The organism is Kocuria sabuli (assembly GCF_040981185.1).
GTDB classification, from domain to species: domain Bacteria; phylum Actinomycetota; class Actinomycetes; order Actinomycetales; family Micrococcaceae; genus Kocuria; species Kocuria sabuli.
Map to the genome: position 1 here is coordinate 1 of NZ_JAVHZE010000010.1, position 57,671 is coordinate 57,671.

Here is a 57,671-nt window from a genome sequence, read left to right on the forward strand (position 1 = left end):
CCGCTCCCCCCGCGGGCGCCTCAAGGGCGTTTTGTGCCGCTTTTCTAAAATGCGGTCACCACGCACCGTCCTTCCCCCGGGGGGCGCCCCCCCCCCCCCCCCCCCCCCCCCGGGCGGAACCCCTAGCCCCACTGCGACTGGACCATGAGCCGCCGCCTCGCTCGAGAAGATCCCCGACCGCGTGGATCACCCGCAGCTAGCCGATGGCCTCAGACCGGCTCTGAGAACCACAGCTGGGGTGCATCGCCCTCCCGGTGACCCACGATGCGCTGTTGGACCTCCACCAACCGATGCGGTGGGTCGGTGAAGACCAGCACCGCCCTGGGCGTGGCGCCTCTGCGCGCTGCGGGCCCGCCGACCAGACACCCGGTGCCCCTGGCACCGACACCCCCCTCCCACCCGGTGACAAAGCCCCTTGGCCGAGCTCTCCCGTACCCCGGTCATCCGGGCGCAAGGAACCGGCCGGCCGAAGATCCCGGCCGTACCGGATCGCCACGGACTCCGCTTCCAGGCCCACGACCGCCGGAAAGGACGACAGCCACCAGAACGCAGAGGCCATCACAGCCGTGGCCACCACAGCGACCATTCCCCCGTATCCAACGATCACCGGCACCAGCCCAACGGCGCTCACGGCAGCTGCCAGCAGATCCAGCATCACCGGTGAGGAGGCAGGAAACAGCTCCGGAACTCCATCACTGGTGCCCGATCAGCCCCACCCACGTCGTGGTCCACCGGGGGGGGACCACTCGACAAGCCAGGTGATGAGACCAGGTCTCAGTGACCCGGCCCGCGAGCGCGGGGCGAAGCAGGGCGAGCCCGGGGCGAAGCAGGCAGACGCTGCTGGTCTCCAGCACAGCTGTCGCTGCCGGGGTGGTGAGGGCGATGGTGCCGGGGTCGGTTGTGCGACATCGGGGGTCCGGTGCTGGGCGGAGCGGTCGGTGGCCTCGGCGGCGCGGGGAGGTCACTGCGCTGTCGCTGTCCGGGGAGGGTTGGGGTCATCGGCTGGGCCCGGGGCCTGCCGCCCGGGGTGGTGCTGGATTCCGGTGGAGATCTCGGGGCCGGCGACGGTTGCGTCGTGGTGTCCTCTGGTGGCCCTGTGCGATGGACAGCGATCCCGCGTGTGCACCTCACTTTTTTCCTCGCCCGGTTCTCCTCGGCGCCCGCGCTGCCCGGCCGGGCGCATCGGGAGGTCGCAGCTGCCCTCAGCCAGGCCCGCCCCTGGTGGTGCGGTGTACCGGCGGGGGCGTCGTCGTGGGTTCTCTCCACGATGAGTTCGCCCGGGCCCGTCAAGCCCGGGGCAGGCCCACGCTGGGGCTGTGGGAGGGGCACGGGGGCCCCGTTCGTGCTGACCGTCTTGCGGTCCTCCTTCGGGCAGCACCGCAGGAACATCCCCGCCCAGCTGCTGCCCACCCCGGTAGAGACCTACCTGGCGGAGCTGGGCCCGGGGTGGAGGTTGTCCCCGCGGGGCAGACCGGGCGCAGCTTGTGCCGGCGGTGGATGAAGGATCCGTGGCTCTCCCCCGATGACGGGGACACCGACGAGGAGGAGCACTCGTGGAGCTCCCCTGCTGGGGAGGCGCTGACCGGGGGGAGGGCCTGAGCCACCACCGGGCGCTGATCAGCGAGCCCCTGTCCACCATTCTGGACACGGTCCGGCCACGAGGCCATGGGAGCCCACCCCGGACCGGGAGGACCGCATCCGTGGCCTGGACCATCAACTCGCCCGGCCTGCCGGCGAGCGCGAGCGCTGGACCGGCCGGGCGTGAGGTGTTACGGGCTGGTGAGGAGCGGATGGGGGGGACGGGTATGCCGATGTGGTGGATCGGATCGAGCAGCTGCCCGGTGGCGTCCAGCCGGTGGAGGAGCCCTCTGTGGCGGTGCACCGGCGGATTCTTCAGGACCTCCGCCAGGAAGGAACGCCGGATCGGTGAGGACGACTTCGACCCGCCCGCCCGGCACCGAACTGCTGCACCACGAGCTGCTGCGCCACGAGCTGCTGCGCCACGAGCTGCTGCGCCACGAGCTGCTGCGCCACGAGCTGCTGCGGGAGCGCGACCAGCCCACCGGGGCTGGCCATGACCTTCGTCAACGACCTGGGCGCCGCTGCACCGCCCTGTGCCTGTGCTTGCTCCCCCGGCGGGGCCACGCGCACCGGGGATCACCCTGAAGACGACCACCGGCGACGGTGCCGTGGAGCCGCCGCACCTGGCGGGCCGGACCCCACCAGGTGCGACACCCAGGCGCTGCAGACCCAGCCGCCCGGGGTGGGAGTCTGGGACACCGACGCTTCACCCGCCCGCTTCCTTCGCCCCGAGGCTGCACCCCCGGGGCCTGGGCATCGGCGCCGACGGGGACGGGGAGCAGGCTCTGAGCCTGCTGATGCGCCCCCAGGCCGATCAGCAGACGGAGACCGGGGAGAGCCTCTCCAACAGGAGGGTCCTGCCCCGGCCCGGCCACCGACGCCCGCGCCGAGCACCGGCTCCAGCACTTCGAAGACCGCCACGCCTCCTGCCCCGGCCTGGACACGGAGACACAGCAGGTCCGGGCCCGGGAGGCCCTCCCCGGGCCTGCAGCACAACGACCAGCAGACCCACGAGCAGGCGGAGGCGATCGACACCTGAACGAGGGCGCACCAAGGCGGGGACACCCCCGTTTTGTGCTGTGGCAGTACCGCACCGAACGGGCACTGCTGGACACCGCAGTGTCCAGCAGCAGGTGCGCCAGACCCAGCAGCAGGAGCAGACCCAGCAGCAGGAGCAGACCCAGCAGCAGGAGCAGACCCAGCAGCAGGAGCAGACCCAGCAGCAGGAGCAGACCCGGCAGCAGGTGCGCGAGGCCCGTGGTGGGCTCCCCCCGGGCCCAGGAGGACCTGGGCGCCGTCGAGCACCCGCTGCGCGAGCACCGCAGAGACCGCCTGGAACATCTCCACACCACCTGGCAGACCCGGCAGGACCACGGGGAGGGAACCCGGGCAGCGCGGGCGCTGCAGGTGCTCATCCGCCCCGGCCCACCAGAACACCGCCACCACCACCGGCACCTTCCAGAATCGCCTCGATCCCGCCCTTCAGCGGCTGGAGGACCAGTCCCAGGCCCCGCCCAGCACGGGTTGTACCCACTGGAGGAAAAGATCCGGCAGCTCCAGGACGAACAGACGCCCCCGGGCCACCCGGCCAAGGCCGGCCCCCTCCCTCATCCCCCCAGGTGCGGCAGCAGATCACCGAAGCCACCGGCATCCCCGCCCAGCAACGGCCCTTCCACGGGAAACCGATCGACCTGCCCCCGGAACAACAGCAGGAGCGCCAGAACAACAGCAGCAGCGCCGGACAGTGGAGCTCACCTCCGCCTTACCGGCCACCATGCTTGCTGATCGACGAACACCGCCCGAAGGACTCCAGCCGAAGCATCGACCCCGGTGGAGCTGCCCGTGCGCGTGGCCTTCCACACCGGGCCCCTCACCGGCAGCTACACGCGGACCGGCACCGGATCTCGGACCAGCTCATCGGCCAGGACCCCCATCAGCGGCTGGGTCCAGGCCCGCGCCCGGTCCCCCGGACACCGACGCGCTGCGCGTGGGCCACCCCGAGGAGCGCGAAGACACCGATCGACAGATCACCGTGCACCACCAGACCCACCACCACCAGACCCACCACGATCAGCGCGGTTCCCGCAGCTGGAACCGCGACCAGAGATCCGTCATCGGCTTCTCGCGCACCCTCCGGCACCAAGAGCGCACCGAGCAACAGCACCCCCTGGGCCACCAAGCCCACCGCTGGGCCCACCACCAGACCCAGCTCACCGAGCAACCGACCCGGCCGCGAGCGCGCGCACAGGCCGAGCAGCACCCCCAGGACACGCAGTGACCCTCCCCCGAGAGGGACGAGAGGGACGAGGCGGACGAGGTGGAACACCGGATCCAGCCGGTGAAGGACCCACGACCCCCGGAACTGGCCGACAACGACCTACTGGCCACTGCCGCCCTGGGATCCCGGCAGGAGGAACTGGGCGAGGCTCGGCAGAGCGCGCAGAAGACCCCCGTACCGGGGCCGAGAACACCCTCGACCGGCTCCACCAGCACCACGGGAAGCTCGCGGAGCACCACGCCGAGCTCAGCGAGCTCAGCGAGCAGACCACACGGATCCCGGTCCGCCCGGACCACCCCACTGTCCCCGGACCAGACCGCCACCCCGCAGATCCGATGAGGCTGCCCGCCCGGGATCCCTGGACCCCGACCGATTCGACACCCCCCGCACCGGACTACGACAACGCCTGACCCAGCACTGAGACCGCGAGCGCACCCGCCCCCCGTGGGCGCAGGGCTGATACACCTCTTCGAGTCCTCCCGCACCCACTGGTCCACCCCAACCCGCAACCACCAGCCCGCGACACCACCACACCTCCCACACAAGGGGCACCACACACCACTCACCACCGTGGGGTGCCCGCACCCGGCAAGCGCCGACACAAACCACCACCGGCCCACACCACCGGACACGACCTCACCACCCCCACCGCCCTTCGTGATCCACGAGGAGCACCCCGCACCAAGACACCCCAGAGCTGAGCCCGGGGCGGGTCAGCAACAACACCGATCGGGCTGGCACCAGGGCCCTCTGCGCAGACCTGAAGCACCCATGGGCCAGAGGCACGGGCTCGCACCGGAAGCCCGGCACGACCCCACCCACTGGTAGGTGCTGGACTCAACGACCGGCCAAAGCCTCCGGAGGCGACCTGACGACCGGCGCCGGGGAATCCGGTACGGGAACCGGAAGTCCGGTACGGGAACCGGAAGTCCGGTACGGGAACCGGAAGTCCGGTACGGGAACCGGAAGTCCGGTACGGGAACCGGCCGGCGGGCGGTCTCGGCGCGGGAGAGCGAGACCACCAGCACCGAGGCCAGCACCAAGGCCGCAGCGAGACCACCCACCGCCCACCGGGCGCGTTCGACGTAGTGGATGCCCTCGCCCAGCAGCCCCCACTCCGGCGCCGGGGGCTGCCGGCTGCGGGCCCAGGCACCCGAGACCGGCGATGGCCACAGCCGTGCCGAGCAGAGGCAGCACGGCACGACGGGCCACCTCGGGCCACAAGGTGGGCAGGACCGTCCCGACCAGCACCCGAACCCGGCCCACGCCCAACAGAGGCAGCACCCGCACATCGGGCCCGGCGGAGATCTCGGCGACCAGCGCGGCGATGTGAGCGGGCAACCGCGCCCAGCTCACCAGCATGACGGCCCCAGCCGCCAAGGGACCGGCCACGACCCCCACCCGGATGCCGGCGATGATCGGTGGGGCCGCGGTGGGAACCTCCACCGGCCCGGTGGACCACACCCCGCTGAGTCCCAGGACCACACCGATCACCAGCCACGCCGCGACCACCAGGACCAGCCCCAAGGTATCCACCGCACCATGGCCCACCCCGGGCCAGCACACACCCCCCGGAAAGCATCCGCCCCCAACGGTCACGCCACCGAGGGCGCTTCCAACCACACCCGAACGCAGGTATAGGAGTCCCGGAACCACCCGGCCCCGATCAAGATCAACAACACGACCCCCGAGCGCACCGGAACCTCCCACCACAACCATCCCCGGCTGATTAAGGGACCAGGCACGGGCAAGTCCCCCGTGCGAGCGGACGGGCCCACCAGATGCCCACGGACCACCGCCGCCAACCCACCACAGACCCCGACCAGGACCAGGAACACCAGCACACCACCCTGCAGGACAGGAATGTCCCGGAAGCCACCCCCCACAGGGCCCAGCCCAGCCCAGGAATCACGAAGACCTCCTCCACAGGCACCGCTCCACCGGCGAGCCCGACAACAACCAACGCGAAGCGTCCCACCCCGATCCAGCGCCCTAGGGCAGCGCCCCGGGGCAGGACCGCGGCCGTGATCCGGACCCGGCAGCGCCCGGCCACGACCCAAGTATCCACCCAGCCCCCGGTGAACGCCCCGGCCAGAGCGATCGCCAGCAGACCCCCGACCAGCCCCCCCGGGCCAGGACCGGCAGCCCCACATGCTCAGGACCACTCCAACCAGCAGGGGGCAACCACCCCCACACCACCACCACCACCAGCACACCCCCAGCGCCGCGGCCACCACACCGGGCCCACCAGTGGGACACCCAACCAGCCCGGCACGAACAGTGGGAACACCGGCCAGCACAGCCACGAACAACACCACGGCCAGACCCGCGCCCATCAGCGTCACCGCCAGCACCGCAACCACTCCGCCACAGGCCCGATGGACTACGCCGCAGGCGGTTCCCGATCACCCCATGGATCCGCGGCCCGCCGCAGAAGCGTCCGTTGCCGCCACAGCCCCGAGACCACGAAACTCAACGCCAGGGAGCACAGAAAAGCCATCACGGAGCTCTCCATCACCCGCGACAGCACCGGCAAGATACCAGCCAGGCACAAGCCGGCCCGCAACTGCTCCTTCACCGAGCTCTCGGGCTTCGGACCCCTCCGCGCATCCGTCCCCGAAGCCTACGAACAACGCCCCACCCCACAGTGACCAAACCACCTCTTCCGCGGCCCGCACGCACCCGGCACCGAGACCTCCGGCCGGGCCTTCCCGCACCCCACTAGACTGCCAATATGCCCATCTCGGCCCCCTCCGCCCCGTCGTCCGCTCGGATCAGGGCCCGCTCGACCACCTGGCCCGCCGCCCTGACCGTCGATGTGCTCCTCGTCCTCCTGTTCGCGAGCCTCGGCCGCAATGCCCATGCCCTGGACCCGGCCGGCGTGCTGGAGACGGCCTGGCCGTTCCTCGCCGGACTTCTTCTGGGCTGGGCCGCCTGGCAGGTGCACCGAGCTCCTTTCGCCCCGTGGCCGCGGGGAATCGCCCTGTGGCTGACCACCGTGGCCGTCGGAATGGGCCTGCGGGTGCTCGTCGGAGAGGGCACGGCGCCCAGCTTCGTGCTCGTGACGCTCGTGGTGCTCGCCGTCTTCCTCCTGGGTCCCCGCTGCCTGGCGCTCCTGGTGCGCGCGGCCCGATCCCGTCGTCGTACCGGCTGACCGTCCCGTTCCCCCCCCCCCGGCCCCGGCCGGCTCCGTCCCGAGAAAGGCCTCCCATGCTCACTGCCATCGTCCTCATCAAGACCTCCGCCGACAGGATCCCCGAGGTCGCCGAAGAGATCTCCGGCATCGCCGGCATCAGCGAGGTGTACTCCGTGACCGGCGACTGGGACCTGATCGCCATGGTGCGCGTCCATCGGCACGAGGATCTCGCGGACGTCATCGCCGACCGGCTCTCCAAGGTCGACGGCGTCGTGGGCACGAACACCAACATCGCCTTCCGCACCTACAGCAAGCACGACCTCGAGGCCGCGTTCTCACTCGGCATCGACTGAGGGACCCGGTCGGTCGCGGCGCGGTGCACCCCGGGACAGCAGGAGGCCGGTGAGCGGGCTGCTCACCGGCCTCCGTCGTCGTCGGTCCTGTCCGACGGGCTGCGCTCAGCGGGTCGTGTGGGCGATCCAGCGGTCCAGGACGTCGCGCGCCGCGCCGCTGTCGATGGCCTCCTCGGCCCGGCGGACCGCGGCGGCCATGCGGTCGTCGAAGGAACCGTCCGCCGTCGGCTCGTAGGCCATCAGGCCCGCGGCCGAGTTGAGCAGGACGGCATTGCGCACGTGCCCCTTCTCCCCCGCCAGCACCTGTTCGACGACCCGGGCATTGTACTGCGCGTCCTGGCCGCGTAGGTCCTCGATGCGGGCTCGCGGCATGCCGTGGTCCAGAGGCTCGACGTCGTGCCGCTCGACCGTGCCGCCGCGCACCTCCCAGACCTCGGAGGGCGCCGTGACGGTCAGCTCGTCCAGACCGTCGCCGCCGCGGAAGACGAGGGCGCGATGCCCGCGGGCCGCGAAGACCCCGGCGATCAGCGGGGCCAGAGAGCGGTCGGCCACGCCGATCGCCGACGCCTCGACCCGCGCCGGATTCGTCATGGGTCCGAGGACGTTGAAGGTCGTGGCCACGCGAAGCTGCGCGCGCGCGGCGGCCACGAACCGCATCGACGGGTGGAAGGTCTGGGCGAACAGGAAGGTGATGCCGACGTGCTGCGCCGCGGACTCCACCAGCTCGACCGGCTGGTCCAGGCGGACGCCGAGCGCCTCGAGGACATCCGCGGACCCGGACTTCGACGACGACGCGCGGTTGCCGTGCTTGACGACCTTGGCGCCCGCGCCGGCGCAGACCAGCGCGGACATCGTGGAGATGTTCACGCTGGACAACCGGTCACCACCGGTGCCGACGATGTCCAGAGCAGGCCCGGGGACGTCCGCCGGCCGCGCACGGCCGACCATGGCGTCCGCCAGGCCGGTGAGCTCCTCGACCGTCTCACCCTTGGCCCGCAGGGCGACGAGGAAACCCGCGATGACCACGTCCGGCACCTCCCCGGACATGAGGGTGTCCATGGCCCAGTACGCCTGCTCCCGGGTCAGGTCGGCCCCCGAGATCAGCGCGGTGATCAGCTCGGGCCACTCGAAGTGCGGTGCGGTCGTCGGAGTCGTCGTGTTCACGCTCCCGATCGTATCGCCCGGCCTCGCGGACGTCGGAACGCTCGCGTGACGCCCGGCCGAAGTCGCTCGCAGTCGGTGTGATACATGCCACAACCCGGAGCCGGGGTCGCGGTCCGGACCCTCTTCTCCGCGCCCCGGAGCGGTGCGGCGCCGGCGAGCCTGGTCACGGGCAAGGACGAGCATCGGGACACGCGAACCGCCCGATCGGATCCTGGTTGGTCCACCGGCAGTTTTGGCGACATAATGTCTCTGTGACGACTGCAACCCATACCCCAGCCAAGCCGCTAGGCGGGTCGATCAACCGGCCCAACCTCACCTCGGTGGGCACCATCGTGTGGCTCTCCTCCGAGCTGATGTTCTTCGCCGGCCTCTTCGCCATGTACTTCACCCTGCGCTCCACCTCTCCGGAGCTGTGGGCGGAGGAGTCTGCCAAGCTGAACATCCCGCTGGCCCTCATCAACACGATCATCCTGGTGTCGAGCTCGGTGACGTGCCAGTTCGGCGTCTTCGCGGCCGAGCGGCTCCAGCCCCGCCGCGCGGGCGGCGTCTTCGACGTGCGCCGGTGGGGCATGGTCGAGTGGTTCGCCCTCACGTTCATCATGGGCGCCATCTTCGTGGCCGTGCAGTCCTTCGAGTACGCCGAGCTGGTCGCGCACGGCATCAGCATCCCGGCCAACTCGTACGGCTCCGCCTTCTACATCACCACGGGCTTCCACGCCCTGCACGTGACCGGCGGCCTCATCGCCTTCTTGTTCATCATGGGTCGCGCCTTCGTGGCCAAGCGTTTCGGGCACTACGAGGCCACGTCGGCCATCGTGGTGTCCTACTACTGGCACTTCGTGGACGTCGTCTGGATCGTCCTCTTCCTCGTGGTCTACTTCCTGAAGTAGCCCGCGCCGTCCCGGGGACGCCCCAGCAAACCAACGCAGCACCGAGTTAAAGGAACGTTTGACGTGAAGGCACTTTCGCAACAGCGGCGCCACCCTCTAGCAGTCCTCGTACTGATGGTCCTGGCCCTGCTCCTCAGCGGTGGTCTCTATGCAGTCGCCACCACCACCAACGAGGCCAAGGCCCAGACCGAGTCCTACTCGGCCCAGGACCTCGAAGCGGGCGAAAAGCTGTTCATCGCGAACTGTTCGACCTGTCACGGTCTCGACGGGGCGGGAACCCCGTCCGGGCCGTCGCTGGTCGGCGTCGGCGCGGCCGCGGTCGACTTCCAGGTGGGCACCGGGCGCATGCCCATGCAGGCCAACGGCCCGCAGGCACCGCAGAAGGCCCCCCAGTTCAACCCCGAGGAAGTCGCCCAGATGGCCGGCTACGTGGCCACCTTCGGCCCCGGCCCGGCCCTGCCGGAGGCGGAGTACCTGGACGTCACCCAGGGCGACGCCGCCAACGGCGCGAAGGTCTTCCTCGCCAACTGCGCGATGTGCCACAACGCCGCCGGCGCCGGCGGCGCCCTGACCCGCGGCAAGTACGCCCCGTCCCTAATGGGCGTCGAGGAGGGGCACATCTACGAGGCCATGCAGACCGGCCCGCAGAACATGCCCGTGTTCAACGACGCGAACATCACCCCCGAGGAGAAGCGCGACGTCATCACGTACCTGAAGACCCTCGAGCAGAGCCCCAACCCGGGCGGCTTCGGCCTGGGTGCGCTCGGCCCCGTCTCGGAGGGCCTGTTCGTCTGGACCATCGGCCTCGCCGTCATCATCGGGTTCACCATCTGGCTCACCTCGCGCTCCGCCTGACACTGCGCCGCGCCGACAGCAGATGTCGGACCCACTCGCTACGATCAACTGCACCAAGAGAAGAATGAGGGACCACATGGGAAGCCACAGTGACGGCACTCCCCACGAGTCGGGAACAGTTGCCACCACGGGCACCACGGCGATGGAGCGTTTTCCCGACCCCGGGCTGCCCCCGCACCGCCCCCGTCTGACGGATGTCGACGCCCAGGCGGCCAAGCGTGCCGAACGGCAGGTCGTCCTGCTGTTCCTGATCTCGATCCTCGGGTCGATCCTGTTCTTCGTCGGCTACTTCGGCATCCGCGTCGACGGCCCGATCTACGACGTCACGAACACGGCGCCGACCCGGGCGCTGCAGGTGCAGAACCTCCTCCTGGGGCTGGGTATCGCGCTCGGCATGTTCGGCATCGGCCTCGGCGTCGTGCATTGGGCCCGTACCCTCATGCCGGACCACGAGCTGGTCGAGAGCCGGCACGCGGTGCGCACCGAGGAGCAGCGCGCCGAGGCCCAGAGCATCCTCACCACGATCTACGACGAGTCCGGCATCAAGCGCCGCCCGCTGCTGCGCAACACCCTCATCGGCGCGGCCGTCCTCGCTCCCCTGCCATTCGTCGGGCTGCTCAAGGACCTGGGTCCGACGGACCTCGACGTCCTCAAGGAGACCCTGTGGGACGAGGGGATCCGCCTGGTGCGTGACCCCTCCGGCACTCCCATCAAGGCGTCGGACGTCACGCTGGGCTCCACCTTCCACGTCGTGCCGGAGAACCTGAGCGCGATCGGGCACAACGAGGGCTACCTGGACGAGAAGGCCAAGGCCGTGGTCCTGCTCATGCGCCTCGACCCGGAGACCGTCAACGTCTCTCCGGAGAAGGCCGACTGGAACGTCGACGGCATCTTCGCCTACTCGAAGGTCTGCACCCACGTCGGCTGCCCGGTGGCGCTCTACGAGCAGCAGACGCACCACCTGCTGTGCCCGTGCCACCAGTCCACGTTCGACCTCGCCAACGAGTGCGAGGTCATCTTCGGGCCGGCTGCCCGGCCCCTCCCCCAGCTGCCGATCACCGTGGACGACGAGGGCTACCTCGTGGCCCGCAGCGACTTCCTGGAGCCGGTCGGCCCGACCTACTCCCAGCGGGGGACCCATGTCGAAGAGATGCAGGGTGAGGCGAACTGATGTCCACGTCCACTGATTTTGACTACAAGCCGCAGACCGGTACCGGCCGGATCGCGAACTTCGTCGACACCCGGGTCGGGATGTCGCCGATGGTCAAGGAGTTCGGCCGGAAGATCTTCCCGGACCACTGGTCCTTCATGTTCGGCGAGGTGGCGCTGTACACCTTCGTCATCCTGCTGCTCTCGGGCACGTTCCTGGCGCTCTGGTTCGAGCCGTCCATGGCCGCGCTCGAGTACGAGGGGTCGTACGTGCCCATGCAGGGCGTCGAGATGTCCGCGGCCTACGCGTCCTCCCTCGACATCTCCTTCGACATCCGCGGTGGGCTGTTCCTGCGCCAGATCCACCACTGGTCCGCGCTGGTGTTCGCCGCCGCCGTGGCCGTGCACATGCTTCGAGTGTTCTTCACCGGCGCGTTCCGGCGCCCCCGCGAGCTGAACTGGCTCGTCGGTGTCGGGCTCTTCCTGCTGGCCATCGTCGCGGGCTTCTCCGGCTACTCCCTGCCGGACGACGTCCTCTCCGGCAACGGCCTGCGGATCGCCGACGCGATCCTCAAGGCGATCCCGCTCGTGGGTGCCTACATGTCGATGTTCCTGTTCGGCGGTGAGTTCCCGGGACACGACATCATCGCGCGGCTCTACATCATCCACGTGCTGCTGATCCCCGCGGCGATCCTCGGGCTGATCGTGGTGCACCTGTTCATGGTCGTCGTGCACAAGCACACCCAGTTCCCCGGCCCGGGCCGCACCGAGAACAACGTCGTCGGCTTCCCCGTCGGCCCGATCTACGCGGCCAAGGCGGGCGGCTTCTTCTTCATCGTGTTCGGGATCATGGCGCTGATGGCGGCCACCACCACCATCAACGCGATCTGGAACTACGGCCCGTACGACCCCTCGCCGGTGCAGGCCGGATCCCAGCCCGACTGGTACATGGGCTTCACCGACGGGGCCGTGCGCCTGATGCCCGGCACCTGGCCGTTCAACTGGGAGTGGGACTTCTGGGGCATGTCGATCCCCATGAACGTCCTGCTGCCCATGATGCCGATCATGGTCCTGTTCGGGCTCATGGCCGCCTGGCCGTGGATCGAGCGCTGGGTCACGAAGGACGACCGAGAGCACCACATCCTGGACCGCCCGCGCAACGCTCCCTTCCGCACCGCCATGGGCGTGGCCGGTGTGACGTTCTACACCGTCATGCTCGTCGCGGCCAGCGGTGACCTCATCGCGACCCACTTCAACATTTCGCTCAACGACATCATCTACTGGTTGCGGGCCGCGTACTTCCTCGCACCGATCCTCGGGTTCATCATCACCCGTCGCATCTGCCTGGCCCTCCAGCGCAAGGACCGCGAGATCGTGCTGCACGGTCGCGAGACCGGCCGGGTCCAGCAGCTGCCGCACGGCGAGTACATCGAGGTGCACGAGCCGCTCGACGAGTACAAGCGCTACCGACTGGTCGCCATGCCGGACTACGACGTACTGCCGGCCCAGCCGAACGGCAAGGGCAAGATCACGGGCATCGAGAAGGCCCGTGAGCGGGTCAGCCGGTTCTTCTTCGAGGACCGCGTCGCTCCCGTCACCCCGGCGGAGCTCGAGGCGGCGCACCACCACCACGAGGCGGAGGCCGTGACGGCCGGTCCCCAGGACCGGGAACTCGTTCGCTGAGTTCCGTTCCCGCCTGACAGGGCCCCGAGAGGAACTCCTCTCGGGGCCCTGTCGCGTGTCGACCCGCTCCCCACTGTGCGTCGACAGCCCCGCGAACGACGTCGGTCCGTGGCCCGCGAGACTGGGGTGCACCACGACCTCGTACTCCTCGCTCAGTCCCAGCTCCGCCAACGCCAGTGGGAGCTTCACGCCTCCCACCAACTGCCCCTTGTCCGTCTCCGGCTCGAGCCGATGAACCGCCCTCTTCGGGCCGCGGCCGACCAAGAAAACCGATCGACGGGGCCGTCCCGGTGGACTCGACAATCGCCCGTGCCCACCAGCACGCCATCGACCCCATCCGTCGCACAGGGGGAGGTGTCGAACCGTCCAAATCTGTGCCCCGAGCCGGCTGCCGGTCACGCCATCGACCGTTCCCGGCGTGGGCTTGCCACCAGGCTCCGCCCCCTGGTCGATAAAGACAGGCTAGCCCCGGGTGGCGCTCGTGGCCCGCAGCACGGCGGGGACACCCCGATGTCGCCGCACCTCATGTCCCGCCTGCTCGTGAGTCACGCCGGATCCGTGAGCCCGGGGTGCACGCCCTCAACGACTTCAGACCGACAAGGCCTGCTCCTACCGGGCAGTCCGCGCTCACGCGCAGTTCTGCGGCATCACCGCGGTCATTCCGGTACCGGCGGTCAGGGCGAGCATTGCGGCGACGCGACTCCCCCGGCGATCGGCCGCCGGCCCTCGCCGCGCACGATCACCAGGGCCGCAGCGTCGTGGAGTGGTCCGTCATCCCCGTGCAGTGGCGAGGACTGGTCTTCTGCTCTGACGAGCCGGCCTCGACCGCCCGGGGCGGGACCGTGCTGCGGGCGTCGCTGTCACGCGCGAAGCCCTCGGAATGCTCCCCCGGCTCGCCCGAGACGTCGACAGACCGAGGGTGGCGACGGACGTCTGCCACGGTCCCGATGCCGCCCGGAAGGCGGCCGCGATGTCGGTTGTGAGCGCCGCCGGCATCTCGCGGCTGTCGAAAGGTACCCCGGAGGTGCGATCCCGCGCGTCGTTGGTGACCTGGATGCGTGCGATCCGCCCGTCCCGGTGAACCCCCACCAGCCGCAGGTGCGGGTCGGCGTGCGAAAGGTGCTCGAGATACGAATCCAGATCGTCGACCAGCTCACTCCACAGCTGCTCCGGGGTCAGGGGTCGTCCGGGTAGCTCTGCGTCTCCCCCGCGCAAGGCAGGACAAGGGGCCCGGTGGCGTCCGAGAACAGTTGCGCGATCCGCGCGCGTCCAGCGGTGCAGGGGATCGTCACCGACGGCCCGGCCACGCACTGCACCTGACCCACCTCCTCGGACATCGTCACACCGGTGACGGCGCTGTGCGGCTGTATACGTTCCACCATGGACAGCTCAGGGAGGAACGTCGCCTCGACCTCGATCACATTCCTCATCCTCACGGCGGTTCACGACGCCCCCACGCCGACAGACGGACTGTCCGGAGGAAGCATGCTCCCCTGGAGTGCGCCCATGGGAAGACACGGCCCGGGGACCTCGGTCGGGTCGGACCAGCGGTGGACCGGACACGGGAGAGGCCCCGGACACCGTGGGTGTCCGGGGCCTCTCGGCGCGATGACGCGGAATGCCGACGGTCAGTGGGCGTGCTCGCCGCGGGAGTGCTCGAAGATCAGACCGACCAGACCCATCAGCGCCACGGGGGCTGCGAGCATCAGGATCCACCAGTCGATCGCCATGCTGATGAACGCCAGGGCGCAGCCGACGCCGAGCAGCAGGGGCCACCAGCTCCACGGGGAGAAGTGCCCGTACTCGCCGGCCGACTCGACGATCTCACCGTCGAGCTTGTCCTCGGGCAGGACGCCCCCGGTGTTGCGGTCCACGAGCCACAGGTAGACCGCCAGCATGAAGGACATGGCGCCGACGCCCAGCAGTCCGGGGAACCCCACGAGCTCCTGGAAGCGCGTCAGGAAGCCGTACACCGTGGCGGCGATGAAGCAGAACACGCCGAGGAGCAGGAACAGGTTGATGGACAGTTTCATGCTCAGCCCTTCCGTGTGGCGATGGCGCCGTCGTCGACCGGGGACTGCTGCGGGGACTCCGCCGCCAGCTCCGGGTGGTGCAGGTCGAGCGCCGGGCGCTCGGAGCGGATGCGCGGGAGCGAGGTGAAGTTGTGCCGCGGGGGCGGGCAGGACGTCGCCCACTCGAGCGAGCCGCCGAAGCCCCACGGGTCGTCGACCTCGACCTTCTTGCCGTTGCGGTGGGTGATGTAGACGTTCCAGAAGAACGGGATCATCGACACACCGGTGAGCATGGCCCCGACGGTGGAGATCTGGTGCATCCAGGTGAAGCCGTCCTCGGGCAGGTAGTCCGCGTAGCGACGCGGCATCCCGTCCACGCCCAGCCAGTGCTGGATGAGGAAGGTCATGTGGAAGCCCAGGAACAGCAGCCAGAACTGGATCTTGCCGAGCCGCTCGTTGAGCATGTAGCCCGTGAACTTCGGCCACCAGAAGAAGAAGCCGGCGAACATGGCGAACACGATGGTGCCGAACACCACGTAGTGGAAGTGAGCCACCACGAAGTAGGAGTCGTTGAGGTGGAAGTCCAGTGGCGGGGACGCGAGGATCACGCCGGTCAGGCCTCCGAAGAGGAAGGTGAACATGAAGCCGAGCACCCACAGCATGGGGGTCTCGAAGGTGATCGAGCCCTGCCACATGGTGCCGATCCAGTTGAAGAACTTCACCCCGGTGGGCACGGCGATCATCATCGTCATGAACGCGAAGAAGCTGAGCATCACCGCGCCGGTCACGTACATGTGGTGGGCCCACACCGTCACGGACAAAGCCGCGATGGTGATGGTCGCGAAGACGAGGCCCTTGTAGCCGAACAGCGGCTTGCGGGAGAACACGGGGATGATCTCCGAGACGATGCCGAAGAACGGCAGCGCCAGAACGTAGACCTCGGGGTGGCCGAAGAACCAGAACAGGTGCTGCCACAGCACCGCGCCGCCGTTGGCCGGGTCGAAGATGTGCCCGCCGAGGGTGCGGTCCATGCCCAGGGCGAAGAGGGCCGCGGCCAGCGGGGGGAACACCATGATGACCAGCAGCGAGGTGATCAGCGTGTTCCAGGTGAACAGGCCCATCCGCCACACGGTCATGCCCGGGGCGCGCATCGAGATGATCGTGGTGATGAAGTTGACGCCGCCCATGATCGTGCCGAAGCCGGACAGCGCCAGGCCGAACACCCAGAGGTCACCGCCGGCGCCCGGGGTGAAGGAGGAGTTCGAGAGCGGGGTGTACGCGTACCAGCCGAAGGAGGCGGCGCCCTGCGGGGTGATGAACCCGGCGGTCGCGATGAGCGAGCCGAACAGGAAGAACCAGAACGCCAGGGCGTTCAGGCGCGGGAAGGCGACGTCGGGGGCGCCGATCTGCAGGGGGACGATGACGTTGGCGAAGCCGACGAACAACGGGGTGCCGAACATCAGCAGCATCAGCGTGCCGTGCATGGTGAACAGCTGGTTGTACTGCTCCTTCGTCTCCAGGATCTGCATGCCCGGCTCGAAGAGCTCGGCGCGGATCAGCAGGGCCATGAGGCCCGCCAGGCAGAAGAAGACGAAGGACGAGATCAGGTACATGTACCCGATCGTCTTGTGGTCGGTGGACGTGATCCAGTTGACGACCATCCGCCCCTTGGACCGGGGCACCACGCGCGGGGCGACTGTGGCTGCCTCGTCCCGTGAATACTCGAGAGTGGACACCGGTACTCCTTAGTTGTTCGAAGACAGGTTGTTCGGCTGGTCGACGTCCGGGAAGTCCCCGGCCGAGCCGGGCTCGGTCACGTACTCCTCCCCCGGGTCCGGATAGGAGTCACGGTTGAGCTCCGCACCCAGCTCCCCGGTCTGGCCGGCGTCGCGCAGGGACCGGATGTGGGCGTCGTACTCGGCCTGGCTGACCACGTTGACGTTGAAGAGCATCTCGGAGTGGTACTCGCCGCAGAACTCGGCGCACTTGCCGAAGAACTCGCCTTCCCGACCCGTGGTGATGCTGATGGTGTTGGTGCGCCCGGGGAACATGTCCGCCTTCTCGAGGAACGCGGGGACCCAGAAGGAGTGGATCACGTCGCGGGAGGTCACCTGGAGCTCGACGTCGCTGTCGACGGGCAGGTACAGGGTGGGCACCCGTTCGGGCACGCCCTCCTCGCCGTCCAGGTGGCCCTGGATGCCGGTGTCCCAGACGTCGTCCGTGAGGTAGTTGAAGTCCCAGGCCCACTGCTTGCCGTACACCTGGACGACGACGTCCGGGTTCTCGTGCGGGGTGGTGATCGCGGCCTGGGTGCGGACCGTGAAGAAGAAGAGGGAGCCCACGATGGCGATGGGGACCAGGGTGTAGAACACCTCGAGCGGCGCATGGTAGGCGACCTGCCGCGGGTAGCCGGTCTCGTACCTGCGGCGGCGGTAGGCGATGATGCACCACAGCATGAGCGCCCAGACGGCCAGGCCGATGACGAGAGCCGCGATCCAGGACCCGATCCACAGGTCGAGGATCATATCGGCGTTGTCGGTGGTGCCCCGCTCGGTGGGCATCCACCCGAGCTTCGCCTCCTCGGAGCAACCGGTCAGTGCGGTTGCGGCCAGGACGGCGACCGCGGCCACCCCTGCCGTGCGGCGCCGGTGACTACCGGTTCGTGTGTGCGAACTCACAGACGGCCCTTTCTTTTCTTCTCGTGCTCGTCGTCTGCGCGCCGAAGGCCCCGATTCCCAGAGCCTGGACACAGTCATGTGGAATGTTTCCTTCCGAGCTTACCCCTAGTCGCTGACATCTGGTGACACAGTGTCAGCGTCCGCGCGGCGCCCCCGGAGTCCGCGCGGAGCCCCTCGCGAGCATGGTCCCGCAATGGCAAAAGGCCCGCCGTCCGGATGGACGGCGGGCCTCTCGCACGGGGCGGGACGGCTCAGTGGAAGGAGTCGCCGCACGCGCAGGAGCCCTGCGCGTTGGGGTTGTCGATGGAGAACCCCTGCTTGGCGATGGTGTCCTCGAAGTCGATGGTGGAGCCCTCCAGATAGGGCACGCTCATCTTGTCCACGACGACCTCGACACCGCCGAAGTCGCGGACTGTGTCGCCGTCCAGGACGCGCTCGTCGAAGTACAGCTGGTAGATGAGACCCGAGCAGCCGCCCGGCTGCACGGCCACGCGCAGGCGGAGGTCCGTGCGGCCCTCCTGCTCGAGCAGGGTGCGGATCTTCTGGGAGGCGACGTCGGTCAGGTCGACGCCGTGGGTCGGGAGGCCGTCCACTGCGGCGCCGTTGTCGGTCGTGACGCTCATGATGCTCACTTTCTGTGGAGGGGTACCGCACGGGGTCGGGCCGGCGGTGGGTCTACCAGGGTGCACAACAGACGGCGCCCCCGGTTCATTCCCGCGTGACCTGCTCGTGACGGGCGGCGTCGTCGAGGGCCGCGAGCATGAGCGCCTCGGCCAGGACCGCCCGCTCGAACTCGGCCAGGTGCAGGGACTCGTTGGCGCTGTGCGCCCGGGAGTCGGGGTCCTCGACGCCCGTGATGAGGATGGCGGCGTCCGGGTAGAGCTCGGTCAGGTCGGCGGTGAAGGGGATGGACCCGCCGATGCCGGTCTGCACGGCGGGGCGCCCCCACGCCTCCCCCAGGGCCCACTGCGCGATCCGGGCCGCCCCGGAGTTGATGTCGGTCCGGAAGGACTGACCGGTCTCCTCGAGCTCGAAGCGCACGTGCGCGCCGAACGGGGCGTACTTCTCGACGTGGCGCCGGAGCGCCTCGGCGGCCTCGGCCGGGTCCTGCCCGGGGGCGGTCCGGAGGCTGATCTTCGCGCGGGCCGACGGCGCGATGGTGTTGGCGGCGATCTCGACCGGCGTGACGTCCATTCCCGTGACCGACAAGGCCGGTTGCGTCCAGAGCCGCGACGCGAGGGAGCCGCGCCCGGCCAGCCGGACGCCGTCCCTGACGGCCGCGTCGGCGCGGAACCGCTCCTCGTCGTAGACCAGGTCCGTGCTGTCCTCCGCGTGCAGCCCCTCGACGGCCACCGCGCCGTCGTCGTCGTGGAAGGTGGCGATCAGCCGGGACAGCAGCGTGGGGGCGTCCAGCACGGGCCCGCCGTACAGTCCCGAGTGCACGGCGTGCTCGAGCACGGAGAGCTCCACGACGGCCCCGACCATGCCCCGCAGGCTCGTGGTCAGCGCGGGCACCCCGATCTCCCAGTTGGCGGAGTCGGCGATCACGATGACGTCGGCGGCGAGCCGGTCCCGGTAGGCCTCCAGGAAGTCCCGGAAGGACGGGGACCCGGCCTCCTCCTCCCCCTCCACGAAGACCGTCACGCCCAGCCCGAAGTCCTCCCCGAGCTGGTCGTCCACGGCCCGCAGCGCGGCCACGTGCGCCATGATCCCGGCCTTGTCGTCCGCCGCGCCCCGGCCGTACAGGCGGCCGCCGCGCTCCTCGGCGGCGAACGGCTCGGAGTCCCACAGCTCGCGCCGGCCCGGCGGCTGGACGTCGTGGTGGGCGTAGAGCAGCACCGTGGGGCGTCCGGGGGCGGGCCGGCGGCGGGCCACGACGGCGGGGTGGCCCGGCCCGTCCCCGAGGGGCACCCGGAGGATCTCCACCTCCTCCAGCCCGGCGTCGGCCAGGACCGCGGCGACGGCCTCGGCGCTGTGCTCGAGGTGGGCGGCGTCGAAGGACTCCCAGGCGATCCCGGGGATCGCGACGAGCTTCACGAGCTGGGCCACGGTCCTCGGCATGCCGGCGTGCACGGCCGCGCGCACGGCGTCGACAGGAACGGGAAGGGCGGACGGGTACGACTCGTTCATGCCGGCCAGCCTACGCGCGGGTCCCGGCGGGCGGGCGCAGGTCCGTCGGCTATCCTTGACGGGTGTTTGGACGCAAGAAGGATGCAGACCGTGCGGGTTCCACCTCGGTGACCGCTGAGCCCACCCGGCCCGAGCCGTCGGCCGCCCTGCGGCAGACCCCGGGCAAGGGCCGGCCGACGCCCAGTCGCCGGGAGCAGGAGGCGGCCCGTCGCCGCCCCCTCGTGCCGACGGACCGCAAGGCCGCGAAGGCGCAGTCCCGGGACAGCGCCCGGGAGCAGCGGCTGCGCGCGCAGGCCGGCATGGCCGCCGGGGACGAGCGCTACCTGGGACCGCGCGACAAGGGCCCGCAGCGCCGCTTCGCCCGGGACTGGGTGGACTCGCGGATCAACCTCGGCGAGTTCCTCATGGTCATCGCCCTGGTGGCGCTGGTCGTGCTCTTCCTCCCCTTCCAGTACGTGGCCACCTACGGGGTCTACGTCATCTGGGCGCTCATGATCCTGGGCATCGTCGACGCGGTCCTGTCGACGGGCCGGATGAAGAAGGCGATGCAGGCGAAGTTCGGGACCGTGGACCCCGGCGTGCGCTGGTACGCCGCGATGCGCGGGTTCACGATGCGCCGGCTGCGCCTGCCCAAGCCACAGGTCGCCCGCGGCGACCGCCCGTCCTGACCGTCCACCGGCACTTCCCGCGCGGGCACCGCGCGCACGGCAGCGCCCCCCGGGCCCTCGGCCGGGGGGCGCTGCCGTGCGCGGGCTCAGGCGCGGCGGCGTGCCGCGCGCGCGAGCCCCTGGTTGATCCTGCGGGCCCAGAACGGCCCCTCGTAGAGGAAGCCCGTGTAGCCCTGGACCAGCGTGGCCCCGGCGCCCAGACGCTCCTGCACGTCCTCGGCGGTGCTCACCCCGCCGACGGAGACGAGCACGAGCCGGTCCCCCACCCGCTCGTGCAGCAGGCGTAGCACCTCGAGGGAGCGGCGCCGCACGGGAGTCCCGGAGAGCCCGCCGGGCCCGCACGCCTCGACCGCGGCGGGGTCGGACACCAGCCCCTCGCGGGAGATCGTGGTGTTGGTGGCCACGATGCCGTCGAGCCCGAGGTCCAGCGCGAGGTCGGCGACGGCCAGGACGTCCTCGTCGGGGAGATCGGGGGCGATCTTCACCAGCAGTGGCACGTGCCGGTCGGCGGCCTCGTCGGCCGCCGCGCCCACGGCCGAGAGCAGGGGCCGCAGGCTCTCGATCTCCTGGAGCTGGCGCAGCCCCGGGGTGTTGGGCGAGGACACGTTGACCACGAGGTAGTCGGCCAGGGGGGCGAGCGTGCGGGTGCTCTGCAGGTAGTCGTCCACCGCGTCCTCGAGCGGGACCGCCTTGGTCTTGCCGATGTTCACGCCCAGCACGGGCCGCGCGCGGCCGCGGTGATCGGCCTCGAGCTCGCGCCGCGCCGCGGCCAGGCGCGGGGCCACGGCGGCGGCGCCGTCGTTGTTGAAGCCCATCCGGTTGACCACGGCGCGGTCCTCGACGAGGCGGAAGAGCCGGGGCCGGGGGTTGCCCGGCTGCGCCTGGGCGGTCACGGTGCCGATCTCGACGTGGCCGAAGCCGAGGTCGGTCAGGGCCCCGATCCCCTCGGCACCCTTGTCGAAACCGGCCGCCAGGCCGAACGGCGACGGGAAGCGCAGGCCGAGCGCCTGGACCTCGAGCACGGGATCGGGGCGGGTACGGACCCGCAGGGCCGTGCTGAGCCGCACGGCACGGCCCGCCCGGATCCCCGCGAAGCCCACCCGGTGGGCTTTCTCGGGGTCCATCCGGGAGAAGACGGCCTGGAAGAACGTAGGGTAGAAACGCATGGGCCCAGTCTTCCACAGGGCCCTCTGCGCCCGGGCGGACCCGACGGATGCCCGGGACCGCCGCGACGAGTTCCCGCGGGAGGTGACCGGATGAGCGTGCCGTCGGACCCGTGGGTCCCCGACGTGCTGGGACCCGGCTTCCGCGCGAGGACGGTACCGCTGGGCCCCGGCTCGGCCCCGCACGCGACGGCCACGGTGGTGCGCTACCGCCCGGAGGACCGACGGGGCGCCCCCAGGGCCCTGCGGGGCGCCGTGCTGTACCTGCACGGCTGGTCCGACTACTTCTTCAACGCCGAGCTCGCCCGCACGTGCGCTGCGGCGGGGTACGGGTTCTACGCCCTGGACCTGCACGGGTACGGCCGCAACCTCACCGACGAGGTGCTCGCCGACGGCGCCGGGAGCCCGGGGCACACCACGGACCTCGCCGACTACGACGACGACATCGCGGCCGCCCTGGGGCTGGTGGCCGAGGACGGGCTCCCCGGACGGGGCGGCCGACTGGTGCTGATGGGCCACTCCGCCGGCGGTCTCACCGCGGCCCTGTGGGCCGCCCACCATCCCGGCCGGCTCGCGGGCCTGGCTCTCAACGCCCCGTGGATCGGCAGCCACGGCTCCGACGCGGTGGGTGCCGCGCTCCGTCCCCTCCTGGCCCGCCTGGCGCGGCGGCGCCCGGAGCGGGCCGTGCGGGTCCGGCTGCGCAGCCACTACTACCGGGTGATCAGCGAGCGGGCCGAGGGCGAGTGGCCGATCGATCCCCGGTGGCGGCCCGAGACCAGCTTCGACATCACCCCCGGCTGGCTCAACGCTGTACTTCAAGCACAACGTGAGGTTTCCGCCGGGCTCAACCTTCAAGTTCCGGTGCTGGTCCAGACTTCGGCCCGGTCCTGTCTCCGGCCCTGGTGGTCGGAGCGGATGCGCTCGGCCGACACCGTGCTGGACGTGCAGCAGATCCGGCGGCACGCGGCGGATCTGGGCCCGGACGTGACCTTGCGCTCGTACGAGGGCGCGGTGCACGACGTCCACCTCTCGCGCGGTCCGGTGCGGCGTGCGGCGCAGCGGGACCTCGTCACCTGGCTGCGTGGACTGGAGGGACCCGGGGGATCTCAGGCGGACACGCCGGGGCCCGCGACGCGGTCCACGGCCCCGCCGTAGCGCCGGTCGCGGCGGGCGTAGACCTCCACGGCCTCCCACAGCGTGCGGCGGTCGACGTCCGGCCACAGGACGTCCTGGAAGACGAGCTCGGCGTAGGCGGACTGCCACAGCAGGAAGTTCGAGATCCGCTGCTCGCCGGAGGAGCGGAGGAAGAGGTCGACGTCCGGCAGGTCGGGCTCGTCCAGGTAGCGCTGCACCGTGCTCTCGTCGATGCTGCGCGGATTGAGCCGGCCGGCCTGCGCGTCGGCGGCGATGGCGGCGGCGGCGTCGGCGATCTCGGCGCGGCCGCCGTAGTTGACGCACATGGTGAGGGTGACCACGTCGTTGTGGCGGGTCGCCCGCTCCGCCTCCTCGAGGCGGTTGATCACGGCGCGCCACAGACGGGGCCTGCGGCCGGCCCACCGGATCCGGATGCCCCACTCCTGGAAGGTGGGCAGCTGGCGCTCCATGACGTCGGCGGTGTAGTTCATGAGGAACGTGACCTCGTCGAGGGAGCGCTTCCAGTTCTCGGTGGAGAAGGCGTAGGCGCTCACGTACGGGATGCCCATCTCGATGGCCCCCGCCATGACCTCGATGAGCGCCGCCTCCCCGGCCTTGTGGCCCTCGTTGCGCGGGAGGCCGCGCTGGTTGGCCCACCGGCCGTTGCCGTCCATCACCACGGCCACGTGCCGGGGCACGAACCGGGACGGGATCGGCGGGGCGGTGGCGCCGCTGGGGTGCGGGGGCGGGGCGGCAAAGCCGGGCATGGTCAGCTCCGTTCCACGAGGTTCAGGGACCGGACGGCCCTCTCAAGGTGCCACTGTACGTAGGAGGCCACGATTCCCGCCGCGGCCCGGGCCGCGCGCGTCTCCACGGCCCCGATGCGCTCCCAGTCCCCCGTGAGCAGCGCGGACAGGTGCGCCATCGTGGCGGGGTCCGGGGCCGCGGCCCCGGGCGGGCGGCAGGCGGCGCACACGGCACCGCCGAGCGGCGCCGAGAACGCCTCGTGCGGACCGGGGGCCCCGCAGCGGGCGCAGTCCGTGAAGCTCGGGGCCCATCCCGCCGTGGCCACGGCACGCAGCAGATAGGAGTCCAGGACGGCCCCGGGCTCGTGCAGCCCCCGGGCGAGGGCGGAGAGCGCGCCGACCAGCAGACGGTACTGCTGGGCCGCGGACTCGTCGTCGTTCTCGGTGAACTTCTCCGCGGCCTCGGCCATGGCGGCCGCGGCGGTGTACTTGCCGTAGTCGGCGGCGATGACCGAGCCGTAGCCGCGCTTGCCCAGGGCCTGGGAGACGATCTCGAGGTTGCGCCCGGTGACCAGCTGCAGCTCGGCCACGTTGAACGGCTCGAGCCGGGAGCCGAAGCGGGAGGTCGTGCGGCGCACCCCCTTGGCCACGGCCCGGACCTGGCCGTGGTCGCGGGTCAGCAGCACGACGATCCGGTCGGCCTCGCCCAGCTTGTAGGTGCGCAGGACCACGGCGTCGTCCCGATAGCTGCGTGATGCGAAGGTCGTCCTGGCCACCCGACCATTCTCCCACGCCCGGCGGACAGCACGGCCGGCCGGCCCCCGCGGCGGGCCGCCCCTGCCGGGACGGCCCGCCGTGCCGGCGCGGGAGGAGCGGCTCAGGCCTGGGCGTCCCGCACGGCCCGGTTCACAGCCGAGACGACCGCCTTGAGGGAGGCCCGGGTGGTGTTCGCGTCGATGCCCACGCCCCACAGGACCCGATCGCCCAGGGCCGCCTCGACGTAGCTGGCGGCCTGGGCGTCGCCGCCGGCCGACAGGGCGTGCTCGCTGTAGTCGAGCACGCGCACGTCCACGCCCTCCGCGGCGAAGACCGCGAGCAGGGCCTCGATCGGCCCGTTGCCCTGGCCCGTGCAGTGGTGCTGGACGCCCTCGACGTCCAGGCCGATCTCGAGCGTGGTCTCCCCGTCCTCCTCGGAGGTCGTGGTGATGTTCGTGATCCGGTAGCGGCCCCAGCGGCCGTGGCCGCCCTCCTGCGCGGTGGGCAGGTACTCGTCCGCGAACACCTTCCACAGCTGCGCCCCGGAGACCTCCCCGCCGCTGGTGTCGGTGTGCTCCTGCACGACGCGGGAGAACTCGATCTGGGCCCGGCGCGGCAGGTCGAGGCCGTGCTCGTTCTTGAGCAGGTAGGCCACGCCGCCCTTGCCCGACTGCGAGTTCACGCGGATCACGGCCTCGTAGGAGCGGCCGAGGTCCTTCGGGTCGATCGGCAGGTACGGCACGGCCCACAGCAGCTCGTCCACGGCGCGGTCCTGCTCCTGGGCGTCCCGGGCCATCCGGTCGAAGCCCTTCTTGATGGCGTCCTGGTGGGAGCCGGAGAAGGCCGTGAACACCAGGTCACCGCCGTACGGGGCCCGTTCGTGCACGGGCAGCTGGTTGCAGTACTCCACGGTGCGCCGGATGTCGTCGATGTCGGAGAAGTCGATCTGCGGGTCCACGCCCTGGGTCAGCAGGTTCAGGCCCAGGGTGACGAGGTCGACGTTGCCCGTGCGCTCGCCGTTGCCGAACAGGCAGCCCTCGATGCGGTCGGCGCCGGCGAGGTAGCCCAGCTCGGCCGCGGCGACCCCGGTGCCGCGGTCGTTGTGCGGGTGCAGGGACACCACCGTGGCGTCACGGTCGTAGAGGTTGCGGCACATCCACTCGATGGAGTCCGCGTAGACGTTGGGGGTCGCCATCTCGACGGTCGCGGGCAGGTTGAGGATCATCTCCCGGTCCCCGCCGATCTCGAAGGTCTCGGCCACGGCGTTGGCGATGCGCGCCGCGAACTCGAGCTCCGTGCCGGTGTAGGACTCCGGGGAGTACTCGTAGGTCACGGACGTGTTCCGCAGCTGCTCCTCGTACTTCATGCACAGCCGGGCCCCCGTGAGGGCGATGTCGACGATCCCGTCCATGTCCTGGTCGAAGACCACGCGCCGCTGCAGCGTGGAGGTCGCGTTGTAGAGGTGGACGATCGCCTGGTCGGCGCCGTCGATCGCCTCGAAGGTGCGCTCGATCAGGTGCTCGCGGGACTGGGTCAGGACCTGGATCGAGACGTCGCCCGGGATCCGGTCCTCCTCGATGAGCCGGCGCACGAAGTCGAAGTCGGTCTGCGAGGCCGAGGGGAAACCGACCTCGATCTCCTTGTAGCCCATCCGGACGAGCAGCTCGAACATCTTGAGCTTGCGGTCCGAGTTCATGGGATCGATGAGCGCCTGGTTGCCGTCCCGCAGGTCCACGGCGCACCAGCGCGGGGCCTCCGTGATCACCTTGTCCGGCCAGGTGCGGTCGGACATGTCGAACGGGAACTGCTGCTGGTACGGGACGTACTTGTGGATCGGCATGCCGGAGGGCTGCTGGGAGTTGCGCATGGGGTGGGCCTGTTCTGCTCGAGACGTCTGCGGGTGGCCGGGCATCAGGAACTCCGCAACGGGAGGCCGGCCATTCGACGACGGGTCAGGCCCCGTTGCGGCACGTAAGGAGGAGGGTCCCTGTCCGCATGTGGTCAATCTACCACGCGGCGCCGGGCGGACCGGAGCCCGCTCACCAGTCCCCCGCGGCCTGCTGGCAGGTGAACTGCTCCGCGGTCTGCCCGTTGAGCTCCCCCGGCAGCACCGCGCCCACGTCGAGCCGGTCCCCCTCGGGGAAGTCCTGGCCCACGGAGACGAGCACCCCGGCGACCTCGGTCGTCGGCACGATCTGCGACGGCGGCACCCCGAGCAGCTCGGCCACGTGGACGGCGGCCTCGTACCAGCCGGTGCCGAAGAAGACCTGCGTACCGGGCAGCTCGGCCGGCTGCGGCCCGCTCCCGGTCGCCCGGTAGCCCTCGTCCTCGAGCAGCTCGGCGATCTCCTCGTCGCGGCCCTCGACGCCGGAGGCGTTGGACACCGCCAGCGGCACCGAGGCGGGGGCGACCGGCGGTGCCGTCGTGGCCTCGGGCGAGGGGCTCGCCGTCGACGCCGGCGCCTCGGCCGGGCCCGTGAGCGGCCGGTCCTCGCGCAGCACCTCGAAGAGGTCGTCCGCCGCCTCCTCCTCGAGCTGGAGGCGGTTGGGGTCCAGGGCGTAGGGCTCCGTCGGCACGGTCACGAACACCATGTCGGCGAGGTCGATGCCGCGCACCGCCGTGGCGAGGCCGACCATGGTCGGCACGGACCCGAGGTCCTCGTCCACGTGCAGGTTGCGGGAGGCGACGTCGGCGATCTCGTAGAGCTTGGGCAGGTCCGCCAGCGTGCCCTCGTCCTTGATCTTGCGGGCGAGGGACGCCAGGAAGGACTGCTGGGAGCGGATCCGGCTGGTGTCCCCGCCGTCCCCGAACGCGGCCCGGCTGCGCAGGAACGCCAGCGCCTGCTCCCCCTCCACGGAGGACACCCCCGCGGGCAGCTCCAGACCCGACTTCGGGTCGTCGACGGCCTCGTTCACGCACACCTCGACCCCGCCCACCGCGGAGGAGAGCTCCTTGACGGCGTTGAAGTCGGCGAGCATGAAGTGGTCGATCTTCAGCCCGGTCATCCGGTTCACCGTGGCGACCGTGCAGCCCGGGCCGCCGTTGGTGATCGCAGAGTTCAGCAGCGCGTCCTGCTCCGGCGGGTGGACCGCACCGGACTCGGGGTCCGTGCACTGCGGGACGTCGGCGACCAGGTCGCGCGGGAGGGAGACGACCGTGACGCCGCTGCGGTCCTCGGCCACGTGCACGAGCATCATGACGTCCGTCAGGCCCGCCCCGGAGCTGTCGTCCGCGTCGCCGTAACGCTCGTTGCCCTCGCCCTCCCGGGTGTCGGTGCCCATGACGAGGATGTCCAGCGGCCCCTCCTCGACCGTGCCGGAGCCGTCGCCGAGGTCCAGCGGGGAGGTGTCCAGGTTCGACTGCAGCCGCCAGGTCGCAGCCACGCCGACGCCGAGGGCCACGAGCAGCACGAGCACCACCGCCAGCGCCGCCCAGCGCTTCCGGGACCATCGGCGGGCGCGCGGGCGTCCGGGGACGTCGGGGGTGCTTGAGGACACGGTGATCTTCTCCTGGAACGGCCGCCGGCACGGGAGCCGGGTTTAGGGGGGGAGGGCGCCCGGCCGTGGCGCCGGGGGCCATGCTAGTCGCCCACCGCGCGGGCCGGGGCGGGCCACGCGGTGGGCGCCGCGGGGACCGCGGCGCCGGGCTCAGAAGCCCAGGCGGGACAGCTGCTTGGGGTCGCGCTGCCATTCCTTGGCGACCTTCACGTGCAGGTCGAGGTAGACCTTCGTGCCGAGCAGGGCCTCGATGGCCGTCCGGGAGTTCGTGCCGATCTCGCGCAGGCGGGCTCCGCCCCGGCCGATCACGATGGCCTTCTGCGACGGCCGCTCCACGTAGACGTTGACCCGCACGTCCAGCAGGGGGCGGTCGGCGGGGCGGCCCTCGCGCGGGACCATCTCCTCCACGACGACCGCGAGGGAGTGCGGCAGCTCGTCGCGCACGCCCTCGAGGGCGGCCTCGCGGACGAGCTCCGCGACCATGGTCAGCTCGGGCTCGTCCGTCAGCTCGCCGTCGGGGTACAGCGCCGGGGACTCGGGCATCCGGGCGACGAGCAGCTCCGCGAGGGCCTCGACCTGGAAGCCGTCCACGGCGGAGACGGGGATGACGTCGGCCCAGCCGGGCTCCGCGGCGGGGGCGCCCGGCCCGGCGGTGGCCGCCTGGGAGCGGTGGCGCGGCTTCCGGGCGGCACGCTCGGCACGCTCGGCGCGGGCCTGCTGCTCGGCCTCCATGACGGAGCGGCCGAGCTCGGTGACGGCCAGCAGCTGCTCGGTGAGCTCGGCCCGGGACACGGTGTCCGTCTTGGTCACGATCGCGACGACCGGCTTGTTGCCGGACGCGGCGAGCTGCTGGGCGATGTAGCGGTCCCCCGGCCCGATCTTCTGGTCGGCGGGGACGCAGAAGCCGATGACGTCGACCTCGGCGAGGGTGTCGGCCACGAGGTCGTTGAGCCGTTCGCCGAGCAGGGTCCGCGGCCGGTGCAGCCCCGGGGTGTCCACCAGGACGAGCTGGCCCTCGGGCCGGTGCACGATGCCGCGGATCGTGTGGCGCGTCGTCTGCGGGCGGTTGGACGTGATCGCGACCTTGTGCCCGACCAGCGCGTTGGTCAGCGTGGACTTGCCGGCGTTGGGGCGGCCGACGAGCACGGCGAACCCGGCGCGGAACGGCCCTCCGGGGCCCTCGGGCCCTGCGGGGTCGGTGGGGTTGGGCTCAGACATGGTGGGACTCCTCCTCGGACTCCAGTGCGGCGGGGTCCACGGCGGTGGACCCCGGGGGAACCCACTCCGGGTCCCGGTGGACCTCCAGCTGGCCCACCCGGTTGCGTCGGCCCTCCAGGGTGACGGCTTCGAGGACGATGCCCTCGACGGTGGCGCGGGAGCCCACGATGGGCACCCGGCCGATGCTCTTGGCCAGCAGCCCGCCGGCCGTGTCCACCTCGTCGTCCTCCAGGCCGACGCCGAACAGGTCGCCGAGGTCCTCGACGCCGAGCGCGGCCGAGACGCGGTAGCGGCCGTCGCCGAGCTCCTCGACCTCGGGCTTCTCCCGGTCGTACTCGTCGACGATCTCCCCGAGCAGCTCCTCGATGAGGTCCTCCAGGGTGACGAGACCGGCGGTGCCGCCGTACTCGTCGACGACGACGGCGACGTGGATCGACTCGAGCTGCATCTCGCGCAGCAGCTCGTTGACCTTCTTGGACTCCGGCACGTAGCGGACCTCGCGGGCGAGCTCGGACAGCCCGCCGATCCGCAGGTCGGCGCCGTGCCGGTGCACCCGCTCGGCGAGGTCCTTCTGGTACAGGATGCCGAGGACGTCGTCGGCGCTCTCGCCGATGACGGGGATGCGGGAGTAGCCGGAGCGGAAGAAGAGGTTGAGGGCGTTGTCCACGGTGTCGTCGTCGTCGACGGAGACCATGTCGGTGCGGGGCACCATGACGGCCCGGACGTTGGTGTCGTCGAGGTCGAAGATCGAGTGCAGCAGCTCCGCCTCGTTGTCCTCGATGAGGTCCTGGTCGGTGGAGCGGTCGACGAACTCGAGCAGCTCCTCCTCGGTCAGGAAGCCGGGGGCGGTGTGCCCCGGCGCCCGCGCCACCGAGGAGCCCAGGCGCACGAGCAGGCCCGGCACGGGTCCCAGCACGGCGCGCAGGACCCGCACGAGGCCGGCGGTGAAGCGGACCGTGCCGGCGGCGTTGCTGCGGCCCACCTGGCGCGGGGACACGCCGGTGAGCACGAAGCCGACCGCGGCCATGACGACCGTGGCCAGCAGGCCGGCCAGCCACACGTCGTCGAGCCCGTGGAACATCGCGAGGGCCACGGCCACGGCGGAGGCCGTCTCGAACCACACCGTCCAGAAGCGCAGGGCCTGCAGATGGGCGGTGGGGGTGGCGAGGACCTTCGCGGCGGCCGAGCCGGGATCCTCCCGGACGATGGCCTCGGCGTCGGCGCGGGGCAGGTACGTGAGGCCGGTCTCGGCCGCGGCGAGCACGAACGCCGTGCACAGGAACACGGTCGCCGCGAGGACCAGGACGGCGGTGGTCATGGGCCCCTACTCCATGGTCTCGACCGGGGCGGGGCGGCCGAGGAAGTCGGTGAGCAGGTCCCGCTGGAGGGCGAACATGACGTGCCGCTCCTCGGGCTCGGCGTGGTCGTGGCCCAGCAGGTGCAGGATCCCGTGCGTGGTCAGCAGGCACAGCTCGTCCCCGACGGAGTGCCCGGCGGCCTCGGCCTGGCGGCGGGCCACGGGCGGGCACAGCACGATGTCGCCCAGGGTCCCCTCCGCGGGCTCCTCCGGGGTCCCCGGGCGCAGCTCGTCCATGGGGAAGGAGAGCACGTCCGTGGCCCCGGGCAGGTCCATCCACTCGACGTGCAGCCGCGCCATCTCCTCCTCGTCGACGACCGCGATCGACAGCTCGGCGTCCGGGTGCACGTGCAGCCGGTGCAGGACGTGCTCCGCGAGCCGGCCCAGCACTCCGACGTCGACCGCGGCCCAGGCCTCCCGGTCGGCGGGCGGCACGTCCTGGGGGTCCGCCTGCAGGTCGAACTCGACGGCCATCAGGCGCTCTCCTCGTCGCCGGGGGCGGTGCCGCTCCCGGCGGCCCGGGCCGTGCGCGTGTCCTCCTTGCGCCGGCGGCGCTCGTTGCGCCGCCGGTTGGTCGTGTCGAAGGTGTCGTACGCGCTGACGATGCGGCTGACCAGCTCGTGGCGCACGACGTCCTCCGCGGTCAGCTCCGCGAAGGCGACGTCCTCGACGCCGCCGAGCACGTGCTGGACCTGGCGCAGCCCGGAGGACGCGCTCCCGGGCAGGTCCACCTGGGTGACGTCCCCGGTGATCACCATCTTCGAGCCGAAGCCCAGCCGGGTGAGGAACATCTTCATCTGCTCGGGCGTGGTGTTCTGCGCCTCGTCCAGGATGATGAAGGCGTCGTTGAGGGTCCGCCCGCGCATGTACGCGAGCGGCGCCACCTCGATCGTGCCCGCCTCCATGAGCCGCGGGATGGAGTCGGGGTCCATCATGTCGTGCAGCGCGTCGTAGAGGGGGCGCAGGTACGGGTCGATCTTCTCGCTGAGCGTCCCCGGCAGGAAGCCGAGCCGCTCCCCCGCCTCGACGGCCGGGCGCGTGAGGATGATCCGGGAGACCTCCTTGGCCTGCAGCGCCTGGACCGCCTTGGCCATGGCCAGGTAGGTCTTGCCCGTGCCGGCCGGGCCGATGCCGAAGACGACCGTGTGCTCGTCGATCGCGTCGACGTAGGTCTTCTGGTGCTGGGTCTTGGGCCGGATCGTGCGGCCGCGGCTGGAGAGGATGTTCTGGGTCAGGGCTCCGCTCGGGCGGGCGGAGAGGTCCCGGCCGATGAGCCCGAGCAGCTGGGTGATGACCTGCGGGGTGACCGCGGTCTCGCGCCCGGCCAGGACCTTGAGCTCGTCGAAGAGCGTCGTGACGATCTGCACGGGCCCGCTCGGCCCCTCGATGCCGAGCTCCAGCTCCCGCGGGCGGGTCACCAGCCCGGGGAACGCCGTCTCGACCTGGCGCAGGGTGTCGTCCCCGGAGCCGAGGCAGCGGACCATCGTCTCGCGGTCGGGGAAGGTGACGACGGTGCGGGCCGTCAGGGGGTGCGTGGTGCCGGGCAGCGTCTCAGTCATGGGTCCGGCTCGGGGGCCGTGCTCTCGCTCTCTCGATGGGTGCCGCCGACGTGCACGGCGCGGTGGTGCGTGGTACGGGCCGGCCCCCGGGACGGGGCAGCCCTCCCTCCAGGGTACCGCGCGGGTCCTCCGCCCGGGCACGCCCGGGCGGACATTCCGATTTGGTATCGGTCACGGTGGACGGAGCCTCCCGGCCGCGGGAGCTCCCGGCGCTGTGCTGGAATGGTCGGGTCCTCCGTCAGGGGGACGGGTGCGGCCCCCGGGCGGGCTGCACCGGCATCCCCCCACCGACCCCGGAAAGTCGAGGTGTGCGTACCCATGGCCGCTGAGCCTTCCGGGTCCGTTCCCGCGCGCCGTCGGCGCGCGGCCGCGCTGTCCGCGACCTGCCTGCTGGTGCTCGCCGGGTGCGGCCTCGACCGGGATCCGGGTGGCACGGCCCCCGCCCCGGGGAGCGCGCCCGCGGCTGTGGCCGCCCCCGCCACCGCGCCCAGCGCGACGAGCACCGGCGACGGCACGGTGGCCACCACGAAGGTCCCGCTCTACTGGGTGGGCACCGCCGACGGGGAGCAGCGGCTGTTCCGCGAGTTCCGGGACGCCGCCGAGGGCCCGACGGCCGTGGACCCCATCGCGGCGGCGGCCGCGCTGCTGACGACCTCGGCCCCCGAGGACCCGGACCACCGGACCTACTGGTCCCCGGTGGACCAGGTGGGCAGCTCCACCTCCCCGGGCGGGACGATCACCGTCGACCTGCCGTCCGAGGCCTTCCGCTCGCGCCTGGACGAGGGCGAGGCCCGACTGGCGCTGCAGCAGCTCGCCCACACGGTCACGGCCGCGGCGAGCACCGCGGGGCTGCTGCCGCAGAGCTCGGAGCCCGAGGTCGTCGTCCTCGTCGACGGCCGGGCCCGCGAGGAGGTCTTCGGGTCCGTGCGGCTCGACCGGCCGCTCCGGCCCGACGAGGACCTCGAGGCGCCCCTGTGGCTCCTCGACCCGCGGGCGGGCCCGCACCCCGACGGCGCCGTCACGCTCTCCGGGCGCGCCCTGGAGGGCGTCGGCGAGTGCCGGTGGACGGTCACGGACGAGGACGGGGCGACGGTCTCGAGCGGGACGCTGCCCACCGTGCCGCGGGGCGACGGGACCGTCGGGTTCCGCACGGAGCTGAAGCTGTCCCCGGGGACCTACGAGGTGGCGGTCACGGGCCGCACCGCCGAGGACGAGCCCGTGCACGACGCCAGCACCGTGGAGGTCGCTCCCCGCTGAGCCGCCCCGGCCGGGCCGGCCCGGTGCTGCTCGGCCCCGGGCGGGCAGGCCCGATCCGGTGCGCTAGCCGGACGCGCCGGCCCAGCGGCCCAGGGACGCGCTGAGCACCGCGAGGGCGGCCGGCCCGGCGGTGGAGCTGCGCAGCACCTCGGGGCCGAGCCGGACCGAGCCGGCGCCGGCCTCGGACAGGGCCTCGAGCTCGGCGGGGGCGATGCCGCCCTCCGGTCCCACGACGAGGACGATCCGCTCCGCGCCCGCCCAGGGCGTGCGGGGGGCGCCCAGCAGGTCGGCGAGACCGTCCGTGGCCTGCTCGTGCAGGACGAGCCCGGCGGTGCCCGGCTCACGGAGCAGCGCGGCGAGCTCGCGCGTGCCGGCCAGGGGCAGGACCTCGGGCCAGGCCGCACGACGGGACTGCTTCGCCGCGGCCGCGACGGTGTGCACCCACTTCTCGTGGCTCTTGGCGGCGCGCTCCTTCTTCCACCGGACGATGGAGCGCTCGGCCTGCCAGGGCACCACGGCGTCGATCCCGAGCTCGGTGGCCGTCTCGACCGCGAGGAGGTCGCGCTCGCCCTTGGCGAGCGCCTGGGCGAGCACCAGCCGGGGCCGGCGGACGGGGTCGGCGCCCACCTCGGCGAGGCGCACGTCCATGCTCTCCCTGCCCGCGGCCAGCAGCTCCCCGGTCGCCCGCGCGCCCGCGCCGTCGACGAGCTCGAGGAGCTCCCCCGGGACCAGGCGGCGCACGGTGACGGCGTGGCGGGCCTCCGGCCCGGTGACCGTGAGCACGGCCCCGGGGCCGAGCCCGCCGAGTCCGCCGGCGTCGACCTTGAAGACGGGCAGGCTCACCGGTCGAAGCGGTCCTTGAGCCGCGAGAAGAAGCCGCCGGAGCCGGCCGGGCTGTCCAGCGTGGTGCCGGTGGCCTGCTCCTCGCCGCGCAGCCGCGAGAGCTGCTCCAGCAGGGCGCGCTGTTCGTCGTCGAGTCCCGTGGGGGTCTCCACCTCGAGGTGGACGAAGAGCTCGCCGCGCCCGCCGCCGCGCAGCCGGGTCGCGCCGAGGTCGTGCAGGGTGACGGTGTGCCCGGTCTGGGTGCCGGGGGTGACCGGCACCTCGCGCTCACCGTCGAAGGTTTCGAGGGTCACGGTGGTGCCCAGGGCCGCGGAGGTCATGGGCACGCTGACCCGGGCGTGCAGGTCGTCGCCCTGGCGCTCGAAGGTGGGGTCCGGGTCGACCTTGAGCTCGACGTAGAGGTCGCCGTTGGGCCCGCCCGCGGTGCCCGCCTCGCCCTGGCCGGAGAGGCGGATGCGGTTGCCGGTGGAGACCCCGGCGGGGATCTTCACGGTCAGGGGGCGGCGGTCGCGCACGCGGCCCTCGCCGTAGCACTCGTGGCAGGGGTGCTTGATGACGGTGCCGAAGCCCTGGCAGGTGGCACAGGGGGCCGCGGTCACCACGGTGCCGAGGATCGACTGGACCTGGCGCTGGACCTGCCCGGCGCCGTGGCAGACCTCGCAGGTCTCCGGGCGGGTGCCCTCCTGGCAGCACGTGCCGTCGCAGGTGGGGCAGACTACGGCGGTGTCCACGGTGATCTTCTTCTCGGTGCCGAAGACGGCGTCCTTGAGGGACACCCGCACGTTGATGAGCGCGTCCTGGCCCTGGCGGGTGCGGGAGGCGGGGCCGCGGCGGCCCGACCCGGACCCGCCGGCGCCCTGGAAGAAGGTGTCGAAGATGTCCTGGAAGCCGAAGCCCGTGCCGGGGAAGCCGCCGCCGAAGCCGGTGTCGGTGCCGTTCTCGTTGCCGGTGGCGTCGTAGACGCGCCGCTTCTCGGGGTCGGCGAGGACGTCGTTGGCGTGCGAGACGCGCTTGAACTCCTCCGCGGCCGAGGGGCTGGGGTTGACGTCCGGGTGCAGCTTGCGGGCCTTCTTGCGGTAGGCCTTCTTGATCTCTTCCTGGCTGGCGTCCCGGGACACGCCCAGGGTCTCGTAGTGATTGCTCACCGTGGTCCGTTCTGTCGAGAGGTCTGGTGGAAGGTCTGGCGGAGGGCCCCGGTGCCGGGGCCCGCGGGGGGCTCAGCCCCCGAGGATACGGGAGAGGTAGCGGGCGACCGCGCGCACGGCGGCCATCGTCGAGGGGTAGTCCATGCGCATGGGGCCCACCACCCCGACCTTGGACTGGGGTCCGTAGCCGGTGGCGACGACCGCGGCCTCGGACAGGGGTCCCGCGGCGTTCTCCGTGCCGATGCGCACGGCCACCCCACGGGCGTCCTGCTCCATCTCGGAGAGCAGCCGGAGCATGACGACCTGCTCCTCGAGGGCCTCGAGGACCGGGCCGATGCTCAGGTGGAAGTCCCCGGTGGACCGGGCGAGGTTGGCGGTGCCGGCCATGACCATGCGGTGCTCGGCGCCGCCGGCGGCGAGGGCGCCGACGGTCTCGGCCACCGTGGCGGCGGCCGGCCGCAGCGGGGGCGCGACGTCGGCGATCATCGTGACCAGGGCCTCCGGCACCGCGACCAGGGAGCGCCCGACGGCGGCGGCCAGCACCCGGGCGCGCAGCTCCAGCAGCTGGGTCTCCTCGAGGGGGGCCCGCAGCACGGCCACGCGCTGGGCGACCCGCCCGTTGGTGGGGATCAGCACGACGAGGACCCGGCCGGCCCCGAGGTCGACGACCTCCACGTGGCGCACGGTGACCCCGGACGCGTGCGGGTACTGCACGACCGCCACCTGGTGGGTGAGCTGGGCGAGCAGGCGCACGGTGCGCTCCATGACGTCGTCGATGTCCGCCGCGTCGTCCAGCAGGCTCTGGATCGCCCGGCGCTCCGGCCCGGACAGCGGCTTGACCGCCGCGATCTGGTCGACGAACGTCCGGTAGCCCTTGTCGGTGGGGATCCGGCCGGAGCTCGTGTGGGGGGCCGTGATCAGGCCCTCCTCCTCGAGCGCGGCCATGTCGTTGCGCACGGTGGCAGAGGAGACGCCCAGCCGGTGCCGCTCCACCAGGGCCTTGGAGCCCACGGGCTCGCGGAAGTGCACGTAGTCCTCCACGATGGCCTGCAGGATCTGCAGTCGTCTCGGATGGTTCACGTCGCTCCTCCCTGTTCTCCCTGTTCTCCCCCGGCGCCCGGACCGCCTGGCACTCGGGCGCCCACAGTGCCAGCGCGGTCCAGTGTAGCCCCCGTGTCCGACGACCGGGCCGCCCGCCCGGGTTTGGTACGCTTCCGGCTGATCCGCGCCGGTCGCGCGGGACCGCGACCCGGGAGGACGAGCATGAGCGACCACGGCTGGGGCCCGCGCAGCCTCGACGACGACTCCCTCGCCCGCCGCCGCCCCCCCGCCGCGCAGGTGCCGGTCGCCCCGGGCCTGCTCCTGGAGGACGTCACCACCGGCTGGGTGGGGGCGGTCGTGTCCCTGGAGACGATCGGCGGGATGCGCGTCATGGGCCTGGAGGACCGCCGGGGCCGGGTCAAGGCGTTCCCGCTCGGACCGGGCTTCCTGCTGGAGGGCGAGCCCGTCGTCGTCGTGGAGCCCCGCCGGGCGCCGGCGCCGAGGAAGCCGGCCCGCACCCGGTCGGGCTCCGTGGCCGTGGAGGGCCTGCGGGCGAGCACCGCCAGGGCCTCCCGCGTCTGGGTCGAGGGCTACCACGACGCCGAGCTCGTCGCGAAGGTGTGGGGTCACGACCTGGCCGTCGAGGGCATCGTCGTGGAGCCGCTGCACGGCGTCGACGACCTGCCCGCGGCCGTGCGGGAGTTCGGCCCCGGACCGGGCCGGCGGCTCGGGATCCTCGTGGACCACCTCGTGGCCGGCTCCAAGGAGTCCCGGATCGCCGAGCGGACCATGCGCCTGCCCGGGGCGGCCGGCAACGTCCTGGTGCTGGGCCACCCGTACGTGGACATCTGGCAGGCCGTCCGGCCCCGCGTGCTGGGCATCGAGGCCTGGCCCGTGGTCCCGCGGGGCACCGACTGGAAGACCGGCACCGCGGCGGCCCTCGGGTGGCCGCACCGCACGCCCGGCGACCTGGGGCGCGCGTGGCAGCACATCCTCTCCCGCGTGGACAGCTACGCGGACCTCGAGCCCGCGCTGCTGGGCCGGGTCGAGGAGCTCATCGACTTCCTCACCGCGCCGGGGGCCTGAGCGGGACCCGGCCGGGCGGGCGCGACCAACATCACGTCACAAACGCACACGTTGCACCGGCGGGTCCCGCGCAACCCGCGCGCCGGCCGGTAGAATCGTCCTACGCCATCCACCGACCGCGGCCGTGCCGCGGTCCCGCCGCCGAAGGACGCCCGTGCCCGTGCAGACCGACCCCCGATCGAGCCACGAGGACGCCGAGGCCCCGTTCGAGGGCCTCTCCCCCGTGGCGCAGCCGCTGACCGTCACCGAGGACCACCAGTGGGCGACCCTGGCCCACTTCGGCGGGGTGGTCGGTGTCGTGCCCTCGTTCCTGATCCACCGCGTCTTCCGCGGCCGGGGGCGGTTCACCGAGCAGGAGTCGATGGAGGCCATGAACTTCACCTTGCTGCCGACCCTCGTGGTGGTCGCCGGGATCCTGCTGGCACCCGTCCCCTACATCGGCTGGCTCTTCGCGCTCGCGGCCACCGCCGCCTGGCTGCTGCTGGCGGTCGGCTCCCTGGCCGGCGGGATCCGGGTCAACCGCGGGGAGCCGCACCTCTACCGCTTCAACACCCGTCTCTACGACCGGCTCGTGGAGAGGCTGCGCGAGCGCTCCCGGGGGCGCTCGGCCCGCCGCTGAGCCGTCCGCCCTCAGGCGAGCAGGCGCCGCACCACGGCGTCGCCCAGGAGCCTCCCCCGCAGGGTGAGCACCACCGTGCCGTGCAGCGCCTGCGCCGGTTCCACCATCCCGTCGGCGATCAGCCCGGCCACCGCGGCGCGCCCGTCGTCGTCGAGGGCCGCCACGGGCAGCCCGTCCCGGATCCGCGCCTCCAGCATGACCCGTTCGAGGTGACGGGTGCCCGCGTCGAGGACCTCCCGCCCCGCCGCGGGCGAGTGCCCGGCACGCACCCGGTTCGTGTAGGGCACGGGGTGCTTGAGGTTCCACCAGCGGGTCCCTCCGACGTGCGAGTGCGCGCCGGGGCCGATCCCCCACCAGTCCTGGTTGTGCCAGTAGGCGAGGTTGTGCCGGCTCCGGTGGGCCCGGGCGTCGGCGCCGCCGGCGGGCCGGGACCAGTTGCTCACCTCGTACCACTCGAAGCCCGCGTCCCCCAGGACCCGGTCGGCCAGCTCGTACTTGTCGGCCTGGTCGTCGTCGTCGATCGGCGGGACCTCCCCGCGCCGCATCCGGGCGGCGAGCCGCGTCCCGTCCTCGACGATCAGGGAGTACGCCGAGACGTGGTCGGGCGCGTAGCCCACGGCCGTGCGCAGCGAGTGCTCCCAGTCGGCCAGGGACTCCCCCGGGGTGCCGTAGATCAGGTCCACGCTGACGCCCAGCCCGGCCTCGCGGGCCCACGCGACGGCCCGGGGGACGTTGTCGGGGTCGTGGGTGCGGTCGAGCACGGCGAGCACGTGCGGGGCCGCGGACTGCATCCCGAAGGACACCCGGGTCACCCCGGCCTCGGCCAGCACCCGCAGGGACCGCGGGCTCACGGAGTCCGGGTTGGCCTCGGTGGTGACCTCGGCGCCCTCGGCGAGCCCGAACGTGTCCCGCGCCGCGTGCAGGACCGCCGCGAGGTCCTCGGCGGGCAGCAGCGTGGGGGTGCCGCCGCCGAGGAACACGCTGTGCAGGGGCCGCACGGCCACGCCGGAGGCCTCCAGCACCCGGCGGGCCCATCGCACCTCCGCGGCGGCGTCCGCGGCGTAGGCGTCCTGGGAGACCCCGGCGCCGAGCTCCGTGGCCGTGTAGGTGTTGAAGTCGCAGTACCCGCAGCGGACCGCGCAGAACGGCACGTGGACGTAGAGGCTGAGCGTGCGCTCGGCGGAGCCCTCCGCGGCGGAGGCCGGCAGCCGCCCGTCGAGCGGTCCGGGCAGCCCCTCGGGCTGGGCGGGGGCCACTACTTCTTCTTGTCCTTCGCCTCGTCGGAGGACAGCGCCGCGACGAACGCCTCCTGGGGCACCTCCACCCGGCCCACCATCTTCATCCGCTTCTTGCCCTCCTTCTGCTTCTCGAGCAGCTTGCGCTTGCGGGAGATGTCGCCGCCGTAGCACTTGGAGAGCACGTCCTTGCGGATCGCCCGGATGTTCTCGCGCGCGATCACGCGCGAGCCGATGGCGGCCTGGATGGGCACCTCGAACTGCTGGCGCGGGATGAGCTCGCGCAGCTTGCCGGTCATCATCACCCCGTAGGAGTAGGCCTTGTCCCGGTGGGTGATCGCGCTGAACGCGTCGACGGGCTCGCCCTGCAGGAGGATGTCCACCTTGACGAGGTCGGCGGCCTCCTCGCCCTCGGCCTTCCAGTCCAGGGACGCGTAGCCCTTGGTCCGGGACTTCAGCTGGTCGAAGAAGTCGAAGACGATCTCCGCGAGGGGCAGCCGGTAGCGCAGCTCCACCCGGTCCTCGGAGAGGTAGTCCATCCCCTTCAGCTGGCCGCGCTTGGACTGACACAGCTCCATGATGGCGCCGATGAACTCGGACGGCGCCAGGACCGTGGCGGCGACCATGGGCTCGCGGATCTCGGCGATCTTGCCCGCGGGGAACTCGGAGGGGTTCGTGACCACCCGCTCGGAGCGGTCCTCCAGGGTGACGTTGTAGCTCACGGACGGGGCGGTGGAGATCAGGTCGAGGTTGAACTCGCGCTCCAGGCGCTCCCGGACGATCTCGAGGTGGAGCAGGCCCAGGAACCCGCAGCGGAACCCGAAGCCCAGGGCCGCGGAGTTCTCGGGCTCGTAGACCAGGGCGGCGTCGTTGAGCTGGAGCTTGTCCAGGGCGTCGCGCAGCACCGGGTAGTCGGAGCCGTCGATCGGGAACAGCCCGGAGAAGACCATCGGCTTGGGGTCCTCGTAGCCGCCCAGGTTCTCCGCCGCCGGGCGCTGGTGGTTGGTCACGGTGTCGCCCACGCGGGACTGGCGCACGTCCTTGACCCCGGTGATCAGGTAGCCGACCTCCCCCACGCCCAGGCCCTCGGTGGGCTTGGGCTCGGGCGAGATGACGCCGATCTCCAGCAGCTCGTGCTGGGCGCCGGTGGACATCATCTTGATCCGCTCGCGCGGGGTCAGCCGGCCGTCGACCACCCGGACGTAGGTGACCACGCCGCGGTAGGTGTCGTAGACGGAGTCGAAGATCATCGCCCGCGACGGGGCGTCCTCCCGGCCCACCGGGGCCGGGACCTCCTGGACGATCCGGTCCAGCAGCGCCTCGACGCCCTCGCCGGTCTTGCCCGAGACCCGCAGCACGTCGTCGGCGTCCACGCCGATGAGGTTGCCCAGCTCCTGGGCGTACTTGTCCGGCTGCGCGGCGGGCAGGTCGATCTTGTTCAGCACCGGGATGATCGTGAGGTCGTCCTCCATGGCCAGGTAGAGGTTGGCCAGGGTCTGCGCCTCGATGCCCTGGGCGGCGTCCACCAGCAGCAGCGCGCCCTCGCAGGCGGCCAGGGACCGGGAGACCTCGTAGGTGAAGTCCACGTGCCCCGGGGTGTCGATCATGTTGAGGGCGAAGTCCTCGCCGGCCACGTTCCAGGGCATCCGCACGGCCTGGGACTTGATCGTGATCCCGCGCTCGCGCTCGATGTCCATCCGGTCCAGGTACTGCGCCTTCATCTCCCGCGCGGTCACCACGCCCGTGGCCTGCAGCATCCGGTCCGCCAGCGTGGACTTGCCGTGGTCGATGTGGGCGATGATGCAGAAGTTGCGCAGGATCGACGGATCGGTCGAGGCGGGAACCGGGGGGTTGACGGCCAGCGGTGACACGGGCGGTCCTTTCTCCGGGAGATCGTCGCTTCCGGCAGGTCCTGGGGCTACCGGCGGGAAGACCGCGCCGGGGATTCAGCTGTCCAGTTTCCCACGTTTGGCGGTGGGGGGCCATTTCGTGCCGCACCGCGCCCCGGTCCCCGACGACGACGGCGCACGCCCCGCGCCTAGAGTGGGCGCATGATGCCGAACCTGCGCGCCCTGGGGCGCTTCGCCGCCCGCGCCGTCGCGGCCTATCGCCGCTCGGCCGGGAGCCGTGCGCCCCTGGGCCGCGCCCCCGAGGGCGTCCGCCCGCGGCCTTCCGGGACCCGGCCCGGGCGGCCTTCCCGGCCCTACCCCGGTGACTGGACGGGGCCCGTGCACCCCGTCCACCGGCCCCGGCCGGACGGGGAGCCCGATCCCGGCGAGGTCGTGTGGACCTGGGTGCCCTACCAGGAGGACCACCGCCGCGGCAAGGACCGGCCCGTGCTGGTCGTCGACCGGCACGGGGAGCACCTGCTGTGCCTGATGCTCACGTCCCGCGACCGCTCCGGAGACCTCGCCGCCCGCGCCGACTACCTGGACGTCGGCACCGGGCCGTGGGACCGCCGGGGACGGGCCTCCGAGGTGAAGCTGGACCGCGTGCTGCAGGTGCTGCCCGCCGACGTCCGCCGGGAGGGCGCCGTGCTCCCGGCGGAGCGGTTCCGGCAGGTCGCCGAGGAGCTGCGCCGCCGCCGCGGCTGAGCGGCTCCGCCCCCGCCCGGACGGGGGCGCGCACGCGTGGCGCCTCCGCCGGGCGGAGGGCGAACGTCTGCTAGACTTTTCTGCTGTGTGTCCGCGCTGGTCGTTGGGCACCGCAGGACGGTCGCCACACGGGCGTCCCCACTCCCACTCAGTCACATGGCCGGCCTGTTTGCCCTCACTGACCGAATTCCGCACCCACCGCCAAGGAGTTTCACGTGGCCAACATCAAGTCCCAGAAGAAGCGCAACCTCACCAACGAGAAGTCGCGCCTGCGCAACAACGCGTACAAGTCCGAGCTGAAGACGCTCGTCCGTCGCGTCGACGACGCCGTGAGCGCCGCCGACAAGGAGACCGCCCAGGACGCCCTGCGCGTCGTCTCCCGCAAGCTCGACAAGGCCGTCAGCAAGGGTGTGCTGCACAAGAACAACGCGGCCAACAAGAAGTCCGGTCTGGCCAAGCTGGTCGCCAAGATCTGATCGCCCGTTCCCCGCGAACGGTGACCGCCGCACCCGGCGGTCCGCCCGGAGGCCCCGTCCCGTTCCAGGGACGGGGCCTCCGTCGTGCCCGGCTCCCGCCGCACCCGGCGGGCCTCCCGGGCCGTGGGCCTCAGCGGCGCCCGGACAGCGCGATCGTGGTGATCGCCCGCTCCACGGCGTAGGCCGGGTCCCGGCCCTCCCCCTTCACCTGGGCGTCGGCCTCGGCCAGCGCCCGCAGCGCGCGCACCAGGTCCTCCTCGGAGAAGCGGCGCGACTCGTCCTGTGCCCGCTCGACCTGCCACGGGGCGGCGCCGATCCGCTGGGCGAGCTGGCCCGAGCCGCCGCGGGTGCCGTGGACCTGCGCGATGGTGCGCAGCTTGGCGGCCAGCGCGCCCACCATCGGGACGGGGTCCACCCCGGTGTCCAGGGCCTGGCGCCAGAGCTTGAGCGCGCTCTCCGCGCGGCCGGCCAGGGCGGCGTCGGCCACCTTGAAGGCCGTGGCCTCCACGCGGCCCCCGTAGTACTTCTCGACGTCGTCGAACGTGATGCTCTCCGGTCCGTCCGAGAGCAGCTGCGCGCACGCGGCGGCCAGCTCGGCCGTGCTGCTGCCGACGGCCGCGGCCAGGGCCCGGGCCGCGTCGGGGTCGATCCGGCGGCGGTGGGTGCGGAACTCCGTGACGATGAAGTCGGTCTTGTCGCGGTCGTTCTTCAGCGGCTTGCACTCCACGACGGCGGCGCCGGCGGCCTTGAGCGCGTCGAGCAGCTTCTTCCCCCGGTTGCCTCCGCCGTGCTCCCAGAGCACGACGACCTCCGGGTCCGGCGCCCGGACGTAGGCGAGGCCGTCGGCCAGGCAGTCGTCGTTCATGGCGGCGAGGTTGCTCACGTGGATGAGCTTGGCGTCGTCGAACAGGGAGGGGCTGGCCAGGGCCGCGAGCTGTCCCGGGGCGTAGGCCGCGGCGTCGACGGTGGACAGCTCCACGGGACCGCGCTGGTCCCGGAGGGCCGCCCGCACCCGGTCGCGGGCGCGGGCGGCGAGGTAGTCCTCCGGGCCGGTGAGCAGGACGAGCGGGGCGGGTTCGACGTCGCGCCAGGTGGGGCCGGCGGCGGGTGCGGGGCGCCGTGCTGGGGTCATGGCCGCGTCCTCCTGTGGTGGCGGCCGGACGGGCCGCGGGATGGGGTCGGGCCCAGTTTCTCACGGGGCCGGGACACCGGTGGCGCGGTCCCGGGCCGCGGATCCCGTGGGCCGGGGACGAGGCCGGCCCGCCCGGTCGTGGCAGGGCGGGGACGCCGGGCTCCGGCGCCGGAGCGGTCCGCCGGCGGGCCCGGCGGCGGACCCGGTGACCGCGGGTCCCGGGGAGGCGCTCCCCGTTCACCCCGGCGGCTCGCTACCGTGGTGCCCATGACGCAGAACACGAGCACCGAAGAGCACAGCACCGGCACGCACACGGGGAAGGTCGCGGTCGTCACCGGGGCCTCGACCGGGATCGGGGAGGCCACGGCCCGGCGGCTGCGCGCCACCGGCTGGACCGTCTACGCCGTGGCCCGACGGGCCGAGCGGCTGGAGGCCCTGGCCCGCGAGACCGGGGCGGTCCCGGCCCCGTGCGACATCACCGTCGACGCCGAGGTGGAGGCCCTGCGGGAGCAGGTGCTCTCCGAGCAGGGCCGGGTGGACGCGCTGCTGAACATCTCCGGCGGGGCCCGCGGCACCGACCGGGTGGCCGACGCGAGGACGGAGGACTGGGCGTGGATGTACGAGGTCAACGTGCTGGGCACGATGCGGATCACCCGGGCGTTCCTGCCGGCGCTGCGCGAGAACGGCGAGGGAACCGTGCTGAACCTGACGTCCCTGGCCGCGCACCGGGCCTACGAGGGCGGGAGCGGCTACAACGCGGCGAAGTTCGCCGAGCGGGCGATGACGGAGGCGCTGCGGCTGGAGGAGGCCGAGCACAACGTGCGGGTGGTGGAGATCGCCCCGGGGCTCGTGCACACGGAGGAGTTCTCCCTCAACCGGCTGGGCGGGGACCAGCAGGCCGCCGAGGCGGTCTACGCGGGGGTCGAGAAGCCGCTGACGGCCGACGACGTCGCCCAGGTGTGCGCCTTCGCCGTGGAGCTGCCGCACCACGTGGACCTGGACACCGTGACGATCAAGCCGGTGGCCCAGGCCGCCCCGCACAAGGTGATCCGCGGCAGCTGACCGTCCCGGCTCCTGCCGCACCGGCCCCGGGCCGGCGGGACGCCCGCGGCCCGGGCTCCGGGGCGCCGCGGGGCGGACGCTAGCGCTCGGCCGGCACCGCGCGCAGCCGTGCGCCCTCCCGCAGCAGGTGCACGCTGCCGTGCTCGTCCGTGCGCACGAGGGGCACCCCGGCGTCCTCGAGGTGGGCGAGGATCTGCGGGTGCGGATGGCCGTAGTCGTTGTCCCGGCCCACGGAGACGACCGCCAGGCGCGGGCTGGCCGCGTCGATGATCGCGGTGCCGCCGTTGCGGGCGCCGTGGTGGGAGACCTTGAGCACGTCCACGTCCACCTGCGCCCCGGCCGAGCGCAGCAGAGTCCGGGCCCCCTCCTCCTCGAGGTCGCCGGCGAGCAGCCAGGAGGTCGTGCTCCCGTCCTGCCCGGTGAGCTCGGCGCGCAGGACGAGGGAGACGTTGTTCTCGTCCGAGGACGACGCGGTGCCCCGCCGGCCCGGGGCGGCCGGTGCGGGGGCGAGGACGGTCAGGCGCAGACCGCCCACCGTGCGGCTCAGCCCGGGCGAGGGCCGGTGGGCCGCCGTGCCAGGCAGGGCCTCGGCCAGCTCCGGGGGCGGGCCCGGGGCGGCGGTCGCGTACCACACCTCGCCCGTGCCGCCGTGCCTGCCCACGGCCGGCAGTCCCCCGGTGTGGTCGGCGTGGGCGTGGGTGAGGACCACCAGGTCCAGGTGCTCCACCCCGCTGCCCTCCAGGCAGCGCTCCAGGGCCCGGGGGTCCGGGCCGGTGTCCACGAGGACGGCCCGCCCCGGGGCGGTGCGCAGCAGCACGGCGTCGCCCTGCCCGACGTCGCACAGCACCGCGTCCCACGGGGGCGGCGGGCGGCGGGCGTCCGTCGCGGCGCGCAGGGCGAGCGCGCCGAGCAGGAGCAGGAGCAGTGCCGCCATCGCCGTGCGCCGTCGGCGGCGCCGCCGCTCCCGTTCCCGCCAGTGCTCCTCCGGGAGGGCGGGCGGCGCCGCTCCCCCGGCCAGGACGCCGGCCACCGGTCCCGGCCGGCGCCGTCGCGCGTCGAGGACGTGCACGGCCCCCACGGCCGCCGCGCTCACCGCCGCCATCAGCAGCGCGCCCGGCACGCCCGCCGGCCACGGGGCCAGAGCCCCGGGGGCCGCGGCCAGGGTGCGGGCCGTCCCGGCGATCAGCTCCGTGCCCCAACCGCCCGCGGTGAGGGGGAGCGGTGCCGCCGCGGCTCCGGCCGGCAGCTGCAGCAGGAGCAGGCCCGCGAGACCGCACACGGTCACCGCCGGGACCAGCGGGGCGGCGAGGACGTTGGCGGGCAGGGCGTAGACGGGCACGGCGGGCTGGAGCAGCACGAGCACCGGGGCGCACCACAGCTGGGCCGTGGCCGGGATCGCGAGCACGACCGCGAGCGCCTCCGGCATCAGGGCGCCGAGCCACCGGGTCAGGGGCCGGCCCGTGACGACGATCCCCGCGGTGGCCAGCACCGAGAGCACGAACCCGTACTCGGCGGCGAGCGCCGGGTGGAGCACGACGAGGGCGAGGACCGCGCCCGAGAGGGTGGCGAGGGAGACCGCGGCGCGCCCCGTGAGCAGGCTGAGCGCGGCCAGCCCGCCCATGGCGGCGGCGCGCAGGACGGAGGGGTCCGGGCCCACGAGGAGCACGTAGGCGCCCAGGGCGCCGAGGCCGGCGAGCAGACAGGTGCGGCGGCGGGCACCGAGGGCCAGCGCCGCGTGGCCGGCGAGGGCCGTGACGAGCGCGCAGTTGGCGCCGGAGACGGCGGTCAGGTGGGTGAGGCCGGTGTCCCGCATGGCCTGCTCCAGCTCCCCGCCGAGACCGGAGCGCTCGCCGAACGTCATGCCGGGGAGCAGCCCGGCGGCGTCGGGGCCCAGCCCGGCGGTGGCGAGCACAAACCGCTCCCGCACCCGCTCCCGCGGCGCCGGCGGCGCCGGCGGCAGGACGGTGGGCGCCGCCGCGGCGCGCATCACCACGTCGCCGGGGCCCGGCTGCCCGGCCGGGCCGAGCACCGCGCTGATCCGCTGCCCGGGGACCAGCGCCGACCAGGCGCTCCCGTCGGCGAGGACGGTGACCGTGGCCCCGGCGGGGGCGGTGCGCCCCCGGTGCGTGAGGTCCCGGAGGGCGAGGTCGAGCACGACGCCGGCGCGGTCCTCGCCCGAGGCCCCGGGGGCGGTCCAAGGACGGGGTGCACCGGTGACGTCGGCGGTCACGACCAGGGTCCCGCCGGCGGCCAGGGCCTCCCCCAGCGCGCCGCGGGTGCTCCCGTGCCGGTCCGCGGCGGCGCTGAGCAGCACGGCGGCCACGGCGAGGGCGCTGAGCGCGACGGCCGACCAGGGCGGTCCCCGCCGGGCCCGGGCGGGCCCGGCGCCGCGCCGGCGCCGGGCGGCCGCCGCGGCGAGACCGGCGACGAGCACGAGGACGGCGAGGTAGCCGGCTCCGGCGACCGCGGTGCCCGCGGGCGTCAGGTGGGTGCCGAGCAGGCCCGTGAGCCAGGCCCCCAGGGCGGCGGGGATGAGGCGCAGGTCCCAGGTGCGGCCCGGGGCGCGGGCGTCGCGGTGCTCCTGGTGCTCCAGGGCCTGGGCCCAGCGGGCGGCGGGGCTCCTCACACGGTCACCAGCGGGAGCAGGGCCTCCATCAGGGCGGGGCCGATGCCGGGCACGGCGTCGAGGTCGCCGGCGGTGGTGAATCCGCCGTGCTGGTCCCGGAACTCCACGATGCGCCCGGCCAGCACCGGCCCGACCCGGGGCAGGGCCTCGAGGTCCGCGGCGGTGGCCGTGTTCAGGTTCAGCGGTCCGCCCGGGACGGCACCGCCCGCGGCGCCCGCTTCCCCGGCGGCGGAGCCGGCCGCCGGTCCCGCCGCGGCGCCCGCGGGGGCGGGACCGGGCGCGGGTGCGGCGGCGTCCGGGACGAGGACCTGCTGACCGTCCGTCACGGGCGCGGCGAGGTTCACGGTGCCGGCGGCGGCGTCCGTGAGCCCGCCGGCGGCCTCGACGGCGTCGACCACCCGGGCGCCGGGCTCGAGCTCGACCACACCGGGCCGGGCCACCTCCCCGGCCACGTGCACGTGCAGGGACCCCTCCGTCGCGGGGGGCGCCGTCGCGGACGCGGCGGCACCCTGGGCGGCGCCGGACGCCGCGGCGCCCGGGGCGGGACCGGCGGCATCCGGGGCCGGCACCCCGACCTCCGCGAGGGCGGCGCCCCCGTCCTCGCCCGCTCCGTCATCCGGGGCGCCGGGGCCCAGCACGAACCAGGCCAGCCCGGCCACCGCCGCCGTCGCGAGCAGCAGCAGCGACGACGGGACCCGGGTCCGGGCAGTGGTCTCCCAGCGGTGGGCGGGGTCCGCGCCCGGCGGCCCGTCCGCTCCGCTCCGGCGGGACCGATCCCCGCCGGGCGTGCTCCCGGTTTCGGCGGCGGTCCCGCGGCCGGCAGTGCCTGCCGGACCGGCGGTGCGCAGGCCGGCGGTGCTCCCCGCGTCCGCCGGGTCCCCGGGCGCGGTGCCGGGCGCCGCCTCGGCCAGGAGCGCGGCCAGCCGCTCGGCCGGAGCGCCGGGCCGGGGCGTGCGTGGTCGCCCGGGGGCGGTGGAGTCGTTGGAGGACGCGCGGTGTCGGTCGCGGGGCACGGTGCCGGTCATGGCCCCAGCCAAGTCCGTCCGGGCGGGTGCGGGGGCCGGGACCGGCCCCCGTGGGGACGGTCCCGGCGGCACCGAGGCCGGTGCAGTGCGGGCGCCGGGTCATCCCCCGGCGGTGCCCGGGTGGGCCCGGGTCAGGCCACGATGTTGACGAGCTTGGGCGCGCGCACGACGACCTTGCGGATCTCGGCGTCGCCCAGCTGCCGCCGGATCGTCTCCGAGGCCAGCGCGAGCTCGCGCAGGGCGTCCTCGCCGATGTCGGCGGGCACCTCGAGCCGGTCCCGGACCTTGCCCTTGATCTGCACGACGGCGGTCACGGTGTCGTCCACCAGCAGCTGCGGGTCGACCTCGGGCCAGCCGGCGACGACGACGGAGCCCTCGTGGCCCAGGGTGTGCCACATGTCCTCGGCGGTGTACGGGGCGACGAGGGAGAGGACGACCGCGACGGCCTCGACGGCCTCGCGCACGGCGGGGTCGGCCGGACCGCAGCCCGAGTCGATGGCCTTGCGGACCACGTTCACGAGCTCCATGGTCTTGGCGACGACCACGTTGAACTTCCCGGCGTCCAGCAGCTGGGTGGCGTCGTCCACGGCGCGGTGGGTGGCGCGGCGCACGGCCTGGTCACCGGGCGCGGGGTCCTCGCCGGGCGCGCTCGTGACGTCCTGGGCCAGGCGCCAGGCGCGGGCGAGGAACTTCTGGGAGCCCTGCGGGGAGACGTCGGCCCAGTCCACGTCGTCCTCGGGCGGGGAGGCGAAGACCATGGTCAGGCGCACGGCGTCGACGCCGAACTCGTCGAGCTGCTCGCCCAGGTCCACGCCGTTGCCCAGGGACTTGGACATGGCCCTGCCGCCGTTGAGCACCTGACCCTGGTTCAGCAGGGCCTTGAACGGCTCCGTGAAGTCGACGAGGCCGAGGTCGAACAGGACCTTGGTGAAGAACCGGGAGTAGAGCAGGTGCAGGATCGCGTGCTCGACCCCGCCCACGTACTGGTCCACGGGCAGCCACTTGCGGGCCTCCCCGAGGTCGAACGCGGCGTTCTCGTCGTTCGGGGAGGCGAAGCGCAAGTAGTACCAGGAGGAGTCCACGAACGTGTCCATGGTGTCGGTGTCCCGCAGCGCGGGCCCGCCGCAGGCGGGGCACGCGACGTTGACCCAGTCCTCGGCCGCCGCGAGCGGGGACCGGCCCTTGGGCGCGAGCTGCTCGCCGCGCAGGTCGTCGGGCAGGCGCACGGGCAGCTGGTCCTCGGGCACGGGCACCTCGCCGCAGTCCGGGCAGTGCACGATCGGGATGGGCGCGCCCCAGAAGCGCTGGCGGGACAGCAGCCAGTCGCGCAGCCGGAAGTTGACCTGCCGGTTGCCGGTGCCGGCGGCCTCGACGATGCCGATGGCCCGCTCGATGGCCTGCGTCTTCTCCAGCCCGTCGAGCTCGCCGGAGTTGACCAGTGTGCCCTCGCCCGTCGTGGCGATCCCGGTGACGGCGGGGTCCTCCTCGCCGGTGTCCAGGACCGCGCGCACGGGCAGGTCGAAGGTGCGGGCGAAGTCGAGGTCGCGCTGGTCGTGGGCGGGCACGGCCATGATCGCGCCGGTGCCGTAGTCGGCCAGCACGTAGTCCGCGGCCCACACGGGCAGCTTCTCCCCGGTCAGCGGGTTCACGGCGTGGCGGCCCAGGAACACCCCGGTCTTCTGCCGGTCGGTGGCCTGGCGTTCGATGTCGGACAGCGCCTTGACCTGCTCGCGGTAGGCGGCGAGCTCCTCGGCGTGCTCGGGCGCGACGATCTCCCCGGCCAGCGGGGCGTCGGCGGCGACCACGAAGAACGTGGCGCCGTGCAGGGTGTCGGGGCGGGTCGTGAACACGGTGACCTCGCGGTCGGCCCCGTCCTCGCCGGCGCCCTCGATCGCGAAGCGCACGTGGGCGCCCTCGGAGCGGCCGATCCAGTTGCGCTGCATGGCCAGCACCCGCTCGGGCCAGTGGCCCTCGAGCGCGGCCATGTCGTCGAGCAGCCGGTCCGCGTAGTCGGTGATCCTGAAGTACCACTGGTTCAGGGCCTTCTTCGTCACCGGGGTGCCGCAGCGCTCGCACGCGCCGTTGACGACCTGCTCGTTGGCCAGCACCGTCTGGTCCTTGGGGCACCAGTTGACCGGGGAGTTCCTCCGGTAGGCCAGGCCCTTGGCGTGGAACTGCAGGAACAGCCACTGCGTCCACCGGTAGTACTCGGGGTCGGAGGTGTGGATCTCCCGGGTCCAGTCCGCGCTGATGGCGTAGCGCTGGAAGGAGGCCTTCTGCGTCGCGATGTTGGCGTAGGTCCACTCCGCCGGGTGGGCGTCGCGCTTGATCGCGGCGTTCTCCGCGGGCAGCCCGAAGGAGTCCCAGCCGATCGGGTGCAGCACGTCGTAGCCGCGCTGGCGCCAGTACCGGGCCACGACGTCGCCCATCGCGAACGCCTCCGCGTGGCCCATGTGCAGGTCGCCCGAGGGGTACGGGAACATGTCCAGCACGTAGCGCCGCTCCCGGGAGCCGTCGTCGAGCGGCTCGTAGACCTTCTGCTCCGCCCAGAACGACGGCCACGCCGCCTCGATGGCGCGGAAGTCGTACCCGGTGCTCTCGGTCGTGTGCTGCTGTTCGGTCACGGTCCTCGCCTTCGCGGTCGTCGACCGCCGCCGGCCCCGGGACGGGCCGCGCGCGGTCGCGTGGGCGGCACCCGGGCATCACAGGAGCCCGGCGGTGCGCCGACGGTGGTGGAATCCGTCCCATCCTAGCCCAGCGGCACCCCGCGCCCCGCCCGCGAGCGCCCGGGCGCAGCCGCTAGCATCGACAGCGGGCCGGGACGCACCGGGCGCTCGCGGGCCCCGCAGGGAGGGCAGGGCATCATGGCGGCAGGGACCGGCGCGCAGGAGGAGGGGCCGGACGAGGGCGTGCCGGGCAGCGCGGTGCAGAACCCGTACGCCGAGCGGCGCAGCCTGGTGCTGGACGGGCACAAGGTGCGCTACTGGTTCTACGACGTCGACCGGTCGCCGAAGCCGCTGCTCGTGCTGGTACACGGGTTCCGGGGGGACCACCACGGGCTGCAGCTGCTCGCCGACCGGCTGCGCTCGCGCTACCACGTCGTCGTGCCCGACCTGCCCGGCTTCGGCCGCTCGGAGCGCTTCCCGGACCGGCGCCACGACGTCACGGGGTACGCGGAGTTCCTGCGCCGCTTCGTCGAGGCCCTGACCGACGGCGCCGTGCGCGACGGCGGGACCCGGCGCGGCATCGTGGTGCTGGGCCACTCCTTCGGGTCGGTGGTGGCCGCGCACTTCGCCGCGGCGCACCCGGCGATGGTGGAGCGGCTCGTGCTGGTCAACCCCATCTGCGAGCCGGCCCTGGAGGGCGGGCAGGCGCTGCTGAGCCGGCTCACGGCGGGCTACTACCGGCTGGGCCGCGTGCTGCCGCGGCGGCTGGGCCGGCGGCTGCTGTCGAGCGGGCTGGTGACGGACGCGATGACGTCCGTGATGACCGCCTCGGAGGACCCGCGCGTGCGCGGGTACGTGCGTCATCAGCACCGGGCCTACTTCTCGTCGTTCGCCGACCGGGACGTGCTGCTGGAGGCCTACGGGTCGTCGGTCTCGCACACGGTCGCGGAGGTCGCGATGCAGCTGACCATGCCGACCCTGCTGGTCGTGGGCGCCCAGGACCCGCTGGGCTCCGTGGCCGCGCAGCGGCGGATGGCCACCTGGATCCCCCGGCACCGGCTGGAGGTGCTCGAGGGCGTGGGCCACCTGATCCACTACGAGGCGCCCGGGCGCACGGCCGAGCTGGTGCACGAGTTCCTGACCTCCCCCGCCCCGGAGCCGGTGGAGCTGCACGAGCAGCTGCCCGCGGCGGACCTGGCGTCCCCCAACACCACCCAGTTCACCGGGCTGCAGCGCATCGTGCGGCGGGGGCGGCGCCGGTGAGGCTGCTCATGGACGCCCGGTACACCCGGATCGGCCGCCACGACGGGATCAGCCGCTACGGGGCGGGACTGATCGAGGCGATGGCCGGGCTGGCGGCGGACGTCCCCGACCTGGACCTGGCGATGCTGGTGAGCGATCCGCGGCAGCTGGGGATGCTCCCGCCGGTCCCGCACCTGACGGGGCCCTCCCCCGTGTCGGCGGCCGAGGCGGCCACGGCCCTGGTGGTCGGACGGTACGCGCCCGACGTCGTGTTCTCCCCCATGCAGACGATGGGCTCGGCCGGCCGGCGCCACGGGCTGATCCTGACCCTGCACGACCTCATCTACTACGACCACCCCACCCCGCCCGGGGACCTGCCCGCGGCGGTGCGCGCCGGCTGGCGGCTCTACCACCGGGCGTGGTGGCCGCAGCGGCTGCTGCTGGACCGCGCCGACGCCGTGGTGACCGTCTCCCGCACCACCCGTGAGCTCATCGCGGCCCACCGGCTCACCCGCCGGCCCGTGCACGTGGTGCCCAACGCCCCGCGGCCCGGCTCCGTGCTGGAGCCCGCGGAGGCCCTGGAGCGGCTGCCGCGGCGGCGGCGGGTGCTGCTCTACATGGGCTCGTTCCTGCCCTACAAGAACGTGGAGACCCTGGTGCGCGCGGCGGGCCGGCTGCCCGGGCACGAGCTGCACCTGCTCTCCCGGATCTCCCCGGCCCGCCGCGCCGAGCTGGAGGCCCTCGTCCCGGCCGGGGCGCACGTCGTCTTCCACGACGGCGTCGACGAGGCCGAGTACACGGCCCTGCTCGGACGGGCCGCGGCGCTGCTGACGGCGTCCCGGGCCGAGGGCTACGGGCTGCCCGTCGTGGAGGCCCTCGCGGCCGGGACGCCGGTCGTGTGCAGCGACCTGCCGATCTTCCGGGAGGTCGCCGGGGACGCCGCCGCCTACGCCGCCCCCGACGACGACGCCGGCTTCGCCGCGGCGGTCCGCGCCCTGGAGGACCCGGCCCGGGCCCGGGCGCAGGTGCTGGCCGGCCTCGACCGGGCCCGGGCCTGGTCCTGGGCCGACTCCGCGCGCGAGCTGCTCGGGGTCGCCCGGGGCGTGCACGAGCGGCGCTCCGCCCGCCGCTGAGCGCCGCCCGTCCCGTCCGGGCTCAGGGCAACGGCCAGGTGTGCACGGGCGCGTTCGCCGCCATGTGCTCCGCGTAGTGGGCCAGCATGGCCCGCAGCGCGGTGCGCCGGTCCGCGCCCCGCTCCTCGAGCCGCTCGACCGCGCTCGTCTGCCAGGTGGCGCCGTTGACCCCCGCGACGGCGCGGGCCTCGACGATGCCCAGGTAGCGCTCCCGGACCTCCGGGGCCACGCCCCACTCCTCCAGGCCCTGGTGCGCCAGGGGCAGCAGGTGGCGCAGCACGAGCTCGTCCACGCTCAGCTCCCCGAACCCCGGCCAGTACAGGCGGGCGTCCATCCCGTCCCGCGCCGCCCGGGAGAAGTTCTCGGCGCACGCCGCGAAGCTCATCCGCGTCCACACCGGGCGCTCCTGCCGGGCCAGGACGCGGACCGCGCCGTAGTAGAAGGCGGCGTTGGCCAGCACGTCGGCGATCGTGGGCCCGGCGGGCAGCACGCGGTTCTCCACCCGCAGGTGCGGCACCCCGCCGACGACGTCGTAGATCGGGCGGTTCCACCGGTAGACCGTCCCGTTGTGCAGCCGCAGCTCGGCCAGGCGCGGCGCCCGCCCCGCCGCGAGCTCGGCCGCGGGGTCCTCGTCGGAGCACTCGGCCAGCAGCGCCGGGAAGTAGCGGACGTTCTCCTCGAACAGGTCGAAGACCGAGGTGATCCAGCGCTCGCCGAAGAACACCCGCGGCCGCACGCCCTGGTTCTTCAGCTCGACCGGCCGGGTATCCGTGGCCTGCCGGAACAGCGCGATCCGGGTCTCGGCGTGCAGGCGCCGGCCGAAGAAGAACGGGCTGTTCGCGGCGAGCGCGACCTGCGGGGCGGACAGCGCCTGGGCGGCGTTCCAGTGGCCCGCGAACTCCGACGGCGCCACCTGCAGGTGCAGCTGGACGCTCGTGCAGGCCGACTCCGGGGCGATCGAGTCGCACCAGGTCTCGACCCGCTCCCCGCCCGGGCCCTGGAGGTCCAGGCGGATGTCCTCGCCGCGGGCCACGAAGATCGAGTCGTTGAGCGCGGTGTAGCGGTTGTTGTCGCTGATCCACTCCCGCTCGTAGTGCTCGGGCATGATCGTCGGGAGGATCCCGATCGCCATGATCCGCGAGCCCGTTGCCCGGGCCCGGGCGTCCGCTTCGTTGAGCGAGGCGCGCAGCTCCTCCTCGAGCTCCAGCGCGGCCCGCCCGGGCAGTGGCCGCGGCGGCACGTTGAGCTCGATGTTGTAGCGGGCGAGCTCGGTCTGGTAGCCGGGATCGGCGATCGCCGCGAGCACCTCCGCGTTGGAGAAGGCCGGCTCGAAGTGCTCGTCGACGAGGTTCAGCTCGATCTCCAGCCCGGTCATGGGCCGGTCGAACTCGAAGGCGCTGCGGCGGAGCATGAGCTCGAAGACGTCGAGGTCCTGGCGCACCTTCTCCCGGTAGCGCTGGCGCTCCTCGCGCGTGTAGCTGCGGGACCGGACCTCTTCTCCCACGGTGACCTCCCAGGACGGTGGCGGCGGTTCGGGACCGCCCGGACCCAGCCCACCACACCGCGGGGCGCACGCCAAGACCCCCGGGGGTGCGGCCCCGGACTCCGGCTCGCCGCACCGGGGGCCCCTAGGATGAGGGCATGCCCTTTCTGGACCGCGTGGCGCGCTGGGCCGAGGAGCGCCCGGAGGAGCTCGCCGTCGTCTGCGGCGCCGAGCAGCTGAGCTGGCGGGCGCTGGTCGCCCGGGCCGCGGCCCTGGCCGCCTCGGGCGCGCCCTCGGGCGTCCTGCGGCAGGGCAACGGCACGGACTTCGCCGTCCGGTGGGCCGCGGGGGTGGCCGGGGACCGGGAGTGCGCGGTGCTGGACCCGCTCTGGCCGGCCGGGCCGGCCGGGGCCGTGCTGCGGCGCGCCGCCCGCCGCCTGCCCGCAGCGCCCGCCCCGGCGCGCCTGCGCGACGGCGATCCCGCGTCCTCCTTCCTGATCGGCCTGACCTCGGGCACCACCGCCGTGCCGAAGGGCTTCCGCCGCAGCCGGGACTCCTGGCGGCGGTCCTTCGAGGCCTCCGTCGAGCACTTCGGGCTGGGCGCCGACGACCGCGTGCTGGCCCCCGGCCCGCTCTCGGCCAGCCTGAACCTCTACGCCCTCTCCGAGTGCCTGTACGCCGGGGCCGGCTTCGCCACCCTGCCGCGCTTCGACGTCGCCGCGGCCCACGCGGAGATCACCGGACGGGGCATCACGCGCCTGGTCGTCGTGCCCGCCGCGCTGCGCGTGCTCGCGGAGCGCGGCCTCGCCGCCGGCGTCGACGCCGGCGGGCTCACGGCGATCGTGTGCGCCGGGCAGAAGCTGGACCGGCGCACGGAGGAGGCGGCGCGCCGGTGGGCCCCGCGGGCGACGCTCTGGGAGTACTACGGCGCCGCCGAGCTCGGCTTCGTCGCCGCCCGCCGCCGCGGACCCGGGCAGCCCGCCGCGGCGCCGGGCACCGGCGTGGGCGCCGCCTTCCCCGGCGTGGAGCTCGCCGTCCTCGACGACGACGGCCGCCCGGTGCCGGAGGGGACGCCCGGCACCGTCTGCGTGCGCTCGCGCCTGGTCTGCGACGGCTACCTTTGGGGCGACGACGGCCGGGCCTTCGGCGAGCTCGGCGGGATGGCCACCGTGCGCGACCGGGGCTTCCTGCGCGACGGACAGCTGCACGTGCTGGGGAGGAGCGCGGACATGGTCGTCACCGGCGGGCACAACGTCTACCCGCAGGAGGTCGAGGCGGCGGTGGCGGCGGTGCCCGGGGTGGCCGACGCCGTCGTGACCGGGATGCCGGACGGGGCCCGCGGGCAGCGGGTGGTGGCCGGGGTCGTCCCCGCCCACGGCCGGCTGAGCCGGCGCCGGCTCCAGGACGGCGTGGCGTCGGCGCTGGCGCCCGCCAAGCGCCCCCGGCACTACGTCGCGCTCGACGAGCTGCCCCTCACCGGCAGCGGCAAGCTCAGCCGCGGGCTGTTCCGGGACTGGGTCCTCGACGGAGACCGCCGTGTCCGCCCCCTCGGCTGATCCCGCACCCGGCTTCCCGGCCGATCCCTCGGCGCCGCTGCTGGTGCTGGGCCGGCGCACGCCCCTCGCGCGCTCGGGGACCCTGTTCGACGGCGTGCCCGTGCACCGGCTGCTGGCCCCGGTGCTCCGCCGCCTGCTGGAGGACTCCGGGCTGGACCCCGCGCAGGTCTCCGACGTCGTGGTGGGCAACGCCGTCGGCGCCGGTGGCAACCTCGCCCGGCTCGCGGCCCTCGAGGCCGGGCTGCCGCTGTCCGTGCCGGGGGTCACGGTGGACCGGCAGTGCGGCTCGGGCCTGGACGCCGTCGTGCTGGCCTGCCGGCTCGCCCGGGCGGGGGCCGGCCGCGCCTTCCTGGCCGGCGGGGCGGAGAGCATCAGCACCGCGCCCGTGCGCGGACGGCGGCGGGCGGACGGGGGCGTCGACTTCTACCGCCGCGCCCGGTTCGCCCCGGAGCACCTGGGCGACCCCGACATGGGCGCGGCCGCGGAGACCGTCGCCCGCGAGCACGGGATCGGCCGCGCCCGGCAGGACGCCTACGCCCTACGCAGCCACCGGCGGGCCCTGGCCGCGGCGGACGCGGGGACGTTCGCGGGCGAGCTCGTGCCGGTGCCCGGCGCGCACGGGCCGGTGGGCGCCGACAACGGCCCGCGGCGTCGCCTGGACGCGGCGCTGCTCGCACGCTTCCCCGCCGCGTTCGAGACCGGCGGGACGGTGACGGCCGGCAACTCCTGCCCCGACGCGGACGGAGCGGCCGCCGTCCTGGTCACCGTGCCCGCCACGGCGCGGGAGCTGGGCCTGCGCACGGGACTCGCCTTCCGCGGGGCGGCGACCGTCGGGGTGGACCCGGCCCGGCTGGGCCTGGGCGCCGCCGTGGCCGCCCGGGCGCTGCTGGACGAGCAGGGCCTGGCGGCGGGCCGGCTGGCCGCGGTCGAGTTCAACGAGGCCTTCGCCGGGCAGGTGCTCGCCTGCGCGGACCTGCTCGGGCTCGACGAGGGGACGCTCAACGCGGACGGCGGCGCCCTCGCCCTCGGCCACGCCTACGGGGCCTCCGGGGCGGTGTCCGTGGTCCGCCTGCTCGCGAGGGCGCAGGCCCTGCCCGCCGGGAGCCTGCTGCTGGCGATGATCAGCTCCGCCGGGGGCATCGGCACGGCCGCGCTGTTCGAGAAGGCCGACCTCGGGCCGGACCGGCCAAGCGGTCCGGGCCCGGCTACAGCAGGTCGGTGACGTCGCAGCGCACGTGCACGGGCGGGTGCTTGCGCAGCGCGGAGGCCTTCGCCCGGGCGGCCCGCAGCCGCCGGGTCACCTCTCCCGCGGCGCCGTAGCCGAAGAACAGCAACACCCGGTGCGGGGCCGGCTCGCCGGCCGCGCCCGGGTCGTGGTCCTCCAGCGGCGTGGGCCCGATCACCCGCACGGCGTCGGGCAGCTCGAGGTCGGCCAGGAAGGCC

Annotated in this window: 47 protein-coding genes (1 of these 47 running past the window's edge); 20 read left to right on the top strand and 27 right to left on the bottom strand. The window is 73.3% G+C overall.

Annotated features, from left to right (window positions below; translation table 11 throughout):
* Positions 1-1,926 precede the first annotated feature (1,926 nt).
* The 4 genes from RE027_RS10970 (at position 1,927) to RE027_RS10985 (ending at position 7,348) form a co-directional block, all read left to right on the top strand.
* On the top strand, positions 1,927-2,166 hold the full coding sequence (locus RE027_RS10970; protein ID WP_368808303.1) for a hypothetical protein: 240 nt from the start codon (positions 1,927-1,929) through the stop codon (positions 2,164-2,166).
* A gap of 1,402 nt (positions 2,167-3,568) precedes the next feature.
* Positions 3,569-3,859: a hypothetical protein gene (locus RE027_RS10975; protein ID WP_368808304.1), complete on the top strand. Its 291-nt coding sequence runs from the start codon at positions 3,569-3,571 to the stop codon at positions 3,857-3,859.
* Between the two features lie 2,734 nt (positions 3,860-6,593).
* On the top strand, positions 6,594-7,013 hold the full coding sequence (locus RE027_RS10980) for a DUF3054 domain-containing protein (RefSeq protein ID WP_368808305.1): 420 nt from the start codon (positions 6,594-6,596) through the stop codon (positions 7,011-7,013).
* Between the two features lie 56 nt (positions 7,014-7,069).
* The gene (locus RE027_RS10985) at positions 7,070-7,348 is read left to right on the top strand and encodes an Lrp/AsnC family transcriptional regulator (protein ID WP_368808306.1); all 279 of its coding nucleotides are present in this window, start codon (positions 7,070-7,072) and stop codon (positions 7,346-7,348) included.
* A gap of 105 nt (positions 7,349-7,453) precedes the next feature.
* Here RE027_RS10985 and trpD read toward each other — a convergent pair whose 3' ends face one another.
* Positions 7,454-8,512 (bottom strand): anthranilate phosphoribosyltransferase, encoded by a 1,059-nt coding sequence (trpD, locus tag RE027_RS10990; RefSeq protein WP_368808307.1) that lies wholly within the window; start codon positions 8,510-8,512, stop codon positions 7,454-7,456.
* Positions 8,513-8,763: 251 nt separating this feature from the next.
* Between trpD and ctaE the strand changes: the two genes are divergently transcribed.
* The 4 genes from ctaE (at position 8,764) to qcrB (ending at position 13,089) form a co-directional block, all read left to right on the top strand.
* Positions 8,764-9,402 (top strand): aa3-type cytochrome oxidase subunit III, encoded by a 639-nt coding sequence (gene ctaE / locus RE027_RS10995; RefSeq protein WP_368808308.1) that lies wholly within the window; start codon positions 8,764-8,766, stop codon positions 9,400-9,402.
* 63 nt (positions 9,403-9,465) lie between these two features.
* On the top strand, positions 9,466-10,257 hold the full coding sequence (gene qcrC, locus RE027_RS11000; RefSeq protein WP_368808309.1) for a cytochrome bc1 complex diheme cytochrome c subunit: 792 nt from the start codon (positions 9,466-9,468) through the stop codon (positions 10,255-10,257).
* Positions 10,258-10,333: 76 nt separating this feature from the next.
* The gene (gene qcrA / locus RE027_RS11005) at positions 10,334-11,428 is read left to right on the top strand and encodes a cytochrome bc1 complex Rieske iron-sulfur subunit (RefSeq protein WP_368808310.1); all 1,095 of its coding nucleotides are present in this window, start codon (positions 10,334-10,336) and stop codon (positions 11,426-11,428) included.
* Complete coding sequence (gene qcrB, locus RE027_RS11010) at positions 11,428-13,089, top strand: cytochrome bc1 complex cytochrome b subunit (RefSeq protein WP_368808311.1); 1,662 nt, start codon at positions 11,428-11,430, stop codon at positions 13,087-13,089. Before qcrA ends, qcrB begins: the two co-directional genes overlap by 1 nt.
* A 1,175-nt stretch (positions 13,090-14,264) precedes the next feature.
* Here the strand turns inward: qcrB and RE027_RS11015 are convergent.
* The 6 genes from RE027_RS11015 to RE027_RS11040 form a co-directional block, all read right to left on the bottom strand.
* Entirely contained in the window at positions 14,265-14,510 is a 246-nt protein-coding gene (locus tag RE027_RS11015) for a hypothetical protein (protein WP_368808312.1), read from the bottom strand.
* Between the two features lie 207 nt (positions 14,511-14,717).
* Positions 14,718-15,122 carry a cytochrome c oxidase subunit 4 gene (locus RE027_RS11020; RefSeq protein ID WP_368808313.1) on the bottom strand — a complete coding sequence of 135 codons (405 nt, stop codon included), beginning with the start codon at positions 15,120-15,122 and terminating at the stop codon, positions 14,718-14,720.
* Between the two features lie 2 nt (positions 15,123-15,124).
* Complete coding sequence (gene ctaD / locus RE027_RS11025; protein ID WP_368808314.1) at positions 15,125-16,837, bottom strand: aa3-type cytochrome oxidase subunit I; 1,713 nt, start codon at positions 16,835-16,837, stop codon at positions 15,125-15,127.
* Between the two features lie 9 nt (positions 16,838-16,846).
* Positions 16,847-17,779, bottom strand: coding sequence for an aa3-type cytochrome oxidase subunit II (gene ctaC, locus RE027_RS11030; RefSeq protein ID WP_368808315.1), 933 nt, complete (start codon positions 17,777-17,779; stop codon positions 16,847-16,849).
* A 251-nt stretch (positions 17,780-18,030) separates the two neighbouring features.
* Positions 18,031-18,402 carry a HesB/IscA family protein gene (locus RE027_RS11035; RefSeq protein ID WP_368808316.1) on the bottom strand — a complete coding sequence of 124 codons (372 nt, stop codon included), beginning with the start codon at positions 18,400-18,402 and terminating at the stop codon, positions 18,031-18,033.
* Positions 18,403-18,487: 85 nt separating this feature from the next.
* Positions 18,488-19,909 carry a dipeptidase gene (locus tag RE027_RS11040; RefSeq protein WP_368808317.1) on the bottom strand — a complete coding sequence of 474 codons (1,422 nt, stop codon included), beginning with the start codon at positions 19,907-19,909 and terminating at the stop codon, positions 18,488-18,490.
* A 107-nt stretch (positions 19,910-20,016) separates the two neighbouring features.
* On the opposite strand from RE027_RS11040, the gene RE027_RS11045 reads away from it, so the two are divergent.
* A complete protein-coding gene (locus RE027_RS11045) occupies positions 20,017-20,577 on the top strand; it encodes a DUF3043 domain-containing protein (RefSeq protein ID WP_368808318.1) in 561 nt (186 codons plus the stop codon).
* An 86-nt stretch (positions 20,578-20,663) separates the two neighbouring features.
* Here RE027_RS11045 and RE027_RS11050 read toward each other — a convergent pair whose 3' ends face one another.
* A complete protein-coding gene (locus RE027_RS11050) occupies positions 20,664-21,743 on the bottom strand; it encodes a quinone-dependent dihydroorotate dehydrogenase (RefSeq protein ID WP_368808319.1) in 1,080 nt (359 codons plus the stop codon).
* Between the two features lie 90 nt (positions 21,744-21,833).
* Here RE027_RS11050 and RE027_RS11055 point away from each other — a divergent pair, with 90 nt between their 5' ends.
* Positions 21,834-22,895, top strand: coding sequence for an alpha/beta hydrolase (locus RE027_RS11055; protein ID WP_368808320.1), 1,062 nt, complete (start codon positions 21,834-21,836; stop codon positions 22,893-22,895).
* Here RE027_RS11055 and RE027_RS11060 read toward each other — a convergent pair.
* The 8 genes from RE027_RS11060 to RE027_RS11095 form a co-directional block, all read right to left on the bottom strand.
* Positions 22,847-23,641 (bottom strand): isoprenyl transferase, encoded by a 795-nt coding sequence (locus tag RE027_RS11060; RefSeq protein ID WP_368808321.1) that lies wholly within the window; start codon positions 23,639-23,641, stop codon positions 22,847-22,849. The two genes, RE027_RS11055 and RE027_RS11060, sit on opposite strands and share 49 nt — an antisense overlap.
* A gap of 2 nt (positions 23,642-23,643) precedes the next feature.
* A complete protein-coding gene (gene recO / locus RE027_RS11065; RefSeq protein WP_368808322.1) occupies positions 23,644-24,396 on the bottom strand; it encodes a DNA repair protein RecO in 753 nt (250 codons plus the stop codon).
* 101 nt (positions 24,397-24,497) lie between these two features.
* Positions 24,498-26,243, bottom strand: a complete 1,746-nt coding sequence (gene leuA, locus RE027_RS11070; RefSeq protein WP_368808323.1) for a 2-isopropylmalate synthase — start codon at positions 26,241-26,243, stop codon at positions 24,498-24,500.
* A gap of 172 nt (positions 26,244-26,415) precedes the next feature.
* A complete protein-coding gene (locus RE027_RS11075) occupies positions 26,416-27,873 on the bottom strand; it encodes an LCP family protein (RefSeq protein WP_368808324.1) in 1,458 nt (485 codons plus the stop codon).
* A 150-nt stretch (positions 27,874-28,023) separates the two neighbouring features.
* Entirely contained in the window at positions 28,024-29,091 is a 1,068-nt protein-coding gene (locus RE027_RS11080) for a GTPase Era (RefSeq protein ID WP_368808325.1), read from the bottom strand.
* On the bottom strand, positions 29,084-30,409 hold the full coding sequence (locus RE027_RS11085; RefSeq protein WP_368808326.1) for a hemolysin family protein: 1,326 nt from the start codon (positions 30,407-30,409) through the stop codon (positions 29,084-29,086). The genes RE027_RS11080 and RE027_RS11085 overlap by 8 nt, the downstream gene beginning before the upstream one ends.
* 6 nt (positions 30,410-30,415) lie before the next feature.
* A complete protein-coding gene (ybeY, locus tag RE027_RS11090) occupies positions 30,416-30,922 on the bottom strand; it encodes an rRNA maturation RNase YbeY (protein ID WP_368808327.1) in 507 nt (168 codons plus the stop codon).
* A complete protein-coding gene (locus RE027_RS11095; RefSeq protein ID WP_368808328.1) occupies positions 30,922-32,007 on the bottom strand; it encodes a PhoH family protein in 1,086 nt (361 codons plus the stop codon). The genes ybeY and RE027_RS11095 overlap by 1 nt, the downstream gene beginning before the upstream one ends.
* Positions 32,008-32,325: 318 nt before the next feature.
* Here RE027_RS11095 and RE027_RS11100 point away from each other — a divergent pair, with 318 nt between their 5' ends.
* Entirely contained in the window at positions 32,326-33,264 is a 939-nt protein-coding gene (locus RE027_RS11100; RefSeq protein ID WP_368808329.1) for a GerMN domain-containing protein, read from the top strand.
* A 63-nt stretch (positions 33,265-33,327) separates the two neighbouring features.
* Here the strand turns inward: RE027_RS11100 and RE027_RS11105 are convergent, their stop codons facing one another.
* The 3 genes from RE027_RS11105 to hrcA form a co-directional block, all read right to left on the bottom strand.
* Positions 33,328-34,107, bottom strand: a complete 780-nt coding sequence (locus RE027_RS11105) for a 16S rRNA (uracil(1498)-N(3))-methyltransferase (RefSeq protein ID WP_368808330.1) — start codon at positions 34,105-34,107, stop codon at positions 33,328-33,330.
* On the bottom strand, positions 34,104-35,252 hold the full coding sequence (dnaJ, locus tag RE027_RS11110) for a molecular chaperone DnaJ (RefSeq protein WP_368808331.1): 1,149 nt from the start codon (positions 35,250-35,252) through the stop codon (positions 34,104-34,106). The genes RE027_RS11105 and dnaJ overlap by 4 nt, the downstream gene beginning before the upstream one ends.
* A 72-nt stretch (positions 35,253-35,324) precedes the next feature.
* Positions 35,325-36,332, bottom strand: a complete 1,008-nt coding sequence (gene hrcA, locus RE027_RS11115) for a heat-inducible transcriptional repressor HrcA (RefSeq protein WP_368808332.1) — start codon at positions 36,330-36,332, stop codon at positions 35,325-35,327.
* Positions 36,333-36,515: 183 nt separating this feature from the next.
* On the opposite strand from hrcA, the gene RE027_RS11120 reads away from it, so the two are divergent.
* Entirely contained in the window at positions 36,516-37,379 is an 864-nt protein-coding gene (locus tag RE027_RS11120; RefSeq protein WP_368808333.1) for a DUF3097 domain-containing protein, read from the top strand.
* 154 nt (positions 37,380-37,533) lie between these two features.
* Entirely contained in the window at positions 37,534-37,998 is a 465-nt protein-coding gene (locus RE027_RS11125) for a DUF4870 domain-containing protein (RefSeq protein ID WP_368808334.1), read from the top strand.
* An 11-nt stretch (positions 37,999-38,009) separates the two neighbouring features.
* On the opposite strand, the gene hemW is transcribed toward RE027_RS11125, so the two are convergent.
* Together hemW and lepA are read right to left on the bottom strand one after the other, a co-directional pair.
* Entirely contained in the window at positions 38,010-39,254 is a 1,245-nt protein-coding gene (gene hemW, locus RE027_RS11130; protein WP_368808335.1) for a radical SAM family heme chaperone HemW, read from the bottom strand.
* Positions 39,254-41,104: a translation elongation factor 4 gene (gene lepA, locus RE027_RS11135; protein WP_368808336.1), complete on the bottom strand. Its 1,851-nt coding sequence runs from the start codon at positions 41,102-41,104 to the stop codon at positions 39,254-39,256. The genes hemW and lepA overlap by 1 nt, the downstream gene beginning before the upstream one ends.
* A gap of 180 nt (positions 41,105-41,284) precedes the next feature.
* Here lepA and RE027_RS11140 point away from each other — a divergent pair, with 180 nt between their 5' ends.
* Positions 41,285-41,827 (top strand): type II toxin-antitoxin system PemK/MazF family toxin, encoded by a 543-nt coding sequence (locus RE027_RS11140; protein ID WP_368808337.1) that lies wholly within the window; start codon positions 41,285-41,287, stop codon positions 41,825-41,827.
* A gap of 215 nt (positions 41,828-42,042) precedes the next feature.
* Positions 42,043-42,303, top strand: a complete 261-nt coding sequence (gene rpsT / locus RE027_RS11145) for a 30S ribosomal protein S20 (RefSeq protein ID WP_368808338.1) — start codon at positions 42,043-42,045, stop codon at positions 42,301-42,303.
* Positions 42,304-42,433: 130 nt separating this feature from the next.
* Here the strand turns inward: rpsT and holA are convergent, their stop codons facing one another.
* On the bottom strand, positions 42,434-43,435 hold the full coding sequence (gene holA / locus RE027_RS11150) for a DNA polymerase III subunit delta (protein WP_368808339.1): 1,002 nt from the start codon (positions 43,433-43,435) through the stop codon (positions 42,434-42,436).
* A gap of 267 nt (positions 43,436-43,702) precedes the next feature.
* Here holA and RE027_RS11155 point away from each other — a divergent pair, with 267 nt between their 5' ends.
* On the top strand, positions 43,703-44,497 hold the full coding sequence (locus RE027_RS11155) for an SDR family oxidoreductase (RefSeq protein WP_368808340.1): 795 nt from the start codon (positions 43,703-43,705) through the stop codon (positions 44,495-44,497).
* A gap of 79 nt (positions 44,498-44,576) precedes the next feature.
* On the opposite strand, the gene RE027_RS11160 is transcribed toward RE027_RS11155, so the two are convergent.
* The 3 genes from RE027_RS11160 to leuS form a co-directional block, all read right to left on the bottom strand.
* Complete coding sequence (locus tag RE027_RS11160) at positions 44,577-47,123, bottom strand: ComEC/Rec2 family competence protein (RefSeq protein ID WP_368808341.1); 2,547 nt, start codon at positions 47,121-47,123, stop codon at positions 44,577-44,579.
* The gene (locus tag RE027_RS11165; RefSeq protein WP_368808342.1) at positions 47,120-48,148 is read right to left on the bottom strand and encodes a helix-hairpin-helix domain-containing protein; all 1,029 of its coding nucleotides are present in this window, start codon (positions 48,146-48,148) and stop codon (positions 47,120-47,122) included. Before RE027_RS11165 ends, RE027_RS11160 begins: the two co-directional genes overlap by 4 nt.
* A 131-nt stretch (positions 48,149-48,279) precedes the next feature.
* Positions 48,280-50,772 (bottom strand): leucine--tRNA ligase, encoded by a 2,493-nt coding sequence (gene leuS / locus RE027_RS11170; protein ID WP_368808343.1) that lies wholly within the window; start codon positions 50,770-50,772, stop codon positions 48,280-48,282.
* A gap of 240 nt (positions 50,773-51,012) precedes the next feature.
* Here leuS and RE027_RS11175 point away from each other — a divergent pair, with 240 nt between their 5' ends.
* Positions 51,013-52,077 (top strand): alpha/beta fold hydrolase, encoded by a 1,065-nt coding sequence (locus RE027_RS11175; protein WP_368808344.1) that lies wholly within the window; start codon positions 51,013-51,015, stop codon positions 52,075-52,077.
* The gene (locus RE027_RS11180; RefSeq protein ID WP_368808345.1) at positions 52,074-53,189 is read left to right on the top strand and encodes a glycosyltransferase; all 1,116 of its coding nucleotides are present in this window, start codon (positions 52,074-52,076) and stop codon (positions 53,187-53,189) included. The genes RE027_RS11175 and RE027_RS11180 overlap by 4 nt, the downstream gene beginning before the upstream one ends.
* Positions 53,190-53,211: 22 nt before the next feature.
* Here RE027_RS11180 and RE027_RS11185 read toward each other — a convergent pair whose 3' ends face one another.
* Entirely contained in the window at positions 53,212-54,693 is a 1,482-nt protein-coding gene (locus tag RE027_RS11185; RefSeq protein ID WP_368808346.1) for a glutamate-cysteine ligase family protein, read from the bottom strand.
* A 137-nt stretch (positions 54,694-54,830) separates the two neighbouring features.
* Between RE027_RS11185 and RE027_RS11190 the strand changes: the two genes are divergently transcribed.
* Positions 54,831-56,228, top strand: coding sequence for a class I adenylate-forming enzyme family protein (locus tag RE027_RS11190; RefSeq protein WP_368808347.1), 1,398 nt, complete (start codon positions 54,831-54,833; stop codon positions 56,226-56,228).
* Complete coding sequence (locus tag RE027_RS11195) at positions 56,209-57,450, top strand: thiolase family protein (RefSeq protein ID WP_368808348.1); 1,242 nt, start codon at positions 56,209-56,211, stop codon at positions 57,448-57,450. Before RE027_RS11190 ends, RE027_RS11195 begins: the two co-directional genes overlap by 20 nt.
* Here the strand turns inward: RE027_RS11195 and RE027_RS11200 are convergent.
* On the bottom strand, positions 57,434-57,671 hold the end of the coding sequence (locus RE027_RS11200; protein WP_368808349.1) for a primosomal protein N' family DNA-binding protein. It continues 1,877 nt past the right edge of the window; only the last 238 of its 2,115 coding nucleotides appear in the window; the start codon falls outside the window, past its right edge; the stop codon is at positions 57,434-57,436. The genes RE027_RS11195 and RE027_RS11200 overlap by 17 nt on opposite strands.

Excerpts from the sequence above, each read along its gene's own strand:
- RE027_RS10980 (WP_368808305.1), top strand. The coding sequence starts at position 6,594 with ATGCCCATCTCGGCCCCCTCCGCCCCGTCGTCCGCTCGGATCAGGGCC.
- RE027_RS10985 (WP_368808306.1), top strand. The coding sequence starts at position 7,070 with ATGCTCACTGCCATCGTCCTCATCAAGACCTCCGCCGACAGGATCCCC.
- qcrA (WP_368808310.1), top strand. The coding sequence starts at position 10,334 with ATGGGAAGCCACAGTGACGGCACTCCCCACGAGTCGGGAACAGTTGCC.
- qcrB (WP_368808311.1), top strand. The coding sequence starts at position 11,428 with ATGTCCACGTCCACTGATTTTGACTACAAGCCGCAGACCGGTACCGGC.
- RE027_RS11020 (WP_368808313.1), bottom strand. The coding sequence starts at position 15,122 with ATGAAACTGTCCATCAACCTGTTCCTGCTCCTCGGCGTGTTCTGCTTC.
- RE027_RS11035 (WP_368808316.1), bottom strand. The coding sequence starts at position 18,402 with ATGAGCGTCACGACCGACAACGGCGCCGCAGTGGACGGCCTCCCGACC.
- RE027_RS11040 (WP_368808317.1), bottom strand. The coding sequence starts at position 19,909 with ATGAACGAGTCGTACCCGTCCGCCCTTCCCGTTCCTGTCGACGCCGTG.
- RE027_RS11050 (WP_368808319.1), bottom strand. The coding sequence starts at position 21,743 with ATGCGTTTCTACCCTACGTTCTTCCAGGCCGTCTTCTCCCGGATGGAC.
- RE027_RS11055 (WP_368808320.1), top strand. The coding sequence starts at position 21,834 with ATGAGCGTGCCGTCGGACCCGTGGGTCCCCGACGTGCTGGGACCCGGC.
- RE027_RS11060 (WP_368808321.1), bottom strand. The coding sequence starts at position 23,641 with ATGCCCGGCTTTGCCGCCCCGCCCCCGCACCCCAGCGGCGCCACCGCC.
- leuA (WP_368808323.1), bottom strand. The coding sequence starts at position 26,243 with ATGCGCAACTCCCAGCAGCCCTCCGGCATGCCGATCCACAAGTACGTC.
- RE027_RS11080 (WP_368808325.1), bottom strand. The coding sequence starts at position 29,091 with ATGTCTGAGCCCAACCCCACCGACCCCGCAGGGCCCGAGGGCCCCGGA.
- RE027_RS11085 (WP_368808326.1), bottom strand. The coding sequence starts at position 30,409 with ATGACCACCGCCGTCCTGGTCCTCGCGGCGACCGTGTTCCTGTGCACG.
- ybeY (WP_368808327.1), bottom strand. The coding sequence starts at position 30,922 with ATGGCCGTCGAGTTCGACCTGCAGGCGGACCCCCAGGACGTGCCGCCC.
- RE027_RS11095 (WP_368808328.1), bottom strand. The coding sequence starts at position 32,007 with ATGACTGAGACGCTGCCCGGCACCACGCACCCCCTGACGGCCCGCACC.
- RE027_RS11100 (WP_368808329.1), top strand. The coding sequence starts at position 32,326 with ATGGCCGCTGAGCCTTCCGGGTCCGTTCCCGCGCGCCGTCGGCGCGCG.
- RE027_RS11120 (WP_368808333.1), top strand. The coding sequence starts at position 36,516 with ATGAGCGACCACGGCTGGGGCCCGCGCAGCCTCGACGACGACTCCCTC.
- RE027_RS11140 (WP_368808337.1), top strand. The coding sequence starts at position 41,285 with ATGATGCCGAACCTGCGCGCCCTGGGGCGCTTCGCCGCCCGCGCCGTC.
- holA (WP_368808339.1), bottom strand. The coding sequence starts at position 43,435 with ATGACCCCAGCACGGCGCCCCGCACCCGCCGCCGGCCCCACCTGGCGC.
- RE027_RS11155 (WP_368808340.1), top strand. The coding sequence starts at position 43,703 with ATGACGCAGAACACGAGCACCGAAGAGCACAGCACCGGCACGCACACG.
- RE027_RS11165 (WP_368808342.1), bottom strand. The coding sequence starts at position 48,148 with ATGACCGGCACCGTGCCCCGCGACCGACACCGCGCGTCCTCCAACGAC.
- RE027_RS11175 (WP_368808344.1), top strand. The coding sequence starts at position 51,013 with ATGGCGGCAGGGACCGGCGCGCAGGAGGAGGGGCCGGACGAGGGCGTG.
- RE027_RS11190 (WP_368808347.1), top strand. The coding sequence starts at position 54,831 with ATGCCCTTTCTGGACCGCGTGGCGCGCTGGGCCGAGGAGCGCCCGGAG.